This window comes from Kineothrix sp. MSJ-39 (genome assembly GCF_018917935.1).
Classification (GTDB): domain Bacteria; phylum Bacillota; class Clostridia; order Lachnospirales; family Lachnospiraceae; genus CAG-194.
The window spans coordinates 1-51,609 of record NZ_JAHLPN010000022.1; the positions used below are offsets into that span (position 1 = coordinate 1).

At 43.7% G+C, this 51,609-nt stretch carries 48 protein-coding genes, 1 pseudogene and 1 riboswitch; of the genes and pseudogenes, 38 read left to right on the top strand and 11 right to left on the bottom strand.

The window, feature by feature from the left end:
- Positions 1-117: 117 nt before the first annotated feature.
- The 3 genes from KQI22_RS11955 to KQI22_RS11965 form a co-directional block, all read right to left on the bottom strand.
- Complete coding sequence (locus tag KQI22_RS11955; RefSeq protein ID WP_216552654.1) at positions 118-1,185, bottom strand: PDDEXK nuclease domain-containing protein; 1,068 nt, start codon at positions 1,183-1,185, stop codon at positions 118-120.
- A gap of 36 nt (positions 1,186-1,221) precedes the next feature.
- Positions 1,222-2,130, bottom strand: a complete 909-nt coding sequence (locus KQI22_RS11960; protein ID WP_216552656.1) for a hypothetical protein — start codon at positions 2,128-2,130, stop codon at positions 1,222-1,224.
- 99 nt (positions 2,131-2,229) lie between these two features.
- On the bottom strand, positions 2,230-2,895 hold the full coding sequence (locus KQI22_RS11965) for a sigma-70 family RNA polymerase sigma factor (protein WP_253293625.1): 666 nt from the start codon (positions 2,893-2,895) through the stop codon (positions 2,230-2,232).
- A 205-nt stretch (positions 2,896-3,100) separates the two neighbouring features.
- On the opposite strand from KQI22_RS11965, the gene KQI22_RS11970 reads away from it, so the two are divergent.
- From KQI22_RS11970 to KQI22_RS12085, 25 genes and pseudogenes are all read left to right on the top strand, one after another.
- On the top strand, positions 3,101-3,343 hold the full coding sequence (locus KQI22_RS11970; protein WP_216552658.1) for a transposon-encoded TnpW family protein: 243 nt from the start codon (positions 3,101-3,103) through the stop codon (positions 3,341-3,343).
- The gene (locus KQI22_RS11975) at positions 3,340-5,340 is read left to right on the top strand and encodes a recombinase family protein (RefSeq protein ID WP_216552659.1); all 2,001 of its coding nucleotides are present in this window, start codon (positions 3,340-3,342) and stop codon (positions 5,338-5,340) included. The genes KQI22_RS11970 and KQI22_RS11975 overlap by 4 nt, the downstream gene beginning before the upstream one ends.
- Before the next feature lie 50 nt (positions 5,341-5,390).
- On the top strand, positions 5,391-5,867 hold the full coding sequence (locus tag KQI22_RS11980) for a hypothetical protein (protein ID WP_216552661.1): 477 nt from the start codon (positions 5,391-5,393) through the stop codon (positions 5,865-5,867).
- A gap of 482 nt (positions 5,868-6,349) precedes the next feature.
- Positions 6,350-7,891: a MobA/MobL family protein gene (locus KQI22_RS11985; RefSeq protein ID WP_216552663.1), complete on the top strand. Its 1,542-nt coding sequence runs from the start codon at positions 6,350-6,352 to the stop codon at positions 7,889-7,891.
- A 170-nt stretch (positions 7,892-8,061) separates the two neighbouring features.
- Positions 8,062-8,271 carry a DUF6219 family protein gene (locus KQI22_RS11990; RefSeq protein WP_216552665.1) on the top strand — a complete coding sequence of 70 codons (210 nt, stop codon included), beginning with the start codon at positions 8,062-8,064 and terminating at the stop codon, positions 8,269-8,271.
- A gap of 1 nt (position 8,272) precedes the next feature.
- On the top strand, positions 8,273-8,728 hold the full coding sequence (gene bcp, locus KQI22_RS11995; protein ID WP_216552667.1) for a thioredoxin-dependent thiol peroxidase: 456 nt from the start codon (positions 8,273-8,275) through the stop codon (positions 8,726-8,728).
- Complete coding sequence (gene yaaA / locus KQI22_RS12000) at positions 8,728-9,477, top strand: peroxide stress protein YaaA (RefSeq protein ID WP_216552669.1); 750 nt, start codon at positions 8,728-8,730, stop codon at positions 9,475-9,477. The genes bcp and yaaA overlap by 1 nt, the downstream gene beginning before the upstream one ends.
- 130 nt (positions 9,478-9,607) lie before the next feature.
- Positions 9,608-10,015, top strand: a complete 408-nt coding sequence (locus tag KQI22_RS12005) for a Fur family transcriptional regulator (RefSeq protein ID WP_216552671.1) — start codon at positions 9,608-9,610, stop codon at positions 10,013-10,015.
- Positions 10,008-10,628 (top strand): annotated as a pseudogene (locus KQI22_RS14140) (flavin reductase); the annotation flags it as partial. The gene KQI22_RS12005 and the pseudogene KQI22_RS14140, both read left to right, overlap by 8 nt.
- An 18-nt stretch (positions 10,629-10,646) precedes the next feature.
- Entirely contained in the window at positions 10,647-11,189 is a 543-nt protein-coding gene (gene rbr / locus KQI22_RS14145) for a rubrerythrin (RefSeq protein ID WP_235907064.1), read from the top strand.
- A gap of 26 nt (positions 11,190-11,215) precedes the next feature.
- Positions 11,216-12,160 carry an L-lactate dehydrogenase gene (locus tag KQI22_RS12015; protein WP_216552738.1) on the top strand — a complete coding sequence of 315 codons (945 nt, stop codon included), beginning with the start codon at positions 11,216-11,218 and terminating at the stop codon, positions 12,158-12,160.
- A 27-nt stretch (positions 12,161-12,187) separates the two neighbouring features.
- Positions 12,188-12,559, top strand: a complete 372-nt coding sequence (locus tag KQI22_RS12020; protein ID WP_216552675.1) for a desulfoferrodoxin family protein — start codon at positions 12,188-12,190, stop codon at positions 12,557-12,559.
- A gap of 94 nt (positions 12,560-12,653) precedes the next feature.
- Complete coding sequence (locus tag KQI22_RS12025) at positions 12,654-12,809, top strand: rubredoxin (RefSeq protein ID WP_012740305.1); 156 nt, start codon at positions 12,654-12,656, stop codon at positions 12,807-12,809.
- 24 nt (positions 12,810-12,833) lie between these two features.
- Positions 12,834-14,063: an HD-GYP domain-containing protein gene (locus tag KQI22_RS12030; RefSeq protein WP_216552677.1), complete on the top strand. Its 1,230-nt coding sequence runs from the start codon at positions 12,834-12,836 to the stop codon at positions 14,061-14,063.
- A gap of 107 nt (positions 14,064-14,170) precedes the next feature.
- Positions 14,171-14,569: a bacteriohemerythrin gene (locus tag KQI22_RS12035; protein WP_216552679.1), complete on the top strand. Its 399-nt coding sequence runs from the start codon at positions 14,171-14,173 to the stop codon at positions 14,567-14,569.
- 131 nt (positions 14,570-14,700) lie between these two features.
- Positions 14,701-15,369 carry an aldo/keto reductase gene (locus tag KQI22_RS12040; protein ID WP_330623375.1) on the top strand — a complete coding sequence of 223 codons (669 nt, stop codon included), beginning with the start codon at positions 14,701-14,703 and terminating at the stop codon, positions 15,367-15,369.
- Positions 15,370-15,388: 19 nt separating this feature from the next.
- A complete protein-coding gene (locus KQI22_RS12045; RefSeq protein ID WP_216552681.1) occupies positions 15,389-16,063 on the top strand; it encodes a RibD family protein in 675 nt (224 codons plus the stop codon).
- Between the two features lie 152 nt (positions 16,064-16,215).
- Positions 16,216-16,923, top strand: a complete 708-nt coding sequence (locus KQI22_RS12050) for a PIN domain-containing protein (RefSeq protein WP_253293627.1) — start codon at positions 16,216-16,218, stop codon at positions 16,921-16,923.
- A gap of 202 nt (positions 16,924-17,125) precedes the next feature.
- Positions 17,126-17,926 carry an MBL fold metallo-hydrolase gene (locus tag KQI22_RS12055; RefSeq protein ID WP_216552683.1) on the top strand — a complete coding sequence of 267 codons (801 nt, stop codon included), beginning with the start codon at positions 17,126-17,128 and terminating at the stop codon, positions 17,924-17,926.
- 226 nt (positions 17,927-18,152) lie between these two features.
- Positions 18,153-19,874 carry a MutS-related protein gene (locus KQI22_RS12060; RefSeq protein WP_216552685.1) on the top strand — a complete coding sequence of 574 codons (1,722 nt, stop codon included), beginning with the start codon at positions 18,153-18,155 and terminating at the stop codon, positions 19,872-19,874.
- 42 nt (positions 19,875-19,916) lie between these two features.
- On the top strand, positions 19,917-22,130 hold the full coding sequence (locus tag KQI22_RS12065) for a glycoside hydrolase family 31 protein (protein ID WP_216552687.1): 2,214 nt from the start codon (positions 19,917-19,919) through the stop codon (positions 22,128-22,130).
- Between the two features lie 58 nt (positions 22,131-22,188).
- Complete coding sequence (locus KQI22_RS12070; protein ID WP_216552689.1) at positions 22,189-22,782, top strand: sugar O-acetyltransferase; 594 nt, start codon at positions 22,189-22,191, stop codon at positions 22,780-22,782.
- Positions 22,770-23,837 (top strand): cell wall hydrolase, encoded by a 1,068-nt coding sequence (locus tag KQI22_RS12075; protein WP_216552691.1) that lies wholly within the window; start codon positions 22,770-22,772, stop codon positions 23,835-23,837. Before KQI22_RS12070 ends, KQI22_RS12075 begins: the two co-directional genes overlap by 13 nt.
- Positions 23,838-23,904: 67 nt before the next feature.
- Positions 23,905-24,894, top strand: a complete 990-nt coding sequence (locus KQI22_RS12080) for a 2-hydroxyacid dehydrogenase (protein WP_216552693.1) — start codon at positions 23,905-23,907, stop codon at positions 24,892-24,894.
- A gap of 1 nt (position 24,895) precedes the next feature.
- Complete coding sequence (locus KQI22_RS12085; RefSeq protein ID WP_216552695.1) at positions 24,896-25,858, top strand: hypothetical protein; 963 nt, start codon at positions 24,896-24,898, stop codon at positions 25,856-25,858.
- Positions 25,859-25,917: 59 nt separating this feature from the next.
- Here the strand turns inward: KQI22_RS12085 and KQI22_RS12090 are convergent, their stop codons facing one another.
- Positions 25,918-26,445, bottom strand: coding sequence for a hypothetical protein (locus KQI22_RS12090; RefSeq protein WP_216552697.1), 528 nt, complete (start codon positions 26,443-26,445; stop codon positions 25,918-25,920).
- Positions 26,446-26,617: 172 nt separating this feature from the next.
- Here KQI22_RS12090 and KQI22_RS12095 point away from each other — a divergent pair, with 172 nt between their 5' ends.
- Entirely contained in the window at positions 26,618-27,217 is a 600-nt protein-coding gene (locus tag KQI22_RS12095; RefSeq protein WP_216552699.1) for a TetR/AcrR family transcriptional regulator, read from the top strand.
- Between the two features lie 7 nt (positions 27,218-27,224).
- Here the strand turns inward: KQI22_RS12095 and KQI22_RS12100 are convergent, their stop codons facing one another.
- Positions 27,225-27,986, bottom strand: a complete 762-nt coding sequence (locus KQI22_RS12100) for a DUF6062 family protein (RefSeq protein WP_216552701.1) — start codon at positions 27,984-27,986, stop codon at positions 27,225-27,227.
- Positions 27,987-28,185: 199 nt separating this feature from the next.
- Between KQI22_RS12100 and KQI22_RS12105 the strand changes: the two genes are divergently transcribed.
- A complete protein-coding gene (locus tag KQI22_RS12105; RefSeq protein WP_216552703.1) occupies positions 28,186-29,568 on the top strand; it encodes a uracil-xanthine permease family protein in 1,383 nt (460 codons plus the stop codon).
- An 86-nt stretch (positions 29,569-29,654) separates the two neighbouring features.
- Here KQI22_RS12105 and KQI22_RS12110 read toward each other — a convergent pair whose 3' ends face one another.
- Together KQI22_RS12110 and KQI22_RS12115 are read right to left on the bottom strand one after the other, a co-directional pair.
- Positions 29,655-31,007 carry an MATE family efflux transporter gene (locus tag KQI22_RS12110; RefSeq protein ID WP_216552705.1) on the bottom strand — a complete coding sequence of 451 codons (1,353 nt, stop codon included), beginning with the start codon at positions 31,005-31,007 and terminating at the stop codon, positions 29,655-29,657.
- Positions 31,004-31,453: a MarR family winged helix-turn-helix transcriptional regulator gene (locus KQI22_RS12115; RefSeq protein WP_216552707.1), complete on the bottom strand. Its 450-nt coding sequence runs from the start codon at positions 31,451-31,453 to the stop codon at positions 31,004-31,006. Before KQI22_RS12115 ends, KQI22_RS12110 begins: the two co-directional genes overlap by 4 nt.
- Positions 31,454-31,690: 237 nt before the next feature.
- On the opposite strand from KQI22_RS12115, the gene cls reads away from it, so the two are divergent.
- Complete coding sequence (cls, locus tag KQI22_RS12120; RefSeq protein WP_216552709.1) at positions 31,691-33,232, top strand: cardiolipin synthase; 1,542 nt, start codon at positions 31,691-31,693, stop codon at positions 33,230-33,232.
- A gap of 13 nt (positions 33,233-33,245) precedes the next feature.
- Positions 33,246-33,746: an NUDIX hydrolase gene (locus KQI22_RS12125; RefSeq protein WP_216552711.1), complete on the top strand. Its 501-nt coding sequence runs from the start codon at positions 33,246-33,248 to the stop codon at positions 33,744-33,746.
- Here KQI22_RS12125 and hydE read toward each other — a convergent pair.
- A complete protein-coding gene (gene hydE / locus KQI22_RS12130; protein ID WP_216552713.1) occupies positions 33,743-34,792 on the bottom strand; it encodes a [FeFe] hydrogenase H-cluster radical SAM maturase HydE in 1,050 nt (349 codons plus the stop codon). The genes KQI22_RS12125 and hydE overlap by 4 nt on opposite strands.
- 230 nt (positions 34,793-35,022) lie before the next feature.
- Between hydE and KQI22_RS12135 the strand changes: the two genes are divergently transcribed.
- Together KQI22_RS12135 and addA are read left to right on the top strand one after the other, a co-directional pair.
- On the top strand, positions 35,023-38,391 hold the full coding sequence (locus KQI22_RS12135) for a PD-(D/E)XK nuclease family protein (protein WP_216552715.1): 3,369 nt from the start codon (positions 35,023-35,025) through the stop codon (positions 38,389-38,391).
- Positions 38,345-41,917, top strand: coding sequence for a helicase-exonuclease AddAB subunit AddA (gene addA / locus KQI22_RS12140; RefSeq protein WP_216552717.1), 3,573 nt, complete (start codon positions 38,345-38,347; stop codon positions 41,915-41,917). Before KQI22_RS12135 ends, addA begins: the two co-directional genes overlap by 47 nt.
- Positions 41,918-41,986: 69 nt before the next feature.
- Here the strand turns inward: addA and KQI22_RS12145 are convergent, their stop codons facing one another.
- The 3 genes from KQI22_RS12145 to KQI22_RS12155 form a co-directional block, all read right to left on the bottom strand.
- Positions 41,987-42,952, bottom strand: coding sequence for a glycosyltransferase family 2 protein (locus KQI22_RS12145; RefSeq protein ID WP_216552719.1), 966 nt, complete (start codon positions 42,950-42,952; stop codon positions 41,987-41,989).
- A gap of 23 nt (positions 42,953-42,975) precedes the next feature.
- Entirely contained in the window at positions 42,976-43,650 is a 675-nt protein-coding gene (locus KQI22_RS12150) for an energy-coupled thiamine transporter ThiT (RefSeq protein WP_216552721.1), read from the bottom strand.
- Between the two features lie 59 nt (positions 43,651-43,709).
- A riboswitch (TPP riboswitch) is annotated at positions 43,710-43,808 on the bottom strand.
- Positions 43,809-43,861: 53 nt separating this feature from the next.
- A complete protein-coding gene (locus KQI22_RS12155) occupies positions 43,862-44,143 on the bottom strand; it encodes a hypothetical protein (RefSeq protein WP_216552723.1) in 282 nt (93 codons plus the stop codon).
- Positions 44,144-44,214: 71 nt separating this feature from the next.
- Here KQI22_RS12155 and KQI22_RS14080 point away from each other — a divergent pair, with 71 nt between their 5' ends.
- The 7 genes from KQI22_RS14080 to KQI22_RS12190 all read left to right on the top strand — a co-directional run bounded on the left by KQI22_RS14080 (position 44,215) and on the right by KQI22_RS12190 (position 51,445).
- Positions 44,215-45,738 carry an HAD hydrolase-like protein gene (locus KQI22_RS14080; protein ID WP_216552725.1) on the top strand — a complete coding sequence of 508 codons (1,524 nt, stop codon included), beginning with the start codon at positions 44,215-44,217 and terminating at the stop codon, positions 45,736-45,738.
- 163 nt (positions 45,739-45,901) lie between these two features.
- Positions 45,902-47,578, top strand: a complete 1,677-nt coding sequence (locus KQI22_RS12165; RefSeq protein WP_253293629.1) for an acetolactate synthase large subunit — start codon at positions 45,902-45,904, stop codon at positions 47,576-47,578.
- A gap of 217 nt (positions 47,579-47,795) precedes the next feature.
- Positions 47,796-48,290 carry a PD-(D/E)XK nuclease family transposase gene (locus tag KQI22_RS12170; RefSeq protein WP_216552727.1) on the top strand — a complete coding sequence of 165 codons (495 nt, stop codon included), beginning with the start codon at positions 47,796-47,798 and terminating at the stop codon, positions 48,288-48,290.
- Positions 48,277-48,780 carry a PD-(D/E)XK nuclease family transposase gene (locus KQI22_RS12175; RefSeq protein WP_216552729.1) on the top strand — a complete coding sequence of 168 codons (504 nt, stop codon included), beginning with the start codon at positions 48,277-48,279 and terminating at the stop codon, positions 48,778-48,780. Before KQI22_RS12170 ends, KQI22_RS12175 begins: the two co-directional genes overlap by 14 nt.
- Before the next feature lie 159 nt (positions 48,781-48,939).
- On the top strand, positions 48,940-50,016 hold the full coding sequence (locus tag KQI22_RS12180; protein WP_216552731.1) for a DUF6282 family protein: 1,077 nt from the start codon (positions 48,940-48,942) through the stop codon (positions 50,014-50,016).
- Between the two features lie 55 nt (positions 50,017-50,071).
- Entirely contained in the window at positions 50,072-50,779 is a 708-nt protein-coding gene (locus KQI22_RS12185; RefSeq protein ID WP_216552732.1) for an L-2-amino-thiazoline-4-carboxylic acid hydrolase, read from the top strand.
- A gap of 30 nt (positions 50,780-50,809) precedes the next feature.
- The gene (locus KQI22_RS12190) at positions 50,810-51,445 is read left to right on the top strand and encodes a GntR family transcriptional regulator (protein WP_216552734.1); all 636 of its coding nucleotides are present in this window, start codon (positions 50,810-50,812) and stop codon (positions 51,443-51,445) included.
- Positions 51,446-51,609: the final 164 nt, after the last annotated feature.

The following is a 51,609-nucleotide window of genomic DNA, read 5'->3' on the forward strand; positions in this document are numbered from 1 at the left end:
TCATTTGTACTTTGTGTACTGGTTTCTTTTGTCTTGCCATAAAATAAGGCCTCCTATGATTTTATATTTTATCATAGAAGACCTTAAAATCCTATTTACAGAAAAACTTTCACAGACTCAGTCTTTCAGCTCTCGTTCTATCTCTTCAATAGTAGGCATTGAACTTTTATAGTCATCAGGAATCAGATTATTAAGTTCGTATTCGGAAATTCCAACAGGAACATTCACTGCACTGGTAGCATATTGAGCCAGAACATTATCTTTTGTTTTGCATATAAGTAACCCAATTGTAGGATTATCGTTATCTGTTCGCAGTATTCCGTCTGTTGCTGCAATGTAAGTTCCTAATTGCCCCATATCTCCGGGATCAAATGCCCTTGTCTTGATTTCAATTACAACATAACAATGTTTTTGTATGTTGTAGAACAGCATATCAATAAATTGTTCAGTATCTCCGACAACAAGCCGGTATTCTCTACCGACAAAAGCAAATCCACGTCCTAATTCAAGAAGGAATTTCTGGATATTATCCATGAGTGCATCTTTCAATTCTTTTTCATCATACCCTTCTCTGAGAGTAAGAAAATCAAAATTATATGGGTCTTTTGTGATTTCTCTGGCAAGATCGCTGCCAATATCAGGAAGCAGCTTTTCAAAATTTGTAATGGCTTTACCTTCTCTTTCATACAAGTTTGTATCGAGAAAATTTAAAAGGACGGTTCTTGACCAGTTGTTTTCATATGTCTTTTTAACAAAAAACAAAGCCTTATCCAAATTACCCTTACATTTATTAATTATCTGAATATGATGTCCCCACGGAATCATAAAAATACAATCATCAACAGCTTGTTGACATATTCGTGTGTCTGAATCGTCAACAAGTTGTTGACGATTTGAATTGCTGTATAAATCGTAAAAATATTTCATATATTTTAAATTAGTTACAGAAAATGATTTTACATCAGGTAGTGCATCCTGCAAATCAAGACTAAGATTTTTGAAAAAAGATTTTCCGTATTTGGTTTCATTGTAATTCTCTGATATATCATGCCCAATAGACCAGTAAAATAACAGCATTTCCCTATTAACTTTTGTTGCAGCTTTTATCTGGCTGTTGCGGAATCTTAAAGAAACTTCTTTAATCCACTTTGAATATTCTGTATTATTTTTTATGATTTCACTCATTGCGTGCAAACCTCCTGAACATTATAAAAAACGATTTTATTCATCAGTATTATTCTTTTTTGCTCTTGTCTTATACACATTATATTGATTTTTACATTTCGGAGAGCAGAACTCATTTCCCTTGCGGCTTGCGATAAATGCTTTACCACAGCGCTTACACAATTTCATTTCACAGCTTTCATCTGTCAGCATAAAAGAAAAGCACATCTGTATCATAACAAGCAGCGAATGGAAATCCCATACTATAACAGGTGAAGCTTTTTCCAATGCTATATGATATGTCGGAGATATACCGCCAAATGCCGACAGTCCCTGCCGATACAGGTCTTTTGTCTGTTCATCTATCGAATCATAGTCATGGTAATAGAGAAAACTTGTCATATAAGTAAAAGCCCAGTCAGTAAATTCCTTTATGAGCCAGTCATATCGTTCAGCATATTCCCTTTGAAAACTCATGGATATAGCCTGAGGACTGTTACCCATTGCCATCACAACAGCAATTTCATCTTTATCTGTAACAGACCATCCGGATTCAGTACCTTTCTTGTGAAAATCAAGCCTTTCAAAAGGGTAGAAGTAAGTAAGATAATCCTCTGTTGAAAGAGCTTCTTCTTTGATAAAGTGGTTTTTAGGAAGATATACGGATTCATATGTAACAAACTGTGCTGTTGTCGGCAGTGCTGTCATAAAACCAAGGAATCCATAAGCAGATACAAAATCAAGAACCATCTGTTGCAATATATCATCATCTGTTTTATGCATAGCCATAAGACCAATATTAACCGCATCAAGGACAAGTGTATTGGCATCCTGCATTGGGCGGTACATCTGAGGTTTTGCATTTCCTGAAACTACTATATATAAAGTGCCATCATCAGCAGTACGATATTCATAGCTGCTATATTTTACCCAAGGGGCACTTGTGTGTTCAAACAGATTCTTCATTCTCTATTCCTCCAATCTGTTCATTACTTAGTAAATGTAATCTTATATATATTTTATCCGATTACAAAAATATGGTCAAGCATAACTTAACATGATGATTTATGGCTTCAAGTTCATATCTGATTTCCTGCGTACACCATTTTCAAGAAAATATTTTTCATCAGGTGTAAGAGACTGCTCATCATGTTCTTTTCTGTATTCTAATGCCTTTGTCAATTCTTTTCTTATCTTTTTGAGTGCAGTTTCTCTGACGCCACGCACATTCCGGTCTGTCTGATTGTTTAACGCTGCATATTGTACAGTTGAGTATGCATGAACAAACAGATAGAACATAAGCTGTTTGTGGGCAACTTTGAGTGCCTTTAAAATACCTGATATATCGGATGTGGTCACTAATTCATGCAAATTATCAGGCTGATCATAAATGTAATCTATGAAATCACCAGCTAGCAGAAGATTTTGAAGTACCATATCATATGAGGAATTTGCAGGAAGATAATATTCAGATGCACCCCATTCAAGAGGAATTTCAGAACGACCTATCTCATGTGCACGCTCTTTTCGTTCCCTGTTGGAATCTAGTTTATCCCACCATGAAATTACATTACGGAAATCTGCTTCGGTTCTTGCGCTTTCTTCCAAACGGCTGATTGCAAGGGCACGGGCTTCCCGGTGCAGCATTTCGCCATTATATTCAGGTATTAGATTTTGTTCTTTAAATGCTGCAAGCTCAGCGTATTTGGGCAAAGTAGTCAGTCCTTTCATAAAATAAAAAAATTTTAAAAACACTTCCGTTTTACAGTCATATTTCTCCTATTTGTGAAGAAAGTAATTTGATTTGCTTTAAAAACAATTACAAAAAGGAGGCGTGACTATGAGATATGGATAAAAGCATAATCCAATTACAAGGATTGGAAGTGTAAAAACATTATAAGTTAAGAATTAGGCTAAGGCAAGAAAGGATTATACTATGGAAAAAGACAAAATGAATAAGGATAAAACAGAAACCAGCCCGAATAAGGCTGGATTTTTTTACCGCAGAATTGGTACAACACTTTATAAAGTAAGTGTATTTATAAGTGATACGGAGACAGATACATTTGCTGATAAAGTTTTTCGTGTGATTCACAATGAAATTGTTTCAGGCGGGACAAAATGTGGTATAATTAGTGCACCACAAATGAGTCAGCCGCCGGAAGGGAGTTCTGCATGAACAAACAGACGGCTGATATAACAGAAAATAAAATAACTGCTCTTTATGAGCGACTCTCAAGGGACGATGAGCTTGCGGGAGACAGCAATAGTATAGTGAACCAGAAGAAAATGCTGGAGGACTATGCAAAGAGTAACGGATACAACAATCTTATGCATTTTACGGATGACGGGTATTCCGGTGGTAATTTTGACAGACCGGGATGGAAGCAGCTTCTACGATTGATTGAAGAAGGAAAAGTTGCAACTGTCATAGTGAAAGATATGAGCCGTGTCGGAAGGGATTATCTTCAGGTTGGATTTTATACTGAGGTATTTTTCCGGGAAAAAGGTGTCCGTTTTGTTGCTGTTTCTAATGGTGTTGACAGTGATAACAATGCCAGCAGCGAATTCGCCCCTTTTTTAAATATCATGAATGAATGGTATTTAAGGGATTGCAGCCGCAAGATAAGAGCAGTGATACAGGCAAAGGGACGAGAAGGAAAACCTGTTACAAATAATCCACCATATGGATATATCAAAGATCCGGAGGATAATAACCACTGGATTATTGATGAGGAAGCTGCTGCAGTAGTAAGACGGATATTCATGCTGACAATTGAGGGAAAAGGTCCATATGAGATTGCAAGAATACTTTGTGAAGAAAAGGTGGAAAAGCCATCTTATTATCAGGCAGTCCGGGGCATAGGCTGTTATAAGAATAACTGTGATATGGAACATCCATATGCATGGGCTGGCGTTACTATTGTACGAATGCTGGAAAAACCTGAATATATGGGTGATACAGTTAATTTCCGCACACATAAGCTGTCATACAAGGATAAAACTTCAAAAAAGAATGAAAGTAAGGATATTCTTGTTTTTAAGGACACACACGAAGCCATTATAGATAGAAAGACCTGGTATATCGTACAGGAATTAAGAAAGACTGTCCGCAGGATTAATACAGATGGCAGCAACAATCCGTTGACAGGAAAGTTATTCTGTGCTGATTGTGGATGTAAGATGCATTACCGAAGCGAGCACACAAGGGCAGGAAGAGACTGGAGGGGACTGCCAAATGGCGGAGTTCGTATAGAACCGGCTTCATACAACTGCAGTACTTATATGAATAAAAGAAAAGTGTTTGAACATGAATGTTCATCCCATTTTATTCAGGAAAAAGTAATAGAGCAGATTATTCTGGAGACGATCCGTTATGCCTGCCAGAGTGTGAGACTTGATGAGAATGCATTTGCAGAAGCAATGCGTAGTGCGTCAGCAATAAGGGATGAGGCAGAGATAAAGAAAATCAAGTCTGCTCTTGAAAAACAGGAAAAAAGATATGGCGAACTGGATTTGCTGATAAAAAAAGTCTATGAGGATAATGCTCTTGGTAAGCTGTCTGACAAGCGGTATGAGATTCTTTCACAGGAATACGAGACAGAGCAGGAACAGCTTACGCAGACTCTAAGAGAATGCAGGAAACAGTTAGCACAGTATGAAAGTGACACCGACAGAACAGAGGAATTTCTGGCGTTGGTTCATAAGTATACGGATATTACAGAACTCACACCTGTTATCATCAATGAATTTGTTGATAAGGTACTTGTTCATAAAGCGGAGAAGATAGATGGCGAGCGTGTAGTAGAGATTGAGGTATATTTGAATTTTATCGGAAAAGTTAATCTGCCAACTGTGGAACTATCAGAAGAGGAACAGGCTGAACTTACAGAAAAAAAGAGAATCCGTGAGCGTAATGCCATGTATCAGAGAAGGCACAGGGCAAAGTTTATGCCAAAAACAAAGGAAATACGCTCAAAGGTAAGTGAAAGTGAGAAGCAGGAACAGCTTGCAGCGGCAAAAGCCAATGCACAGAAAATTCTTGACTCAGATGAAGCTGGTGTGACAGACCAGACAGAGCGTATTGCAGGTGTTGCTGCCGGAGAGAACAAAATTGTGATAGAAAGTGGTATTTTGCTTACGGAAGCAGAGGTAAAGGAAAAATATGCTATCTGATAAGATATGCCATTTTATTGGAATCATATGAAAGTTAGGAGGAACAATTTATGTCGATTGATAGAACAGTTAAGTTTACAGTGAGATTAAATATGTTAAATCCTGCTCATGTAGCTATTAATAAGGTTTTAAATGAGTTGAATTTAGATATATTTAAGTCAAAGAATCAGTTTTTTATAGATGCAGCAACTTATTATATTGAGAATTATGGGCAGGAGGAATTAACGCAGCCTAAGAAAAAGAAGACACCGCAATATGTATCAACAGAGGATATGGATGCAATAGAGCAAAGAATCAGGCAGACTGCAAAAGAAGAAGCACGTCAGGAAGCCAATAAGGAAGTTATGACTATGGTAGGAAGTCTGTTGGCTGCAATTCAGGCTGGTGGTGGCACTATGCCGGTAATAAATCCGGATAATGTTGTGGTGGGTGCAGGAACGAAAAGCATATCGGATGAGGAATCGGAAGACTATGAGGAAGATGAGGCATTAGTACAGAATGCATTGGGCTGGATGGAAAAGGATTAACAACAGAATATAGGTTATTGAGACAGGGACTGTGTAGAAATACATGGTCCTTATTTTTTTACCTGTAAATATTGTAATGCCTGCCGGTATAAAACGGCGGCAGAAACAAAAAGAGACTAAACAATCCGACGGCAGTTACTTAAAATGCCGTAATAATCCGACGGCATGGAACATGAATAAAAGAAAGTTGGGGAAAAAACAAAAGAAGAGTGATGGCACAAAGCGACGGCGTTATAGAGGGGTGGCGGCATAAAGTGAAGTCAGTTCTGAAAAGTGATGTAACAAAGTGCCGTCAATTAATGTGAAAAGATATTTTTATAAGGTTTTAGATATTTATCAGAGTAAAAGCTGCTGTAGACAGGAAAAAGAAAAGATCTAATGCAGCCCTCGGCGTTTGAGAGCGAAATACACCCTCCGCACAAAACTTCGTTTTGTACTCCGGTGATTTCGCGATTGCATCGAGCCAGAGAATAAATATTACTATGGCGACATTTGAAAAATTAAATATAGCTGATGAAAAGAAGGAGATGATTGAAATGCCAAGACATTCATTTATACAGATGACGAAACTCCATAATGTCATGGGGAGAATTGATTATATAACAAGTACAGTTAAACAGGAAAATCTATATGCCATATATGCGACACAGCCACTTCGGACTTTCTGGAAAGATCTTGCAAAATGCAACAGAGAAGAATTTGCTAAAAGTGGAACGATAGGAAAATGTATTGAGGCAAGAGAGCTGATTATAGCATTACCGGAAGGCTTGTATCATTATGAGCATGACTATCTTATCAAACATTTTGCTACGGATTTCAAGAAAAAGTATGGTGTGGACTGCTATGCAGCCCTGCATCATAACAAAAGAAAGACTAATTTCCATATCCATCTGATATTTGCAGAGAGGACAAAGCTGGATAAGCCAGTTGTAAAGGTAGCATCAAGAAATATGTTTTATGATGAGAATGGAAAGCATGTGCGTACTAAGAAAGAGATATTGGATGAAAGTGGTAACATCCGTAATGGCTGTAAGATTATCAGAAAAGGCGAGGTCTATGAGAAAAAAGAGTTTTCTGTAAAAGATGACAGATTTAAACGGGATTCATTTCTTGATGAGGCAAAGGTGTTTTTTACAAACGAAATAAATCAGCTTGTGCTGCATGAAGAGGATAAACTTAAAGTCTTTGATAAGAATAGTCCGTATCTTGCTACTAAAAAAATAGGCAAAAATAATCCAATGGAAGAACAAATAAAGGCTGACAATGAGGTGCGGCAGGAATGGAACAGGACTGTTGACAGAGCAATTGTAAGCGGTGCGCCAGAAGAGGATATCTCAAGGATAAAGAAGAAAGAAATAACAGAAAAGGTAAGGGATTCCATAGATTTATATGGAGACAGACCGGATCTTCTTGCAAGTATTATAAAGCTTGCTATTGCAGTGCTGGAACTTCTTATTAATCGCATTATGCTAGCTGCGGTTGGTATGGCAGAAAGGGTAATTGATGTAATGCCCGGAGCTAATACATCAGAAGAAACAGACAAACAATCATATGATAAGAAACAAAAAACAAAGGCGAAAGTGATTGTTACAGGTGTACCGCATCCTAAAATGTCACCACTTGCTTCAAAATATGTGCAATTTAAGAATATTTATAAGGAACTGCAAAGACAAAATGAAGCTATTTTCAATCTGGAAAGAAACAGAGGTAATCTGGAGATTGAACTATCAGATTGCAATGGTGTATTTAAGTCGGGAAAACGTACAGAATTGCAGAAACAGATAGATGAACTGGATCTCATAATTAACAATATGAAACGGCAGCTTTCATCAATTGTGAAGGAATATGGATATGATAATGTGAGAGAATTTTATAGTGATTATTATGCTTCTAAAGGCGAGTATGAAAAGTATAATATAAGAGAAGTTGAAAAATGGAAGAAGAAAAATGAAAAGTCAGAAGATCGGAGTAGTATAGATAAAAAGGTATACTATAATCAGTCGATAAGAGGCAAAAAGCGATAGAGATATGGTTAAGGAATGAAAATTGAATTAAAGATTAAGTGAGAGATTTATTTCTAACTATCGTATCATAATAAACCAATACGATAAGATAGGTGTGTCATTCAGAAAAATATAGACCATGTTACAAAAAAATTGATATAATATGTTCATATACAGGAGGTGAATAAAGCGTGAAAGCACATAAATACTGGTCAATTGGAACATTAATTACAATGATAGGTACTCTTTACACAGGATACAAGGGTTTAAAATCAAGTCACAAATATTTTGCATTTGGCTCTTTGATATGTATGATTATGGCAGTTTATTCTGGTCATAAAATGATTTCTGGTAATAATAAATCAGGAAAAAAGATAGAAAAGAAAGAGGTGGAGAAATAATATGTTAGAAATTGGAACAAAAGCACCGGGCTTTGAATTGCCAGATCAGAATGGAGAAATGCATAAATTAAGTGATTATGCAGGCAGGAAAGTGATTTTATATTTTTATCCAAAGGATAATACTGCAGGATGCACGAAGCAGGCATGTGGCTTTTCAGAGCGTTATCCTCAGTTTACGGAAAAAGGTGCGGTTATTCTCGGAGTCAGTAAGGATTCTGTAGCATCTCACAAGAGATTTGAAGAAAAATATGGACTTGCATTTACACTTTTAGCCGATCTGGAGCGTAAAGTTATGGAAGCATATGATGTCTGGAAAGAAAAGAAAAACTATGGAAAAGTTTCTATGGGTGTGGTAAGAACCACATATCTTATTGATGAGCAGGGGGTTATCATCAAAGCCAATGATAAAGTCAAAGCGGCAGATGATCCAGAAAATATGCTTAAGGAATTAGATTGATGAAGATTATATTATCTCCTGCAAAAAAGATGATTACGGATACTGACAGTATAGAGCCAGTTGCTTTACCGGAGTTTGTTGATAAGACAACAGAGTTATTAAGCTGGTTGAAAGATAAGTCAAAAGAGGAACTGAAAGCTATCTGGAAATGTAATGACAAAATTGCAGAACAAAACTTTTATAGATTGGAAAACATGGATCTTTACCATATACTCACTCCGGCTGTTTTATCATATGAAGGAATTGCTTTTCAATATATGGCACCATCTGTGTTTGAGGATAGACAGTTTGATTATATACAAAACCATTTGAGAATATTATCTGCATTTTATGGTGTTCTGAAACCGATGGATGGAGTGACACCTTATCGGTTAGAAATGCAGGCAAAGGTTGAAATAGAAGATGCAAAAAATCTGTATGAGTATTGGGGAGAATTGTTATACCACTCAGTAATTGATGACAGCAGGATTATCATTAATCTTGCATCAAAAGAATACGCAAGATGTATAGAAAAGTATCTGACACCGCAGGATAGATATATTACGGTTGCATTTTGTGAGTTATCCGGAGATAAACTGGTAACAAAAGGTACATATGCCAAGATGGCTCGTGGCGAAATGGTCAGATTTATGGCAGAAAATAATATTGATAATCCAATAGAGATTCAGAAATTTGACAGGCTTGGCTATTTTTTCCGGTCTGATTTGTCATCAGATACAGAATATGTTTTTGAACGAAAAACAGAATAATGTTTTAGATTAAAGATGATCATTGTGGTCATCTTTTTATAATAATGAGAATTATTACTATTTTGTATTGACAACAAATCTAAAACAGTATATAATCCTAATTAAGAATTAATCCTAATAAGGAGGACGGATGACAAATAGGAGAAACACAATTCAGAAAGACCTGGTAAGAAATGCTGTATATGAGATGAAACGGCATGTTACAGCAAATGAGGTTTATGATTTTATAAAAGAAACACATCCTACAATCGGAAAAGGCACTGTATATAGAAATCTTGATATATTGGTAGAGGAAGGGGCATTAAGAAAGGTTGAAGTCCCGGATGGACCGAACCGGTTTGATTTTACATTGAAAAATCATTACCATGTCAGATGCATAAAATGCGGTGAGGTTTCAGATGTGGATATGGATGAAATACCAGACTTGCTGGAAAGAATTCATAACACGCATGGAATTGATTTTTTGGATTATGATATTTCGTTTAAAGGCATTTGCCCGAAATGCAGGGAGAAGGTAAAGGAGGAGAAAAATGGATAGGAAAGCAATGTATAAGCTGAGTTATGGATTGTTTGTACTGACTGCCAGAGAAGACGAAAAAGACAATGGATGTATTATTAATACAGCCATTCAGGCAGCTTCAGAACCAAACCAGTTAAGTATCTGCGTCAATAAAGCAAATTACACGCATGATATGATTCAGAGAACTGGAAAATTCACAGTATCGGTCTTAAGTCAGAAGGCACAGTTTGAATTGTTCAAACATTTTGGCTTCCAATCAGGAAGGGATACCAATAAATTTGAAGCATTTGAAAAGTGTTCCAGAGGCACAAATGGTATTTATTATATTACAGAAGGTACAAATGCATATATTTCTGTAACAGTTAATAAAACAGAGGATTTAGGCTCACATACGATGTTTATCGGTGAGATAACCGATATGGAGGTTTTAAGTAATGTTCCTTCAGTCACATATGATTATTACCAGAATAATATTAAGCCAAAGCCACAGGCAGTCGGAAAAACTGAGGATGGACAGACAATATGGCGTTGCAGAATCTGCGGATATGAATATGTAGGAGAAGAATTACCGGACGATTTTATATGTCCTTTATGTAAGCACCCGGCATCAGATTTTGAAAAAGTAGTAAAGAAAACGGAGGTAAAAGAGATGGCAGCAAACAAATACGCAGGAACACAGACAGAGAAGAATTTACAGGAGGCATTTGCAGGGGAATCACAGGCAAGAAATAAGTATACTTATTTTGCATCTGTAGCAAAAAAGGAAGGCTATGAGCAGATGGCTGCATTATTTTTAAAGACCGCAGATAACGAGAAAGAACATGCAAAGATGTGGTTCAAGGAATTAGCAGGAATTGGTGATACAAAGGAAAATCTGGCGGCAGCGGCAGAAGGCGAAAATTACGAGTGGACAGATATGTATGAAGGTTTTGCTAAAACTGCTGAGGAAGAAGGCTTCCCTGAGCTTGCTGCAAAATTCAGGGCAGTAGGAGAGATTGAGAAGCATCACGAAGAGAGATATCGTGCACTTCTTAAGAACATTGAAACTGCACAGGTATTTGAAAAGAGTGAAGTTAAGGTATGGGAATGCCGTAACTGCGGTCATATTGTAGTGGGAACAAAAGCTCCGGAGGTATGTCCTGTATGTAATCATCCACAGAGCTATTTTGAAGTACATGAAGAAAACTATTAAGGAGATGAGATTATACGAAGAAGCAAATTATTAATTCAAAAAAGGCAGTAATGATAGGCTGTGGTTTTGTCGGTTCTGCATCAGTCTTTGCTTTAATGCAGAGTGGCTTGTTTACAGAGATTGTCCTTATAGATGCAGACAAGAATAAGGCAGAGGGAGAAGCAATGGATATCAGTCATGGTATTCCATTCGCCAGTCCAATGAAGATATATGCAGGAGATTATGATGATGTTGCTGATGCTGCAATTGTTATCATATCTGCCGGAGCGGGACAGAAACCGGGAGAAACAAGGCTTGATCTAGTAAATAAAAATGTAGCAATATTTAAGTCAATCATTCCTGAAATAGCAAAGAGAAATTTTGCAGGTATCATGCTTGTAGTAGCGAATCCGGTAGATATTTTGACACAGGTAGCAATAAAGTTATCAGGACTTCCGGAAAACAGGGTTATTGGATCTGGTACAGTGTTAGATAGTGCCAGATTAAGATATAAGCTCGGTGAACATTTATCTGTGGACAGTAGGAGTGTTCATGCATTTATAGTCGGTGAGCATGGAGACAGTGAAGTTGTAGCATGGTCATCAGCCAATGTATCCGGTGTTCCATTAAGTGAAATGTGCGAAATGCGTGGACATTACAAGCACAAGGAAAATACGGCAGAAATAGCTACAGCAGTCAAGAACAGTGCTTATGAGATTATAAACAAAAAGCACGCTACATATTATGGAATTGCAATGTCCGTAAAAAGAATATGTGAAGTGATTATGAGAGATGAAAAATCAATACTTCCAGTATCACACATAATTCATGGAGTATATGATATTGACGGAGTGTCGTTAAGTATGCCTGCTATTGTAGGTGCAGATGGTATTGAGTCTGATATACCTATTAATTTAAGTGGCGATGAGGCGTTAAAGCTTAAGGAATCTGCAGATTCTTTGAAAAAGATTATAGAGACAATTGAATTATAAATTTTACACATGGAAGGAGATAAAATCATGGAAGTAAAGTATTATATATGTAAGCATTGTGGAAACATAGTTGAAAAGGTAAAGGATAAAGGTGTACCTGTAATTTGTTGTGGAGAACCTATGCAGGAATTAAAAGCTGGAGTGACAGATGCTGCTGTTGAGAAGCACGTACCTGTATATACAGTGGAAGGCAGTCATGTTCATGTTGTAGTAGGAGAGACAAAACATCCTATGCTTGAAGAGCATTTCATTGAGTGGATTACATTAAGTACCAATCAAGGAATATACAGAAAACAGTTAAATCCAGGGCAGGAGCCGGTAGCAGATTTTTGTCTTTGCGATGGTGAACTGGTAGAAGAAGTATATGCATATTGTAATCTGCATGGATTATGGAAATGATAGAAGCATTTATAAATATTAAGATTACAGAACAACACAAATATAACCAGTAATATAGGCTGTGTATTAATATATTTACAAGGAGGAACAACAAATGAAATACGTATGTGACGTTTGCGGATGGGAATACGATGAGGAGAAAGGATATCCAGAAGGTGGTATTGCACCTGGTACAAAGTGGGAGGATATTCCGGAAGATTTTGAATGTCCGTTATGCTCTGTAGGAAAAGATCAGTTCTCAGAAGCATAAATATATTATGATAGGATTATACCAATGAAAGAAGAACTAAGTATAGATATCATCGGACTTGCAGGAGCCTGTTCTTATGCTTTGGATTGTATAGAAGCAGAGTTGGTAAATATCAAAAACAAACATGGAAAAAGAGTGGCTTATATAAGTATATGCATGGCTGAATATTGGAAAATTCAAGGTGATGAATTACAAGATTTAGCCATGTGTGCTTTACTGCATGATAATGCTTTGACACAATATATTTCGGAAGAACTGAAAAAGGATTCCGTTATTGACTTTAAAAAAGATTTATCCGAGAAAAAAACGTATCTTCATTGTGTTTATGGTGAAAACAATATTACTAAAATTCCTTTTAAAACAGATGTTTCAAATGTGATTTTATATCATCATGAACACGCTGATGGAACTGGTCCTTTTCAAAAAAAGTGGCAGGAAATTCCATTGTTTGCACGGATTATTCATCTAGCAGATACCATTGATGTTATAAGAAATAGTATTGATTCTGATGATAATAGCTGGGATTTTATGTGTCAATATCTTTCCCAAAATAAGGATAGTCTATTTGATTCGGTATGTGTTAATGCTTTTCTTCATGTATTCACAAAAGAATCGTTTATGTGTTTAAGTGATGATTCTTTTGAAACTAAGCTATGGGAAGCTATCCCAAGAGAAAAGCTGGTTTTTGATTGGGAAATGTGTAAAGATGTTGCAGATTTCTTTGCAAAGATTGTAGATTATAAATCTTCTTTTACAAGCAGACATTCTATAGGAGTAGCTGAAAAAGCATCCATGCTTGCCCAATATATGGGATATGATTCAATCACTGTACAGAAAATGTATTTAGCTGGTGCTCTGCATGATATAGGAAAAATGGCGGTAGGCAATGAAATTCTGGAAAAACCGGATAAGCTTACGGATGATGAATTTTCTAAAATGAAAAATCATGCTGGTTATACATACCTAATATTGTCAGAGGTTAATGATTTTGAAGAAATACGAGACTGGGCAGCTTTCCATCATGAAAAATTAAATGGAAAGGGGTATCCTTTTGGAAAAACCGCTGCTGAATTAAATGAACCGGAACGTATGATGGCATGTGTTGATATTTATCAGGCATTAACCGAGGACAGACCATATAAGAAAGGTTTATCGCACGAAAAAACGTGTGAGATGCTCGATGACATGGCGCAGAAAGGTTTTGTTGATTCTGATATTTCCAAGAAAATTAGGGAATGTTTTGGTGGAATCTAACATTAAAAACGAGAAAATATAGGAAATTCATGAGAAATGCATTTGCCTATTATGAATAGTATAGAACAGGTTCATAAAACAAATAAAACTGAAAGTAGGATTAATTTATGTATGAAATGAAACCAGAATATTATATCGGAATAGATATGATAGATGAAGAACACAAGCAGTTATTTAAATATGCAGATGAGGCATATGAACTGCTTCATGACGAGTATACACCAGATAAATATGATAGAATTGACATAATATTGGAAAATCTTCGTGATTATACAGTAAAACATTTTACAGATGAAGAACAGTATATGGGATCTATTAATTATAAGAAGTTATTTACACAGAAAGTTCAGCATCAGGAATTTATACATAAACTTGATGAATTTATGGAGCATCATAATGATGAGATAGAAGATCAGGATGAACAGATTATGGGGATTTTAAAATATCTCACAGAGTGGTTAGTTAATCACATTCTGTATGTCGATGGTCAAATTCCAAAAGGCTGATATTGTAAGAATGGCTGTTATTCTTTAGGGAGTAGCAGCTTTTTTCTATTTTGAATATAAAATCTGACACCTACACTTGACAATATGCTTATGAACGCGGCGTCGGGGAAGGCGTCAGAAACTGTGGTATTCTGAGAGAAGAATTATTTGTGGTATCCAAGGTGGCAGCAGAGCATAAGACCTACGAAGAAGCAATGAACGGTATCAACAAAACACTTGAAACCATGGGACTGGATTATCTGGATATGATGATCATTCATTCTCCACAGCCATGGGTAAAGGTAAATCAGTCTGAAGACCGTTATGTAGAAGGAAACAGAGCTGCATGGAAAGCACTTGAGGATGCTTATAAGGCAGGTAAGCTGAAAGCAATCGGTATTTCCAATTTCCAGATCGGCGACATTGAGAGCCTGCTGGAAACGGCCGAGATCAAACCGATGGTAAACCAGATCCTTTTGCATATCAGTAATACACCACTGGAGCTTGTAGAGTACTGCCAGAAAAACGGAATCGCAGTAGAAGCATATTCTCCGATCGCACATGGTGAGATCTTAAATCAGCCACAGATCAAAGAAATGGCAGACAAATACGGCGTATCCGTTCCACAGCTCTGCATTCGTTATACCCTGCAGCTTGGCGCGATCTCACTGCCGAAAACAGGAAATCCTGCGCATATGAAGACAAATGCAGATGTAGATTTTGAGATCAGTGCAGAGGATATGGAAGTGCTGAAGCATTTTAAGAAGATCGAAAGCTACGGTGCAAACAGCGGATTTCCGGTATACGGCGGAAGATTATAAAACAGGAGGCAACAGTAAGATGAAACGACCATATATCATCTGTCACATGATGATCTCTTTGGATGGCAGGATCGATTGTGCCATGACATCCAAGCTGCGCGGCGTGAACGACTACTACACAACGCTGGAGGAGATAAAGGTACCGACAACGGTAAGCGGACGTGTGACGGCAGAACTTGAAATGGCAGAGCCGGGCGAATTTGTACCGGAGCATACGGAAAGTTATGGGCAGGAAGGATGTTCCAAACAGGCAGATGCTGCGGGCTATGAAGTGGTGATCGACACCAAGGGAAAATTGCTCTGGCCGGATGCAGCAGGAATGGAGAAGCCTTACCTGATCGTAACCAGTGAGCAGGTAACAAAGGAATATCTGGCATATCTGGACAGCCGGCATATTTCGTGGATCGCTTGTGGAAAAGAGCAGGTGGATCTGCAGCGTGCAGTGGAAATCCTTGCGGATAAGTTTGGGGTAACCAGACTCGGTGTTGTCGGCGGTTCCAAGATTAACACTGCTTTCTTAGAAGCCGGTCTTTTAGATGAGATCAGTATTCTGATCGGTGCAGGGATCGATGGCAGAGGCGGAATGCCTGCGGTCTTTGACGGACTTGATATGTCCCACGATGTGACCGGGCTGAAGCTTCTGGATGTGAAGAAATTTGGCAGCGATGCTGTCTGGCTCCGGTATCAGTGTTAGGGTAGACAGCATGCTGACTTCAGAAGGGCAAGTACATAAAATATATTTTCAGAATAGGACTAAATGATATGTAGGAAAACTATTGTCAGTTAGTCCTATTTTTGCTATATATAAAAGAAGGGAAAGGCATATACGACTATAGAAATTATCAGATGCTTTTAGGAGGGAATATATTGAGATACGATGCGGAATCAATTGATGCCAAATATGACTATAGTGAAGAATATTATGACGAAGAAAATGCTGTAATATATAATCGATATTTCTTAATTGATTATGAAAATGTAAATCGAAATGGACTTAATGGGATCACAAAGCTTACAGAAGAAGATTGTGTAAAAATTTATTACAGTAATACGGCTGAAACCTTAACATTTGGATTACACAGAAGAATAAATGCTTCAAGAGCACACTTTGATTACATAAAAGTTCAAGTGCCAATAAAGAATGCAGTGGATTGCCAGATATTATTTGATATTAAAAATATGATAAAAGATGCTAGAGAATCGGAGTATTATATAGTTTCAAAAGATTCTGACTTTGATCAGGCAATTGATGAGTTTAAAACTAAAAGGTATAAGGTTAAAAAAGTTGAAGAGATATGCAAGTTATCGGAAAATTATAATATGACTACTATCCCTTTAAGTTCAAAAAAGAAAAACAGTGTTACATCAGATAAAGCGAAAAGGGAAGCAAAAATAAGATCATTTTATGGACAATATTTTAAGAAAAAAGAATATGTTGATAAAAAGGAAGAAATCATTCAATTATTATTAAAGGCAAAGACTAGACAGGAAATTAATAATGGTTTGCAAAAAATGTTCTCAAATGAAACAGTAGGTTCAATGCTAAAAAAATGAAACCATTGATTCAAGATTTACCGGGAAGGTAAATTACAAAATTAGAAAGCTTTTTTAAAACGTAGAAATATATTTTTATTTAACAGAACCTTGAAAAAGTGGATATTTAAAGTAAAAAAGTGGACATTCAAGGTAAAAAGTGGACATTCGGACTAAAAAAGTGGACATTGAAAGATATCCGAAACGAAAGGAGCACTCCAATATGCAGCTTACAATGCTGGGAACCGGCAATGCGCTGGTAACAGAATGCTATAATACCTGCTTTGTATTAAGCGAACAGGAAGAATATTTTATGGTGGACGGCGGTGGCGGCAATCAGGTTCTGCGGCAGTTACAACTTGCCGGGATCGACTGGAAAAAGATCCGCACGATCTTTGTGACACATAAGCATATCGATCACATCATGGGAATTATCTGGATGATCCGCATGATCTGCCAGCATATGAGACAGGGTGTATATGACGGAGAGGCGGTTATCTATGGACATGCGGAGGTGATCGCGCTTTTGCAGGAACTTTCCGAAAAGCTGATCCAGAAAAAGGATGTGGCAATGATCGGACAACGGCTGCATCTGGTTCCGGTAGAAGATGGCGCGTCAAAGGAAATTCTGGGAAAGAAAGTTACTTTTTTCGATATTCAGTCTACCAAGGCAAAACAGTTTGGATTTTGCATGGATCTGGGAGAAGATAAAAAGCTGACCTGCTGCGGAGACGAACCGTACAACAGTTGTGAGGAAGTATACGCAAAGGACAGCACATGGCTGTTACACGAAGCATTTTGCCTGCACGGACAGGTGGATATCTTCCATCCGTATGAGAAGCATCATTCCACGGTGAAGGATGCGTGTGAGCTGGCGGAGCAGCTCCATGTCAAAAATCTGCTTCTCTATCACACAGAAGACAGAAATCTTGCAAAAAGAAAAGAATTGTATACAGAGGAAGGAAAGCAGTATTATCATGGCAATCTGTATGTGCCGGATGATCTGGAAAAAATTATATTATAAGGATGAGAATGGGAGCCATCGAGGAAAATTGATGGCTCCTATTTTATGAACAGGGTTCTGAACAGCCACCTGTTTTTATATAAATTATGCGTAAAGAAATCAATATATTTATATTAGAATGTCAGTTATTTGATAGGAAGGCAGCTTGTGTCGTGATAAAATAAAGCTATGCAAAGCAATATTTTATACCATGATGAGCTATCATAAGAATAAATGGAGGATGCTTATGAGCCATAGGAAATACAGCCTGCTATACCCATCAGAGCAGACGGAATACAAAACACTGAGTCAGACAACTATGCATGATCTGGGAATGGATCAGATCTGTAAAAAGCTGTCAGCAAAAGAGTCTGAGCAGAATTATATCTTAAATGTCATGGCGCGGATGTATGCAGACCCGATAGTCACGCAGTACCGCTGTGATATTTTTGAAGATGTGCTACAGAATAAAAAGATGCGGGACGATATGATGGAAATACTTGGACGCATCAGTTTTCTGAAAGATTATGGCGGCTTTAAACGGGAATACGACGACAGTGCCAGCATCTGGGATCTGCTGCACAGGCTGGATGAGATCAACGATTATATCAAGTGCGTGGATGCACTGCATACCTGCCTGGCGGATCCACAGCTCCATTCGGCGGGATTTCTGGGACTGCGGGAATATGTGGAAGAAATTTATGCAGATAACGGTTTTGCAGAACTGAAAAAGGATATTGCGGGACTGAAGCTGGATACCTCACAGCTCAAAAGCATCACAGTTGGGATCAATCTAAATGACCGGTTTGAGGCGGATGGGATCGGACTTGTTTCGATTAACAGTAAGTATTTTACAAAAGCTGGTATTCTCGGTAATTTCTATGAGCATATTGCGGCAAAGGATCGTATCAATGCGGATACAACATGGAAGAATGATTTCAAATTCCAGCCGTTTGATGTCAATGCGGAAGGTGCGTTGCATACACCGCTGCAAAAAGCAATGGGAGCAGGGGCGACGGTAGCGGATGCCATGGTCGGAATTGTCAGTATACCGGAGGGCGATCAGGCAAAAGATGTGACGCGTTATACGGACCGTGTCGTGAATCATATGGTTTCCCATATGGTCAAAAGAGCGAAGGAAGTATTGAATAAATATGTGTCTGTCACGATCACCGATATGACAGATCTGATCCCGGAGATGATGTACTATATCAGATGGGCGGAATATATGAAGAAACTGCAGGACAAAGGATTTTCCTTTGCAAAGGCTGTAGTCTGTCAGGAACCTGCTCAGGAGGCAGACAGATATGAAATGCTGGCAAGGGGCATTTATAATCTGAAACTTGCGGTTTTTGAAACGGAGGAATCGGGCAATATCGTAACAAATGATCTGGATTTTGATAAGATCCACAGAGTTTATGTGTTGACGGGTGCAAACCGCGGTGGTAAAACAACGATCACACAGGCGATCGGACAACTGTTTGTACTGGCACAGGGCGGCATTTATGTACCGGGCAGCGGATTTACGTTTTCACCGGTGGACTGCATTTATACCCATTTTCCGGCAGATGAGGACAAGACGCTGGATCTGGGACGTCTGGGCGAAGAATGTAAACGTTTTAAGGAGATTTATGAAAATGCAGATAGCAGAAGCTTACTGCTGTTGAATGAATCCTTTTCAACGACCTCATTTGAGGAAGGGTACTATATTGCAAAGGATTGCGTCAGGGCAATTTTATGTAAGGGAATGCGGACTATTTATAATACGCATATGCATAAGCTGGCATTTGATCTTGCCCAGATCAATGAAGAACAGAAGCATGCGGAGGGAAGAGCGTTTTCTCTGATCGTGCATGCAAAAGATGCAAAGCGTTCCTATCAGATCGAAGTGGCACCACCGGAAGGAAAATCTTATGCGAGTCAGATCGCACAGAAGTACGGTGTGACCTATGAAATGTTGACAAAATAGTGTGAGCGTATAAATTTACAGAATAACAGGAGATGGATACAGATGAATCAGGCATTTAAAACATATGAAACAGTAAATGATAGTGTCAGGCTGCAATACGAAGAAAGTGTGCTTTATGTAACGGTGCTGGAAGGCGATATCGTGCATGTTTCACAGAAAGCAGGCATTCATAGCTATGCGATAGAAGATGCAGATCGGGTCAAGATCCTTCAGCCGGAAGTCAGTCAGGGCAGTGCGCCATGCAGAGTCAGGATAGCTGCGGGTAACATGGAGGTGCAGGTAAAAGATAACGAAAAGCTGGATATTTTTTACCGGGGAAAGCTGCTTGTTTCCGATTATGAAGAAGAGCGGAAAAAGCCGGAGAAAAATCCATACGAGGATCTGACGCTGGCACAACTGGAAGGACATGCGGTAGAAGAAGGGACAGACAGAAAAGATGCAGTGATGATCCTTAAAAAGCTTGGAAAAGAGGATGCTATTTATGGACTGGGCGATAAACCGGGCTGTCTGAACAAGCGGGGATATTCTTATATCAACTGGAATACGGATGATCCGGATCCGCATGTGGACAGCTTTAAATCGCTGTATAAATCCATTCCGTTTTTTATGGTGCTGGGAGACAACTTCTGTTATGGATTGCTTGCAGACAACACCTATAAAACAACTTTTGATTTTGGCTGCGAGAATGAGGCATATTATTTTGTGGAGCACCAGAAGGGCTGTCTGGACTATTATGTGATACCGGGAGAGGATCCGAAAGCAGTTGTACATAGTTACACGATGCTGACCGGAACAACACCACTGCAGCAGAGATGGATCTATGGGAACCACCAGAGCAGATGGAGTTATTTTACGCAGGAGGAAGTGGAAGCACTGGCAGAGGAGTTTGAGAAGCGTGACATCCCATGTGACGTGATCCATATGGATATTGACTATATGCAGGGCTATCGCGTTTTCACCTTTGACGATCAAAAGTATCCAAATGTGCAGAAGCTGTCACAAAAGCTGGCAGCAAAGGGGATCAAGCTGATCACGATCATTGATCCGGGTGTGAAAAAGGATCCGGGCTATTTTATGTATGACGAAGGTCTGGAGCTGGATGCATTTGCGAAGGATGAACAGGGCGAGGTTTATGTGAATACAGTCTGGCCGGGCGATGCGGTATTCCCGGATTTTACACAGGAAAAGGTCAGAGATTGGTGGGCAGACAAGACAAAGGTGCTGACAGATCACGGAATCCGGGGCATCTGGAATGATATGAATGAACCGGCGAGCTTCCACGGCCCGTTACCGGATTCTGTAAAGTTTGCAGAGGGTAACCATGATGAGATCCATAATATTTACGGACATCTGATGGCAAAAGCAACATATGAAGGACTGCTTGCGCAGGATGGCGGCAGAAGACCGTTCGTGCTGACAAGAGCTGCATATGCGGGCAGCCAGAAATATTGTGGTGGCTGGACAGGAGATAACCACAGCATCTGGCCGCATATTATGCTTTCACTGGAGCAGATCTGCAACCTGTCTTTGAGCGGAATGGCAATGTGTGGCAGTGATATCGGCGGGTTTGGTTCCGATACAACACCGGAACTTCTGATCCGCTTTTATGAAGCGGCAGTTTTTGCACCGTTTTTCCGAAACCACTCTGCCATGGGAACACACAGACAGGAGCCGTGGCAGTTTGGGGCGCAGACAGAGGAGATCATCCGTAAGGTGATCAAATTGCGTTACAGATTTCTGCCATACCTGTATGATCTGGCAAGAGAATGTGAAATGACGGGAGCACCGATCGTGCGTCCGCTCGTATATGGATATCCGCAGGACAAAACAGTGCGGAATATTGCAGATGAATATATGCTGGGAGATTTTGTACTGGTTGCGCCGGTCACAGAACCGGGAAAAACCGCAAGAGCCGTTTATCTGCCACAGGGCGACTGGTATGCCTATGATACGAATGAAAAGTATACGGGCGGCAGATACATTTTAGCAGATGCGCCGCTTGATCAGATCCCGATCTTTATCAAAGCCGGAGCGATCATTCCGGTAGCAGAGGGTAACTTCCATTCTACGGAAGATATTACAGAGGACAATATCCAGATGCTGACTTATCCGGGCGAGGGCAGATTTGTGCATTATGAGGATGATAACGAGACTCTTGCCTACAGAGAGGGCGTTTATAATGCGACAGAGTATATACTGCATGGAACAACTCTGACAAAGAAAATATTGCATGAGGGGTATAAGAGAAGTATTTAGGGTAGCAGATTTTCGCAGATTCATGTAAAATAAGAGTACAGGCAGAAAGGAAGGTCATATGACAGAATGGGAAAAAGCCCAGCAGGGTTATTTATATGATGCAAGTTATGATCAGGAGATCGTAGACGCCAGAACAAAATGTGCGGATCTGTGTTATGCGTTTAACGCGTGCAGACCGTCTGATATCGAGACACAGGAAAAGCTGATCCGGGAAATGCTTGGTGAGGTCAGAGGCAGTTTTGTGATCACTGCTCCGTTTTATTGTGATTATGGCAGCAATATTTCGATCGGAGATAATTTTTACACGAACCACAACTGCACGATCTTAGATGGTGCAAAGGTAACCTTTGGAGATTATGTATTTATTGCTCCAAACTGTGTATTTTCTACGGCGGGACATGCGATAGATGCCCAGATGCGTGCGGACGGACTGGAGATTGCATTGCCGATCACAGTCGGAAACCGTGTATGGATCGGAGCAAATGTTTCGGTACTGCCGGGTGTGACGATCGGAGATGATACCGTGATCGGTGCAGGCAGTGTGGTAAACAAAGATATTCCGGGCGGTGTTGTGGCAGCGGGCAATCCGTGCAGAGTGATCCGTAAGATCACAGAGGCTGACAAAGAGAAATATCCGATATGGAAAGCGTAAGAGAACAGAAGAGAGGAGCCGGTATGCGGAAAAACAAAAGAAAATGGATCTGTATTTTAGTGCTGTCACTACTGTTTTGCATCAGTGCGGCGGCAGTTATGGAGACACGGGTGCAGGCAGCACAGACGCAGGAAACAACGGGATTTGTAAAGAAGAAGGGCAAAACCTACTACTATAAAAACGGGAAAAAGCAAAAAGGACTGAAAACGATCGATGGCAGCAAATATTATTTCAGCAAAGTAACCGGCGTAATGCAGAAGAAGGTATTTAAGACCGTAAAAGGAAAGAAATACTACTTTGGCGCGAACGGAAAAGCAGTCAAAGGGCTGAAGACGATCAAGAAGAACCTGTATTATTTTAATACCTCGTGTGTGATGCAGAAAGGCTGGAAAACGGTCAATGGCGTGAAATATTATTTTGCGTCGAATGGCAAGGCATACAGGAACACAACGAAAAAGGTCGGTAAAATCTATGCCCGCTTTGATGAAAACGGAGCATATCAGATCACAGCTTCTTATTGTATGGTAAACGGCAGAAAGATGCAGGTGCAGTACCGCACGGATCCGCAGGTCAGCGATGAAATATTACTTGCAGCAATTTTGTATGCGGAAGCAGGCGGTGAGAGGCAGACAGCACTTTCTGCAACGCTGGATCAGGAAACGATCCGTGTTTACAAGGGACAGTTAGCTGTGGGCTATACGATCTTGAATCGTATGGCGAGCAGAAGTTATCCATCGACCGTGAAGGAAGTTGTCTACGCACAATATCAGTTTGAGCCTGCAAGAACCGGCGTTTTGACAGCACTTCTGAAGGATCAGACAAGGATCAGTACAGAGTGTAAAAATACTGCAAAGCTGCTGCTGAAAGATTATAAGGCAGCACAGGACAGCGTGAAGGCATTCCCACGCAGCGAGTTTACATGGTATAACTTCTGGGCACTCAGTTATGCAAGAAATTATTCTGATTTCTTCTCAGTGTACAAAAAGAGTGAGTATCAGATCATAGGCAATCAGGTATTCTTTAATTATACCAAAACGATCCACAGCCAGAGCTGAGCGAATAGAGTAAATGGAAAAACGACATACTAAACAGTAGAGTTTGGATGGAGTCAGGAGGTCTGGAATGAAGATTTTATTTTATGATACCAAAAAGTATGACAGAGATTCTTTTGAAAAAGTGATACCGGATTTTCCGGAAGTGGAAGTAGATTATTTAGAAGCCGATCTGTCCGTGCAGACGGCAAGACTGGCAAAGGGATATGACGCGGTCTGTGCTTTTGTCAGCTCAGATGTCAGTGAGAAGGTATTGCAGATTTTGGGACAGCGGGGCGTAAAGCTTGTGCTGATGCGTTGTGCGGGCTTCAATAATGTAGACCTTGCGGCAGCGGATGCAAACGGCATCACCGTACTTCGTGTACCGGGCTATTCTCCGGAAGCGGTCGCAGAGCATGCCATGGCACTGGCACTTGCGGTCAATCGGCATATCCATAAGGGATATATCAAGGTGCGGGAGAACAATTTTAGTCTGGTGGGATTAACCGGTGTTAACTTCTATGGAAAAACAGCAGGTATTGTCGGAACCGGCAAGATCGGTGCTGCCATGTGCAGGATCTGCCATGGATTTGGCATGAAAGTGATCGCCTATGATATTTACCGGAACCCGGATCTGGATTTCGTGGAATATGTGGATTTTGACACCTTACTTGCAAACAGTGATCTGATCTCCCTGCATTGCCCGCTGACAGAGGAAAATTATCATCTGATCAATCAGGATACGATCCGGAAAATGAAGGACGAAGTGATCCTGGTGAATACATCACGCGGTGCCCTGATCAAGACAGATGATCTGATCGCAGGCATCCGAAGCCGGAAATTCTTTGGTGTGGGACTGGATGTGTACGAGGAAGAAACGAACAATGTGTTTGAAAACAGGGAGGATGATTTTCTGGAACATTCCACAACGGCAAGATTGTTGTCCTTCCCTAACGTGATCGTGACTTCCCACCAGGGCTTCTTAACAGAGGAGGCACTTGCGGCGATCAGCCAGACAACATTGCAGAACGCAATGGATTTCCAAAACGGAACGATCAACCCGGTAAATCAGGTGAAATAATATGAAGAAAAAAGTGCTTGGGGCATGTGCGGCGGCAGTGGGTTTGCTTTTGCTCATTGCTGCTGCAGCTGCCGTATGGATCTGGCAAAAACCGGAAACAAGATTTCTGGTCACAATGCAGCAGGCTCTCAAAGAAAAAGGGCTGCTGGGAGAGTTCAGGGACAGACGGGAGCAGGGACAGCTCGCGCAGCTGGATGGAAGATACCGGATCTCTCTGCCCCTGCTTGGTAAGAAAAATATGGAATTTACCGCGCAGTTTTCCGATGGAACGGTATTGCTCCAGCCGACCGCAAGCAGTGATATTATTTATAAATATGTGTATCAGGATGCGGATAATCAACAGGCACTGCAAAAGCTTCTGGGAGAGGAAGCGGAGACGCAGATCGATTTCTGGCTGTCAGTGATCGAAGGAACAGAGAATGGTAACGGCGCCGGGAAAGGAACGGGCGAACTTGGAAAAGAGCGGCAGAAGGAGCTGGTTTCCTACAGTAAAGAAGTGATGCATAAGCTTTCACTGACAGAAGGTAAGCAAAAACACGCATACATAAATGGAAAGTATGAAACTTGCAGTTGTACGGAGATCGTGCTTTCCATGACGGATTTCTTGGATATTTACGAAGGCTATGCCCGCATTTGTGAACAGGATGGCGTATTGCTTCCGGCACTTTCAGAAAATGAATGGTTAAGGGAGCAGGAGCAGATCACGTTTCGGTTTTACCGGAAGGGACTGCAGCTTGCAGCGATCGGCGTTGAAGTAGATGGTGAGCCACTGCTGACACTGGCGGAGGATCAGGCAGGCATACCGCGGCTTGATCTGGAACAGATCAGGATCGGATCGGACGGCAGTCTGAGTCTGGAGCTTTCTTATCTGGAGCAGGCAGAGATACAGCCGCTGCAGGGAGAGGTACTTGATATTGGTAAGCTGACGTTTACACAGCTTCCGAAGTTATTTGGTATATTTTAAATGTGTTTGGAAAGGAAAAGCCCGAAGCAGTTGCTTCGGGCTCATTTATTTCATGTCGCTTATTTTTCTTCCTCTTCATCGAAGAATTCTTCGATCGTCTCGGTTGTAGATTCTACATTGTCGATCGGTTCTTCGTCTTCTTCATCGAAAGGCTCATCATCAGCCTGCTCAGTCTCGGCAGGTTCTTCTTTTTCCTTTGCTTTCGGTTCCGGAGCCGGAGCGTCTTCTTTACTTTCAGCAGCCGTTACTTCCTTTGCCTTTGCTTCTTCAGCAGCAGGCTTATCCTCTGTAGGCGCAATAGAATCTGCAGCGGACTCTTCTGTCTTGGCAGGTTCTGCCGAAACGTCTTCTTTGGCTTCTTCAGCAGCCGGTTCTTCCTCAGATTTTACCGTAGAGAAACGGAGCGGTACATAGCTGCGTTCCTTTCCGCCGGAAAGGTCTTTTTCCTCTTCTTCATAATCAAAATCATTGTCAAAATCATCATCGTCAAATCTGTCTTCATCAGATTTTTTGAAATAGTAATAAGCACCTGCCGCAGCAGCGACAGCAGCGCTGAACATCAGAAATTTACCAAATTTTTTTGCCATATTGTAAACCCCTTTCTATGGAATCCGTTTTCTCTATTTTAAAATAATTTTGCCCAGAACACAAGGAGTTTGTGCACAGTTTATAAGAAGTTTATGGAATTGCATGAGAGCCTGTTCTGTGATAGGATAAAGTGACTGTCAGAGTCAATGATACGGAAAAAGAGGGACTATAATGAACAATCGTTTTTTTGAACTTCCAAAGGAAAAACAGGATCGTTTTATCAATGCAGCACTGCAGATCTTTGCGAAAAATGGATATAAAAAGGCAAGTACCGATGAGATCGTGAAAGCCGCCGGTATTTCCAAGGGATTGTTATTCCATTATTTCGGAAGTAAGCAGGGGCTCTATGAATTTGTCTATATGTACAGTGTAAAATATATCAGTATGGAATATTCCCGCACCGTACCTCTGTTTTCCATTGATTTTTTCTCGCTGCAGCGCAAGGTCGAAGAAGCGAAGCGTGATATCATCCGTAATTATCCGTATATGAATCTGTTTGTGACGCTGGCATTTCGGGAAGAAACAGAAATCCTGACGCTGATCGCAGACAGTATGGATCAATATTCCACGATGCTTTCCGGTATTTACCAGAAGGCGGATCTGAGCTGTTTTAAGACGGGAATTGATGCATCTGCCGTCTTGAAAATGTGTCTGTTTGTGGCGGATGGGGTTTTAAATGAACAATTCCGCAACGACAGTATCGATGCGGAATCGTATTTTACGGAAGTGGAAAGTTACCTGCAGCTATTAGAAGAAAATATGTGCTGGTAGTTTCGGCTTATTTGGCCTGCTGGTAAACAGGATCTGCCGGGTAACCGCCGCGCAGCTTCTGCATACCGCGCTGTACAGCATCTCTGGAATTTTTCCAGTCAGCATCTTTGTTCCGGTAGTCATATTTTTCAACGAGCCATGCGACATCCTCGCCGACGCGCTTCAGATTGTCCAGCATCTGATTCAGGATCAGTGGATAGAATTCAGCCTTCTGCTTGTCATTCAGTTCTGTTTCCGCGCGTTTGCAGATATCTCCAAAGTGATGCAGGCAGAAGCCTTTGCTGCCTTCGATCATCTTTTTCATTTCATCGTCCTTCTTATACATAAAGAAGAAGGTGTCCAGATAGCGTTCATAAGTTTTCTCAAAGTTTGTACAGATATAGCAGGATTTTTCTTTTTCCTGTACCCAGTTATAAATGGCGTTGTCTGTGGTATCAGCCTTTTTCAGACGGTTCATAAAGGACGCCTTGCCCGGTGCAAACATTTTGATCTGTCCTTCCAGTTCTTTCTGCATCTGGATATAGTGTGTTTTCAGGATCCAGGCATTCCCGAGAGAGTTACCGTAGTCAAACATTTTTTTGAAATGGGCACGGCAAAAGCCTGCCTTGTCTGTCATTTCACGCATGTCACTTTCCATATAGGAGGAGCTGGAGCCGAGCACCAGATCTAAAAGATCCTGTTCTACTTCGCGTTCCACAAAGCAGAGCGGGCATTCATCGTTTGCATGAAATGCATCTGTTAATGGTATGGTATAGAGTGTTTCTTTCATTTGCCTCTTCTTTCTTCCGGCGCAGATCCGGTCAGTGGCACAGATCCGGCGGGAACTAGATATTCACTATTATGTCTTCTTTTTTAGTTTACCTGTGAGAGAAGAAAAAGACAAGCAAAAAAAGAGTGCAAAATCGCAGTGCCTATGTTAGAATGGTTAGCGGTAACAAAAATTTATCTTATGAAGGAGGATGTGTATTATGAATACGGAAGAAAAAACCTGCATTCGTGATGCGAGGGAGCTCGGTGTTCCCAAAATGCTGCTACTTGGTCTGCAGCACATGTTTGCCATGTTTGGCGCAACTATTTTAGTTCCGATCTTAGTGAACACTTATTTTGAAGGAGAAGGGTTATCCGTTCAGGTGACGTTGTTTTTCGCCGGCATTGGTACACTGTTCTTCCATCTTTGTTCAAAATTTAAAGTACCGGCATTCCTTGGTTCGTCATTTGCATTCCTTGGTGGTTTTGCTACAGTAGCGAATCTGGATACCGGTATTTTTGCGAATATGACAATGGGTGAAAAACTCCCATATGCCTGCGGCGGTATCGTAGTGGCAGGTCTGTTATATCTGATCCTGGCACTGATCATCAAGCTTGTCGGCGTGAAGAAGGTTATGCGTTTCCTGCCACCTGCAGTAACAGGTCCGATCATTATCTGTATCGGTCTGAGCCTTGCACCGTCAGCAGTATCCAACGCTTCCACAAACTGGTTTCTGGCACTGATCGCACTTGGCGTTATCGTTGTATTCAATATCTGGGGTAAGGGCATGTTCAAGATCATCCCGATTCTGATGGGTGTTGTGATCTCTTATATCGTAGCACTGATCATGCACTTTGCAGGTATGACAAACGCAGACGGTTCCGCTATCCTGAATTTCTCTCAGGCAGCAACAGATGCAGTAGTTGGTCTGCCGCCTTTCCAGCTTTGCAAGTTCGATCTGACAGCCATTCTTGTTATGGCACCGATCGCGATTGCAACTATGATGGAGCATATCGGTGATATGTCTGCCATTTCCGCAACAGTTGGTTCTAACTTTATTGAAGATCCGGGACTCCACCGTACACTGATCGGTGACGGTCTTGCAACAAGCTTATCTGCTCTGTTTGGTGGCCCTGCTAATACAACATACGGTGAAAACACAGGTGTACTGGAGCTGAGTAAAGTATACGATCCGCGTGTTATCCGTCTGGCTGCTGTCTTTGCAGTTATCCTGAGTTTCTTCCCGAAGGTTGCTGATCTGATCAGTACATTACCTTCCGCTATCATCGGTGGTGTCAGCTTCATGCTGTATGGTATGATTTCTGCAATCGGTGTAAGAAACGTAGTAGAAAACCATGTAGATCTGACAAAATCAAGAAACCTGATCATTGCAGCAGTTATCCTTGTCTGCGGTCTTGGTTTCTCAGATGGTCTGACATTTACGATCGGTGGTACATCCATCACATTAACAGCACTTGCAATCGCAGCTATCGCAGGCGTTTTATTAAATGCGATCCTGCCGGGCAAGGATTATGAATTCGGTAAAGATCCACAGGCTGACAAGAACCGTGGTCTGGACATGAACTTCATGGACAACAAATAAGTTGCTGCATAGTAACAAAATATAGGAAAATAAGAATCGGGCATGTGGAAGCTTCCACATGCCCGGTTTTTGTCTCTGATAAGGGATTAGGTTCTCTGGGCGGATGCTTTTGCCAGCTTCCGCTGAAAATAGATGAAAAAGAGTACATTCAGAACAATGCCTACTGCCGTGGAAACAGGGGCGGCAAGTCCGATCTTTGTCAGGCTGGCATCCGGCTGGATACTCATAAAGTAAGCCAGAGGCAATCTGACAAGCAGTGTCTGCGTGAGTCCCTGGATCATGACCCAGAGTGTCTGGTTATTGCCGTTGAAATAACCGACCATACTGAATAAAACAGCAGTCAGGATCGTTTCGGGGGCGAAGCCTTTCAGATAAGCAAAGCCGTTTTGGACAACCTCTGCATCGGTGGAGAAAATACCGGTCAGCAGGTCGCCCTTCAGCAGAACAAGTACAAATACACAGCAGCCGAAGACAAGCCCGATCCCAATGCCGGTCAGCATGGACTGGCGGGCACGTTTGGGATTGCCTGCCCCTACATTCTGGGCAACAAAGGAAGCCATGGACTGCATGAGGGCACTTGGGATCAGCATGGCAAAGCTGACGATCTTACAGGCAACACCGTAACCGGAGGAAGCGGTCAGTCCCAGACGGTTGACGAAGGCACAGAGTGCCAGAAAGGAAATCTGGGTCAGACATTCCTGCAGTGCCAGTGGAAGCCCGATGCTTAAAAACTTGCGGCATTGTGCGTTTAATCGGAAGTCTGCCTTTGTGATCGTGAAGGGCAGCTCTTTTTTTGCCAGTATACAAAGTGCAAATACAACGCTGACAGCCTGCGCCAAAACCGTGGCGAGGGCAGCACCCGATGCATCCATGTGCAGACCTGCAACAAAGACAAGATCGCCGATGATATTAACGATACAGGCAACCAGTACAAAGAGCAGCGGAGAGCGGCTGTCACCAAGCCCTCGGAAGATGGCGGCAAGTAAGTTATAGGCAACAATAAAGAGAATACCGCAGCCGCAGATGCGGACATAGCTTGTTGTGGCTGCCAGTGCTTCTGACGGTGCCTGCATCAGAACAGAGATCGGGCGGGCAAAGCATACCAGTAATACGAGCAGGATAAGGGCAAGTATCGTAAAGACGATGGCACCACCGCCGAGTACAGCTCCGATCTGTTCCTGCTTTTTCTCACCAAGGTAACGCGCGATCAGTACGGTGATACCCATGGCAAGCTGTATGACCACAAAGGTCACAAGATTCAGTACCTGACTGCCTGTGGAAACGCCGGAAAGTCCTGCGGTCGTACCGAAACGTCCGACAACCAGAAGGTCGACAGCACCGTAGGCTGCCTGCAGGACAAGGGCACCTAAGATCGGAAGCATAAACAGTGCCAGTTTTTTGAGAATACTTCCCTGTGTAAAATCAGTTTTATCATTCATGTAAGAGAAATCCTCCTTTCAGACATTATGTCATACATTTTTGAGATCGTGCGGATCGTGCAGTCCGCATCCGCTTCCGGGATATCACAAAGCAGTGGTGCGAGCTGACTGAAAAATTCTTCGTTATATTTCCGGGAAAGTGCTTTCCCGGCTTCCGTCATGGAAAGATAGGTTACACGTTTATCCTGTGCAGAAGAAACCTTCTGCAGATAACCTTTTGCTTCCATTTCCTTAACAGTCCGTGTTACGCCGGGGCGTGGAATGCCCAGCCTGTCGCTGATATCGGATACCTTTACGCGCATGCCCTTCTGCTCCATTGTTTCGATCAGATCAAAGAAATGAATGTAGGAGGGGGTAACGCCATCGGGAAGTGTGGGAAGCATGGTGCGGATCCGCTGCGCCTGATAGCAGGCATCCAGCACGGCTTTTATCGTTTCCATTTTCATATGCAAAGCTCCTTTCTTACAAATATATAATTACCATAGATAATTACCAAAAGTAATTATATGGGGATTGTACAATAAAGTCAACAGTTTTTTAAGCAGCAGATAGGCAACCGGCATAGCAGGCTGGCAACCTAGCAGGTTATCTGGATGGAACTGCAGGTCGGTTACCTGAACGGAAACAGGTAGATTTTTCCGCAGGATTTTGTTATGATGTTACGAGGTAGGTGATATATACAAATGAGAGCTGAAACAAAAGGTGTAGTAAAAAACAGTGTCAGCCGACTGATCTTTGCGGCTCTGTCAGTGCTGGTGCAGGTTGTATGGATCCTGCATCTTCTGATCCGGTTAAATAAATATTCCACATGGATCTCACTGGCGACGAGTGTGCTGTCTTTTATACTGGTGCTGCATATTTACGGAAGGGAAATGAATGCGGGCATGAAAATGCCGTGGATCATGCTGATCCTGCTATTCCCCGTCATGGGTGTCTGCCTGTATCTGTTCTGTGGTCATTCCAGTGCCACGAAGGGAATGCGGAAGCGTTTTCAGACGACCTGGGAAAAACTCCGCGTCTATCTGCGGAAGGATGATCCTGTTATGGAAAAGCTGAAAGCGCAGGATGTGACTGCTTATCATCAGAGCTATTATATCGGGAAAAAGGTAGGCTATCCGCTGTATGAGAATACAGACGTCGTTTTTTATAAAGAAGCAGCCGACGGATTTCATGCACAGATTGAAGAAATGAAGAAAGCGCAGAAGTTCATCTTTATGGAATACCATGCCATAGAGGATCGGGAAGCATTTGCGGAAATGAAAGCGGTGTTGTTTGCAAAGGCAAAGGAAGGCGTGGAGATCCGCATTGTGTATGATGATGTGGGCAGTGTCGGTTTTATCAGCCCGGAATTTGTCAAGCAGATGAAGGCACATGGCATTGACTGCAGGATCTTCAATCCGATGATGCCCGTTCTGAATATTTTTATGAATAACAGGGATCACCGTAAGATCACGGTCATTGATGGCAGGGTTGGTTTTACGGGCGGTTATAATCTGGCGAACGAGTATTTCAACATCACACATCCGTACGGTGTATGGAAGGATTCCGGCGTCCGGCTGGAGGGAGAAGCGGTCAGAAGCCTGACGCTGATCTTTATGGAAATGTGGAATGCCATCCAGGATACGGATACAGAGTATGAGAAATATCTGCCGGATCACGATTTTGAGGCAAAGGGCGGCGGTTATGTACAGCCGTATGCAGATAGTCCGCTGGATAAGGAACGTGTGGGCGAGAATGTTTACATGAACGTCATCAAGGGCGCAACGGAGTATGTGTACTTCATCACGCCGTATCTGATCATCAGCGATGAGATGAAGCGCGAGCTCGGGCTGGCAGCAAAACGCGGTATCGATGTGCGGATCGTTACACCGGGTATTCCGGACAAGAAACTGGTATACAAGCTGACGCGTTCTTATTATGCGGGGCTGATCCGCGATGGTGTGCGTATTTATGAATATACGCCGGGCTTCTGTCATGCGAAGCAGTGTATCTGCGATGGAAAGATCGCAACAGTGGGAACGATCAATTTAGATTACAGAAGTTTGTATTTCCACTTTGAAAACGGTGTGTATTTATATGATGTACCGGCGATCAAAGACATCCGTCAGGATTTTGAAGAGGTATTTGCGGTTTCAACCGAAGTAGGAAACAATTATCACAGTACGAGATCTCCGCTCAAGAGACTGGGACAGTACTTCCTGCGTCTGTTTGCACCGCTTCTGTAAGAAGGAGGAAATTATGGAATTTTGGGATATTTATGATGCAAATAAAGAAAGAACCGGCCGTACGATGAAGCGTAACGACTGGATCCTGCAGGATGGGGAATATCATCTGACCGTGCTTGGTGTGGTAAAAAGAACAGAAGGGAAATTCCTTATTACGAAACGTGTCATGACAAAGGCATGGGCTCCGGGCTGCTGGGAGGTATCCGGCGGTGCTGCGCAGGCTGGAGAGGATTCTAAGGATGCGGTACGTCGAGAAGTGCTCGAAGAAACGGGGCTTGATGTGGCAAATGCCGACGGCGGTTATGTGTTCACTTATAAAAGAGAAAATCCGGGAGAAGGGGACAACTATTTTGTAGATGTTTACTGCTTCACACTGGATTTTGCGGAAACGGATCTGAAGCTGCAGGAAGCAGAAACAGACGGTTATATGCTGGCAACCGCACAGGAAATCGCCGCACTTGGAAAAGAGGGCAAGTTCCTGCATTATGACAGCATCAAAAGAGTGTTTGACTAGCGTCTGACATCACCGATGTCCGTTACGATATGATATCCTGCAGCTTTGACACGCTGCTCTAAACAAGATCTGCACTGCGCGCTTTCTTCGCCGGTGCAGATTTTATTTTCATACAGTTCATACTTTTTTCTGACACGGACAGGGGACAGATTGGGCATTACTACGTTAGCCCCGGCTTTCAGTCCGAGTTCTCTGCCGTTTGGTGCGATCGTACCGAGCGCGGTCGTGGCGGGCAGAAGTACATAAGGGAACAGAAGCCGTAAAATGGCAAGCAGCCGTAAAGTAAGCGCAAGCGAACCGTTTGGCTGACCGGCAAAAGTTGTCTGGGCGTGGGAAATATAGGGCCCGATACCGATCATATCGGGAGAAAGTGCCTGCAAAAAGCGGATGTCGCAGACAAGCTGGTCGGTTGTCTGATAAGGGGAACCCACCATAAAGCCTGCACCAACCTGATAGCCGATCTCTTTCAGGTCATACAGACAGCGTTTGCGGTTGGCAAGGGACATGGAAGCGGGATGCAGCTTTTCATAATGCGCCGGATCTGCCGTTTCATGGCGCAGCAGATAGCGTCTGGCACCTGCATCAAAATAAGCCTGATAGTCTGCCTTTGTCTTTTCACCGATGGAAAGCGTGATGGCACAGTCGGGAAATGCCGTATGGATCGCCGCCACAAGAGAGCAGATCCGTTCTGTTGTAAAATAAGGATCTTCCCCGCCCTGCAGGACAAACGTACGAAAGCCGAGTGCATAGCCTTCCCGGCAGCAGGAGAGGATTTCTTCTTCTGTCAGCCGGTAGCGGTTAGCATGGCTGTTTCCTGCCCGGATACCGCAATAGTAGCAGTCGTTTTTACAATAATTGGTAAACTCGATCAGACCGCGCACAAAAACAGCATCTCCATACACCTGTCTGCGTACAAGATCTGCCTCTGCAAAAAGGCGGTCATCATAGTCTGCTGTATCAAGCAGCGCGGCTAACTCTTCGTCAGTCAGCGGCTGCTTACCGATCAACTTTTCAAATCCTGTCTCTGCAGGTCTGTTTTCTGCCATAGTGCCTCCGATGATATATCCATGAAATAGTAAACAAAACAGTATATAATAGATAGATTTCATGCATTATCTTATAAAGCGTGTGTGAAAATGTCAATATACCTATAGAAAAGCGCGCGTTGAAAATGATTTGGAAATGAGAGAGAAAGTGTGACAAACTGCCTCTAAAAATGGTACACTGGATAAAGAAACAGAAAGTAGAGCAGAACTTTCAGACATGAGGACAGAACATGGGATTACAATTTGTATTTGGCGGCTCCGGCAGTGGAAAGAGCACGCTGGTCTTTCAAAAAGTCATAGAACAGTCACAGCAGGATATGGCAAAGCATTTCTTCCTGATGGTACCGGATCAGTTTACGATGTACACACAGAAGGAAATCTGTGAGATGCATCCGCGTGGCGGGATTATGAATATCGATGTACTGAGTTTTTCCAGACTCATTCACCGGATCGCGGACGAAGTGGGACAGAAAGAACGTGTGATGCTGGATGACACGGGGAAAAACCTTGTGCTCCGTAAGGTGGCGGCAGATGTGGAAGAGGAGCTTGTGCTGTTTCAGAAGAAGCTGAAACGACCGGGCTATATTCACGAGGTCAAATCCATGCTGTCGGAATTTTATCAGTATGATATCTCGCCTCAGGAACTGGAGCAGATGGCGGATGCAGCAAAGGGCAGGGGACTTCTGCCCTATAAGCTGCGCGATCTGAAGCTTTTATATGAAGGCTTTCAAAAGTATATTCAGGAGAAATATATTGTAACGGAAGAAGCACTCGATGAACTGTGCCATATGATACCGCAGTCTCAGATTCTGCGCAATGCAGTGCTTGTATTTGACGGATTTACCGGATTTACGCCGATCCAGAACCGGGTCATTTTAGAGCTCATGCATGTGGCGCAGGAAGTGATCATTACGCTGGATGCGGACAGCGAGGCGGATCTGCACCGGACAAAGCAGCATCTGTTCGGGCTTTCTGCCGGGACATATCATAAGCTGGCAGGGCTTGCACGGAAGGAAGCTATTACGGTAAGGCAGAATATTTATCTGACAAAGAAGCCGGTCAGCAGATACCTGCATAACCCGGAACTGGCATTTTTAGAGGCACATCTGTTCCGCTATGACAAGGCGTTTTATCCGAAGGAAACACAGATGATCCGGATCGGGGAGGCGGAAACGCTTGTCAGTGAAGTGCAGCGGATGTGTATCCATATCAAACGGCTGGTCAGAAAACAGGGGTACTGCTATCGGGATATTGCAGTTGTGACCGGTGATCTGAACGGATATGCAAGCATTGTGGAGAAGGAATTTCTACGTTATAAAATCCCGCTGTTCTTAGACCAGAACCGAAGTGTGTTGCATCAGCCTGCGGTAGAATACGTCAAAGGTGCCTTGCAGCTTGTGCGGGATAACTTTTCCTATGAAAGTGTGTTCCGTTTCCTGCGGACAGGTATGACGTCACTGACGATGGATGAGATCGACAGACTGGATCTGTATGTAATGAAAATGGGAATTCGCGGCAGAAAGCAGTATGGACAGCTTTTTACGCGTGGGGAGGAAGCAGGAGAAATGAACGCTCTGCGGGAGAAGCTGATGGAGGAGATCGCGCCGCTCCTTGTCCGCTGTAAAACGGCAAAGGAATATACCATGCAGGTGTACAGTCTGTGTGAGAAAAACAGCCTGCAGAAAAAGTGCCGGGAGCTGGCAGCGCAGTTTACAGAGGCGGGCGACCTTGTCAAGGCAAAGGAATTTGAAAAGATCTATCCTGCACTGATGGATCTGCTTGACCAGATTTACGGACTGATCGGCGAGGATCCGCTTTCGCTGGAAGAATTTATCCAGATCTTTGAGGCGGGTGTTTCGGAGATCCAGATTGGAACGATCCCACAGAATGTCGATCAGGTTGTGGTAGGCGATATGGAACGAACCCGTTTAAAGAAGATCAAGGCGTTGTTTTTCCTGGGTGTCAATGATGGCGTGATCCCTGCCCGAGGCGGCAGTGGTGGTCTGTTATCGGATATGGAGCGGGAATATCTGATCGAAAGCGGCAGAGAGCTGGCACCGTCTCCGCGGCAGAAGCTGTTTGAGCAGCAGCTTTACCTGTATCAGAATATGACAAAGCCGACGGAATACCTGTTTTTGTCTTATGCCAAGGTAGACAGTGCAGGAAAGACGAGACTGCCTTCCTATCTGATCCGTGTCATGACAGGGCTGTTCCCAAAGCTCCGTGTGCAGACAGAAGCAGAAGAAAACGAAGGATTTCTTGCAGAAGTGGAAAGCGCAGAGGACGGACTGGACGATTTTGCAGGACTACTGCGCAAATACAGGGAAGGCAGTCTGGAAAAGCAGGCACTTCCTAAGCTGCGTGTCCTGCAGAAGGTGTATGATACACCGGATGCAGAAAAGATCCGGGAAGCAGCCTTTTACCGGTATGAGCCGGGGAAATTGTCCAGACAGGCGGCAGACAGTCTGTATGCGGAGCGGAACCAGGGCAGTGTCAGCAGACTGGAGCTTTTTGCATCCTGTGCCTATGCACATTTCCTGCGTTATGGACTGGAGCTGATGCCAAGAGCCGAATATACCTTTGAGGCGGTGGATTTCGGTAGTGTGTATCATGGCGTGCTGGAACTGTTTGAGCGGGGGCTGAAGGAAGATGGGATCTCCCTCCGCACGCTGACTGAAGAAGAAATGGAACAGCGGCTCTGGGAGGCATTTTCCGTGCTGACAAAGGAATATGGTGAAACGATCCTGTACAGCAGTGCCAGAAACGAAAGAAGGATCCGGCAGATGCACCGGCTTTTGCTGCGCAGTGTCAGGACGATGCAGTACCAGATGCAGAAGGGCAGCTTTGAGCCGACCTACTTTGAACAGAAATTTCGTATGAAGGGAGCTCTCCCGCTGGTCGGTAAGATCGACAGGATCGATATCCGCAGGGAAAATGATACGATCTACCTGAAAGTCATGGATTATAAATCAGGCAGGAAGCAGTTTTCACTGGATGATGTGTATTACGGACTGTCCATGCAGCTTCCGGTTTATATGAATGCGGCGGTTTCATTTTTGCAGGAACGTTACCCACAGACAACTATTATACCTGCGGCAATGCTGTATTACAGACTGCAGAAGCCGATGATCGAACTAGAAGGCGCAAAGGCAGAGGAGGAGATCGAGGCAGAGATTCGCAAACAGATGAAGCCGGACGGACTGCTTCTTGCAGAAGACTGTGTGCTTACCATGCTGGATGAGGGCTTTACGACGGAGTCGGATGTCATGCGTGTTGGCAGGAAAAAGGATGGCAGCTTTAAGGCGGCTTCGCAGGTGATCTCCCAGGAAGATCTGGAGCTGTTGCTTTCTTACACGCAGAAAAAGGCGGAGCAGATGATGCAGCAGATGACAGAAGGAGAGATCGCGGTAACTCCGCTGAAAAACGGAAATCATACAAGCTGTGAGTATTGTGAATACCGGGAAGTCTGCCGGATGGATGAGAGAATAGACGGCTACAGTCTGCAGGAGCTTACACCACTTACGGATGAGGAAAGAAAGGAGGCGATGGAACGTGCAGTTTACGGAGGACCAGAAGAAGGTCATCGAGACGAGAAATAAAAATATACTGGTATCGGCTGCGGCGGGAAGCGGTAAGACAGCGGTTCTGGTACAGCGTATCCTGTCGCGGATCACGGGGCCGGATCCCATTGATATCGACAGGCTGCTTATTGTGACTTTTACAAGTGCGGCGGCAGCGGAAATGCGGGAAAGGATACACGCAGCCCTGTTGCAGGCGCAGACAGAGCATCCGGAGGATGAAAACCTGCAAAAACAGGCGTCCCTGATCCACAATGCACAGATCACGACGATCGACAGCTACTGTATGTTCCTGCTGCGCAACCACTTTCATGAGATCGATCTGGATCCGTCATTCCGTATCGGAGATCCGGGAGAGATCCGGCTGCTGGAAAAGGACGTTATGCAGGCAGTGCTGGAAGAAGCATATGCCAAAGCGGAGCCTTCCTTTTTAGAGCTTGCGGATACCCTCAGCCCGGATGCAAAGGATGGCAGGCTGGAAGCACTGGTGGATGAACTGTATCGTTATGCGGACAGCCATCCGTGGCCGGAGGAGTGGCTTTTGCACTGCAGAAAAGAACTGGAACATATAACGGCGGATACGCTCTGGCAGACACAGTGGATGCAGTATCTGCTGCAACGGCTGGAAAAGACACTGCAGGCGGCTGTTTCTCTTGCGCAGGCAGCACAGAAGGTATGTGAAAAGCCGGCGGGACCTTATATGTATGCGGAATGTCTGGAGCAGGATGAAGCCTTTTTACAGGAATGCCTTGCACAGAGCCGGCAGATCTCCGGGATGGAAGATCTGTATGCACTGGGAGAGCGGATCAGCAAAGTGAAATGGAGTATGCTTTCCCGCAAAAAGGATGAAAGTGTCGGGGAAGCAGAAAGGCAGCAGGCAAAAGATCTGCGTGATTCCTACAAGACACTGCTTGCAAAGCTTTCCGTATACTTTGCGGATCCGGCGGATATTATGCTGGAGCGGGAGCAGCAGGCAGCAGCCCTTTCCGTGGCACTGCTTGATCTGACGCTTGTATACAGAGAAGCACTGGCGCAGGCAAAAAAGGAGAAAAATATACTGGACTTCTCCGACGCGGAGCACGCGGCTTTATCCGTTCTGATCAGAGACGGTGAGCTGACGGAAACTGCAAAGAGCTACCAGACTTTTTATGAAGAAGTCATGATCGATGAATATCAGGATTCCAATATGGTGCAGGAACTGCTGCTTTCGAGTGTTTCCCGGAAAGGGGAAAAGCCGGACCGTTTCATGGTGGGCGATATGAAGCAGAGTATTTACAAATTCCGTCTTGCCAGGCCGGAGATCTTCATGGAAAAGTACAGGAGTTATCAGAGCGGAGAGGAAGAAAGCTGTCTTATCACACTGAAGAAGAATTTCCGTTCCTGTGCAGAGATCTTAGAGAGTGTCAACGACGTATTTTCTGTGATCATGGAGCCTGAGATCGGCGGAATTGCGTATGATACGGATGCCCGGTTATACCCGGGACTTTCCATGCAGCCGGGCAGCACGGAGCTGTTATTGTATGAAAGTCAGGAAGAAGATACGCTCACAGGCAGGGAAGGCGAAGCCTATATGATCGCAGAACAGATCCGTGCGCTTGTAGGCAGGGAGCAGATCGAGGATGTCAAAACCGGACAGATGCATACGCTGTCTTATCGGGATATCGTGATTTTAGTGCGTGGCGGCGCAAGCGCAATCGAACAGTTGCAGGCAGTGCTGACAGAGGAAGGGATCCCTGTGCATGTCACCTCGAAAACAGGGTATTTTTCCGCGATGGAGGTCAGTCTGTTTATGGACTTTCTGCGGGTGTGCAACAATCCGTATGAGGATATTCCGTTCTGCAGCGTGGCAACTTCTCTTTTCATGGGCTTTACAGAAGATGAACTGGCAATGATCCGGGCAAAGACAACGCGTGGCAGGAGTCTGTATGAAAGCTTCCGGGAATATGTGACGCTCGTAGAAGATCCGGTGCTGGCGGAAAAGATACAGACAGCCCTGCAGATGCTAAGTGCGCTCAGGGAGCAGGCAGTGACAGATTCCATGCCGGAGTTTGCACAGGCGGTGATGCGCCGTTTCCATTATATTGAATACATGACAGCACTTCCGGGCGGAGAGCAAAGGCGTGCCAATCTGGAAATGCTGCTGGAAAAGACGGTGGAATTTGAAGCGACCAGTTATCATGGGCTGTTTCAGTTTATCCGGTATATGCAGCAGCTGCAGAAATATGATGTGGATTTTGGAGAATCGTCCCTTCTTTCCGAGCAGGCGGACGTTGTCAGGATCATGACGATCCATAAAAGTAAAGGTCTGGAATTTCCGGTCTGCTTTGTGGCGGGACTGGATCGCAAATTCAATCTGCGGGATACAACAAAGCAGGTGCTGATGGATGCGGACTGGGGCATTGCCATGAACTATATTGATAGTAAGCGGCAGGTAACTGGGAAGACACTGCACAAGCAGATGCTGGCGGAAAAGCTGAAACGGGACAGTCTGGGAGAAGAAATCCGTGTACTATATGTGGCAATGACCAGAGCAAAGCAGCGGCTGTATCTGACGGCGGCAACGAAAAAGGCGGAAGAACGCCTTTTGAGCTATGCCTATCTGCAGGGAGAAGCTACTGCTGTATCCGATTATGAAAGAAGCAATGCGGGCTGTTTTCTGGATTATATCCTGCTGGCACGAACAAAGCATGCAGAGCATATTGGACTTCGGATCATCCGGGAAGAAAATCTCCAGTATCAGAATCTGGCAGCACAGGCGACGCAGCTTGGCAGGAAGGAAGCATTAAAACTGCTGGAGCAGGAAGGCGAAGATGCGCTGTATGAGAGCCTGCAGGAGCGTTTTTCCTATGTATATCCACATGCGGATCTGGAGGGGCTTTATACAAAGACCAGTGTATCGGAGCTGAAGATCGCGGCAATGGATGAGGAAGTCCATCAGATGTTTGAAACAGAGGATGTGACAAAGCCGTATCTTCCGGCTTTTATGCGTGCGGAGGAAGAAAAGAGCGGCGGAGCTGCCCGGGGCAGCGCGTTCCACAGACTGTTGGAGCTTCTGGACATTGCCGCTTATCGGAAGTATGCCGGTGCGGCAGAAAGAAAAAAGGTACTGCAGCAGGATATTGCTTCTTTTGTGGCGCAGGGCAGAATGAGCGAAGAATATGGCAGCCTGATCGATATCCGGAAAATCGATGCTTTTCTGCAGTCCGATGTAGCGGGCAGAATGGCGGCTGCACAGGAAAAAGGACTGCTGTTTAAAGAGCAGCCATTTGTGCTCTCCGTAGCGGCAGATGAAGTACAGGAAGGCTTCCCTGCCACGGAAAAGGTGCTGGTGCAGGGAATCATCGACGTTTACTTTGAGGAAGCGGACGGTATTGTGATCCTGGATTATAAAACAGACAGGGTACAGAGTATGGAAGAACTCTGGGACAGATATGAAACACAGCTTGATTATTACGGACAGGCGGTAGCACGTCTGACCGGAAAGCCTGTGAAAGAAAAAATACTGTATTCATTTTCTAAACTGGAAGAAGCATCTCATGTATTATAAAGAAAACCCCTTTTGCCGGACGAAATAAGTCTGACGAAAGGGGTTATTTTTGTGCTGTGAAATATTCTTTTATTCGGAAAGTGCTGCCTGACATTTTTGCAGGGCAGCTTCCGCTTTTTCATGTACCGCAAGCTGCAGGATACAGGGAGCGGAAAGTGCGGCGGAAAGCCAGATCGATGCTTCCTGCGGATCGGAGACCGACAGATAATAGCAGCCGATCTCATAGCAGACTTCTGCACACCCGTCTCCTTCAAAGGTCACAGCCTTCATCGCGTATTTGAAAAATGACGGGATATCGTTTTTCTCCCGGTAAGCTCTTGTCAGAACGCAGCAGGCTTCCAGCCATTCATCCAGACTGCGCGTATTGTCCTGCAAGGTATCGGTAAAGACCGGAATGGCGTGCATGAGTTCGCTGTACTGTCCGGCGATCAGAAGCTCTTTGGCATAAAGCGTATGGAGCGAGGTGGGAATACGGATCCCATCTGTGTACATTTTTTCAAATGCCTGAATATCGCGTGAAGCATGGGATGAGGTCGGGAAATGACAGATCTCAATGTCGCTGTCATAAATGACGGGCTGGATCTGCACCGTTTCATGGATCGGATTGACCCAGGTAAAGGTACGCAGCCGCTTATACAGCTTGGGGCGGTATTCTTTGTCGTAATTGTAGATCGTATTATAGGAAAGCTGATTACAATAGTACATCTGCACGATGTCGATCTCCGGCAGAAGTCCTTTTTTCAGAAGCAGGAACTTGTCATGATTTTCCGCATCCAGTACCTCATCCGCATCTGCACAGTAGATATACTGGGCGGACGCCTTGGAAAAGGAATAGTTCCGGGCATCGGCAAAATTACCTGTCCACGTGAAATCGTAGATCTTTGTCGTGTAACGTTGCGCGATCTCCTTCGTGCGGTCTGTCGAACCGGTATCGACAATGATGATCTCGTCCATCAGATCTGCGATGGAGGAAAGACAGCGGTCAAGTACTTCTTCTTCGTTTTTGACGATCATGCAAAGACTGATTGTAATCATAGGCATTTTTCCTTTCTATGCCATCAGGAACGTGCCATATCACTTACCTTATCGATGGCTTTCTTTACAGGTGGCAGGTTAATGACGATCAGTGTGATGATCATTTCTGCCAGTACATAAGAATAATTATAAACGATAGGGTAGATCGCTGACAATGATTTTGGGAAAGATTCCGGCATATAATCCATCCAGTAAATATAACCGCCGATCGTATGGAACAGACCGCGGACAAGTGCACCGACGATATAACCAATCGTCAGGCCGTGCTTTTTGCCGTACCAGAGACCTGCAAGACCAAGTGCGGTGAAGGCAAAGAAGTAATCACAGCAGGTCTGGAAAGGAGACAGGAAGTAGCTGCCGCCTGACTGGATAAACTGCAGGATACTGTAAGCAAAGGCTGTGATCAGACCAACCTTGATGCCATACAGATAACCGATATAGCAGATGAAAAACATGCTGAATAAGGTAACGGAACCGCCCATCGGAAGCTCATATTTGATATAAGAGGTGATGAAAGCCAGTGCCAGTGCGATACCGGCAAATGCAAGCTGCTTTGCCTGGAACTTCTTGGCATTCTGCTTCTTATCCACGATAAAAGCGGTCAGGAACATGATGATGAGCATCAGGATAACAAGGGCGATATAGCCCGGTTTGGTAAGGGCGAAGTAACCGTCCTCACTGGTGATAAAAGTAGACATAAAAAATCCTCCTTTGTGTGCAGGAGGGGAGATTGAAACAGAAAAAGGACACAGCCATGGCTGTGTATTTTCGGCTTCCCTTCGCCGGCATTATCCGGATCAGGTATTGAGGGTTAGACCATTGGTCAATCTCAGCAGTAGCTCCCCTAGCGCGTATTTAATTTTTACACAACAACTATAACGGCATTTTCCGGTTGCGTCAAGAGGGAGTTTACGCGTATAATGTAGAGCGCATAGGAAAAACAAGCGGCTGCGAAGCAGACATTTGTTTTTCCTGCGCGACTAGCGAACGAATATCCTGCGGAAGCAGGATGAAGAGTGCGGCAGCACGGATTCGTGAGCAACAAAATCCAAAAACAAGCGTCTGCGAAGCAGACATTTGTTTTTCCTGCGCGACTAGCGAACGAATATCCTGCGAAAGCAGGATGAAGAGTGCGGCAGCACGGATTCGTGAGCAACAAAATCCAAAAACAAGCGGCTGCGAAGCAGACATTTGTTTTTCCTGCGCGACTAGCGAACGAATATCCTGCGAAAGCAGGATGAAGAGTGCGGCAGCACGGATTCGTGAGCAACAAAATCCGAAAAACAAGCGGCTGCGAAGCAGAAATGAGGAAAATGATGTATCAATATATTTTATTTGATCTGGATGGCACACTGACCGATTCTAAAGAAGGCATTACCAAGTCAGCCCAATACGCCCTCCGGTCTTTCGGAATAGAAGAAAAAAATCTGGACAAGCTGGAGCCGTTTATCGGACCGCCGCTTTCGGACAGCTTCCGGGAATTTTACGGTATGAATGAGGCAGACACCGAAAAGGCAGTACGCACCTTCCGGGAACGATTTGAAACAGTCGGGATCACAGAAAATAAGATCTATCCGGGCGTGAAGGAAATGCTGCAGGAGCTTAAGGATAATGGCTGTCTTCTGGCGATCGCATCCAGTAAGCCGGAGGTATCTGTTCACAGGGTGTTGCAGATGTTTGAGATCGAGCAGTATTTCGGTATCATTGTCGGAAGCCTGAAGGACGGAACAAGAACGACAAAGATCGAGGTCATGGAAGAAACCTTTGCCCAACTCAAAAAGAAGGTGGGAAGAGCCTACAGTGAAAAGAAGGTGCTGATGGTCGGTGACCGGAAGTTTGATATCGAAGGCGCCCGGCATTTCGGTGTAGACAGTGTCGGCGTTACCTATGGCTACGCAAATGACGGCGAGCTGACAAAGGCGGGAGCAACTTATCTGGCAGAGGATCCGCAGGCAGTTGCCAGCCTGATCACCGGGAAAAAGCCATATCAGAAGTATGCGGATAGGAGCTCTCTGAAAAAGACACTGGAGATCCTTGCACCGCTTGCCGCTTACTGGCTGATCCAGCTCGCTGTTTATAATATCCTATATTATGTACTGGCGAAGTCCGGGGAAGTATCGACGGTATGCAGCGCATGGCTGAATGTGGCAGCGGCTATCGCAACATGGCCGTATGTGGTCAGATGCTATCAGAAGAGCCGTACACCGGACTGCGCAGAGGTTGTGACAAGAAGGAAAAAGAAACGTATTACCCGGGAATGGGGACTGGTCGCAGGTTACGGGATCAGTCTGGCACTGTTTCTGAATCTGTTTATCTCCCTGCTGCAGCTGACACAAAATTCTGCTTCTTACCAGAAAGTTGCCGGTGCACAATATGGAATTCCACTTCCGCTGGGACTATTCGTATATGGACTTGTGATGCCCTGCACGGAGGAGCTTTTATTCCGTGGTGTGATCTACAACCGGATCAAAAAGTATTTCCCGCGCGTTCTTGCCATGCTGCTGAGTGGCCTTGTATTCGGCTGTTATCACGGAAATCCGGTACAGATCCTGTATGCCTCCCTGATGGGACTTGCCATGGCACTTGTGTATGAAAGCTATGGTAGGATCAGTGCACCGATCCTGTTCCATATCAGTGCCAATGCAGTGGTCTATACCTGCTCCAGGTTCGGCTTTTTTGCAGGGGGCACCAGGACCATGTTCTGCATGATCCTGATGCTGGGGCTTTCCCTTCTGCTGACCTACTGGTATGCAAAAGGCTTATTTTCAAAGTTTATAAGCAGATAAGGAATTGCGATAACGCATTTCTCCAAATACATTGACACAGACGGTCTGCATGTTAGAATGAAACTGCAAACAGGCAATGGGGTCTGAAAAACAGAGCCCGGCGCTATGTCATGTGTCAATGATCCATGTCTGCTGTGGCTCCGGTGATAGGAGAGAACGAGAGATGAACACAGCAGAAGTATTGGTAAAATGTCTGGAAAACGAAGGTGTTAAATATATCTTCGGAATTCCGGGAGAAGAAAATCTGGAAGTCATGAAAGCACTTCAGAATTCTACGATCAAATTTATAACAGTCAGACATGAGCAGGGTGCAGCCTTTATGGCAGATGTGTATGGCAGACTGACCGGAAAAGCGGGCGTCTGTTTATCAACACTCGGGCCGGGCGCAACCAATCTGGTTACAGGGGTAGCGGATGCTAACTCAGATGGAGCACCTCTTGTTGCCATTACAGGGCAGGTTGGTACAGAGCGGATGCATCTGACTTCCCATCAGTTTTTGGATCTGGTCAACATGTTTTCTCCGATCACGAAGAGAAGCAAGCAGATCGTCAGACCGGATACCGTCAATGAAATTATCAGGATTGCATTTAAATATGCGGAAAATGAGAAGCCGGGGGCAACTCATGTGGATCTGCCGTGCAATATCGCACGGATGGAAGTCCCGGACGGGCCTGCGACAAAACCGCTGAAGCATCATAAGCCGAATATGGAAATGGCATGTATAGAAAATCTGGAGGAGGCAGCAGGTGCGATCTTTCAGGCAAAGAAGCCTGTTATGCTGGTCGGACATTCTGCGGTCAGGAACAAGGCCTCCAGGGAGATCACTGCATTTGCGCGTAAGATGAAGATTCCGGTCATCAATACGATGATGGCAAAAGGCGTCATTCCGTTTGATGATCCGTACTCTATGTGGACGATCGGTATTCCGCAGAAGGATTATGTGGATGTCATACTGGAACAGGCGGATCTGGTGATCGCAGTCGGCTATGATATTGTGGAGTATGCACCCGCTAAATGGAACGCGGACGGAAAGCATGCGATCCTGCATATTGATGCAAGACCGTGTCATATCAATAAGCTGTATCAGCCGGATATTGAAGTCGTCGGCGATATTTCTTATTCCCTGAAACAGATTTCTCTTCGCTGCAAGCGGACAGAAGAGCCGGAATGGGCATTTGAGATCAAAAAGCTGATGGCAGAGGAATATGAAAGCTATCAGAATGACCAGTCATTTCCGATGAAGCCGCAGAAGATACTGTCTGATGTGCGCCGTGTGCTTGACAGGGATGATATTGTGATCTCGGATGTGGGTGCTCATAAAATGTGGATCGCGCGGGAGTATCGCTGCTATGAGCCGAATACCTGTATCATATCAAACGGCTTTGCCACGATGGGTATTTCCGTGCCCGGTGCACTTTCCGCCAAGCTTGTAAATCCGGATAAAAAGGTGCTTGCCATCACAGGAGACGGCGGCTTTATGATGAACTGTCAGGAATATGAGACAGCACTGCGCGTAGGTACACCGTTTGTAACGCTGATCTTCAATGACGAAAGCTATGGCCTGATCAAATGGAAGCAGGAAGACCGCTATGGCAGCAGTTGTTTCGTTGATTTTACCAATCCGGATTTTGTTAAGTTTGCAGAAAGCATGCATGCGATCGGCTACCGGATCGAAAAGGCGGAAGATCTTCTGCCGACACTGGAAAAGGCATTTGAGCAGACAGTACCTGTCATTATCGACTGCCCGGTTGATTACGGTGAAAACACAAAGCTGACGGAAAATCTTGCAGAAATCTATGCCAAGCTGCATGAGAAGTATTGCGGCAAGGATGAAAAATAAGCGTGAAAGCCTTCGGTTTGTAGGAAGTATTCTATGAGCCGAAGGCTTTTTCTTTTCTGGATTTCCATAGTTGACTGCAAAGGGTTCCTCTGCTATCATAACTATATTCGCCGTGCCTTTCCGGCAACGGCTATCTCAGAGCTTCGGCTCATCTTGAAAGGGCTTTTCGCCCGGATTTTCCATTATTATTCTATCAATCACATAAGGAGGACACTATATGTCACAAAAAGAAAAAGCAAATACTTGGGAAGCAGTGAAACTGTCGGAGGCAGCGGAGGCACTGAAAAAAGCAACGGGTGTAATTCCGTATACATTTTTAAACGATTACATGTTTCGGGTGATCTTACAGAAGCATAAGAATGTATTGCGTTCCGTTGTATGCGCTTGCCTGCAATTGAAAACAGAGGAAGTACAGGATATCGTTGTGCAAAATCCGATTGAGCTTGGGGAAGCGATTGATGACAAAACATTTATCCTGGATATCAATGTACTTCTCAATAACAATACGATCATCAATCTGGAAATGCAGGTGCTTGATCTGAAAGACTGGCCGGAGCGGTCGTTATCCTATCTTGCCAGAAGCTATGATAACGTAGCAAAAGGAGAGGAATACATGAATGTCAAGCCGGTATATCATATCGGCTTTTTAAACTATACACTTTTCCCCCAAATATCCGGAATTCTTTGCAAAATACCGGATGATGAATCTTAAAAATCACAATGTATATACTACAAAATTTAACCTGTATGTGGTAGACTTAACACAAATAAAACTGGCAACAGAAGAAGACAGGGAATCAGGACTTGTATATTGGACAAAAATCTTCAAGGCGAAGACTTGGGAGGAGCTGAGACAGATGGCAGAAAGAAATCAGGAATTACAGGAAGCCACTGAGGCATTATATGTTTACAATCAGGATGAAATAGTAAAAGAGCAATGTCGTGCAAGGCAGGACTACTACAATCACGAACGTGGGACCCAGAAGAGACTGGAGGAAGCAAGGCTTGCGCTTGAGGAAAGTAGGGCAGAACTTATGAAAAGTAATGCAATCATAGAGTCGCAGAAGGAAGTAGTAAAAAAGGTTGTAAGGTCATATGCAGAAAAAATGCATATAACTGAAAAAGAGGCATGTAAACAGCTTGGAATCAAAAACGAGCCTGATAACTTTAGTGCTATCAAAACTATACATGAAGAAAAATAGAAAAAAGCTCTTGACAAAACAATAAGGCAGATATAATATGCAGATAAGCAAAGGTGCTTTTCAGACAACGAGGTCTTGAAAAGTGCCTTTCTTTTTTTACCAACAACTTGTATACAACAGAAATACAAATTAAATACAACACAAAAGGAGGAACACATTATGAACATTTATCCAGCAAACTTTGACAAAAACGATTGGCAGTATTCCAGAAATTATCAGAGAAGTCTTGATCTTTTGAAAGGCTCTATCGACCTTCATGTACATGCAGGCCCACACCTGATCAGCAGCCCGCGAAGCGTGAATCCGGTACAGGCAGCGATCGAAGCCAGAGATGCCGGTATGAGAGGTATCGCTTATATGTGTGTATTCAACTGGTCCGTCGGTACCGCATGGATCGTCAATGAAACAGTCCCTGATTTCTGTACATACGGCGGTATCATTTTAAATACGGTACTTGGCGGTATGAATCCAAGAGCAGTCAAAACGGCTGTTTACTACGGCAGTGGAGCAAGATATGTATCCTTCGGTGCACATTCCACAAAATATCAGGCAGGTGTGGAAGGCAGATATGTAGACGGACAGTGGAAGAGACTTGTAGATCTGTATCCTGAATTTGTGGAGGAAGAATACAACAGATGTATCGAGATCCCGCTTGATAAGCCAACCAAAGAATTTGATGAGATCATGAAGATCGTTGCAGATAACCCGCAGATCTATTTAGTCAGCGGACATATTTCCAACGCAGAGGCATTAAAGCTCTGTGATTACGCACAGGAATACGGTATCAAAAAGGTTCTGTTATCCAACGCCGTAACAGAGCATCTGTCAGAAAAGGAAATCGATTATGCGATCAGCAAAGGTGCCAAACTTGAGAAGTGTCTGGCTGAGCATACACATACAGGCTCTATTCCGAAAACACATTATTATATTGAGCCACAGTACAGAGCTTATGATGAAGGACAGTCCGGTGCACCGGCAGGTGGTGTGTTTGCATCTGCTAACCAGATGAAGAAATTCGGTGTTGAGAACTTCATTATCGGTACAGACTTCGGTGTTTATACACTGCCACATCCGGTAGAAGGCTTCAGAGAGTGGATCGCATGTCTGATGGACTGCGGCTGGACAGATGAAGAGATCCGTACAGTCAGCACTTACAACCCGGCCAAGATGCTGGATATTGATGTAAGAAAGCCAATGCCTTGGGAGAAAACAGAGGAAAGCGGCGAAGTAAAATAAGTACAGAAAGGGTAGACATGATACTGTTATATGTGTATCATGAAAAGGTCAGGATATGGCAGAGAAATATACAGTAGAACAGCATGCAGCACTGATCGGTCTGACAGGCAAATGTCTGGAAGAGCTGCTCGGTGATTACGGAAAAGACGTTTATATCAACTGCATAACTAGATATGCAAGGCAGCGGGGCAGACGCATGCGCAATCGTGCCATACGTGACGGCAGGCCATTAAATTATGAAACATTTCTTGCATACGGGGAGCTGAGCTTTGAAACGCTCCCCGGTGACTATCAGGTGAAATCGGAATCGCCTGTTTTTATCAACTGTTGTATGCGCTGCAGATGGGATCTGGGCTGGAAACAGTATGGGCTGTCAAAGTACGGAGAGGCATATTGCAAATATGTGGATATCAATCTCGTGCAGGGCTTTCACCCGGATATGGTCATGATCGCAGAAACGATGATCGGTCTGGGAGATGACTGCTGTACGTTCGTGGATGTCGGCTATGAGCAGACAGAGGAGTCCAAGGCGCGTATCGCACAGATAAAGCAGGAACTGAACGGAAAATACGTCAGAGATTTCCTGTATCACATGGCACACTGGCTGAACGCAGCGACTACGATCGTAAAAGGCATTGTTTCAGAAACGGATCTTGCACAATTTACGCAGAATCTGAAGGCGCAGTTTGCATCACTTGTTGGTGATGCGCTGGCAGAGGAGGTTTTTGCAGCCGCCGATCAGGATTTTGATGTTTACGATTAGCAGAGGCAGGAAAGAAAAGGAAGGGATTATATGGAAAACGGGGGATTACGGGAACTGGCTTATCAGAAAATGAAAGAAATGATCCTGACCTGTGAGATCAGACCGGGGGAATTTCTGGATCTGGTAAAGCTCGGAAAACAGCTTGGTATCAGCAGAACACCGATCCGCGAGGCGGAAACAAAGCTGGAGAGAGAAGGGCTGTTGCAGATCATTCCGCAAAAAGGGGCATATGTATCGGCTATTTCACCGAAGGTCGTCAGAGATGTCTATATGACACGAAAGCTGCTCGAACCGGGTATTATCCGGTTGGCGGGAAGCGGTATTTCCAAAGATCATCTTAGAAAAATACGGGAGCAGAATCTGGCGGATACAAAAGAGCAGGATCTGGGAGCACTGGTAGAGACAGACGACGCCCTGCATAAGGAGATCGTTTATTCCACCAAAAACCAATACATTATTGATATTTTTGAACAGCTCTGCGATCAGAAAAAGCGGATCAACATTATGAGCGGTGCAGTCAGTGAGAAACATGAAAATAACCGCAGGGAGCACAATGCGATCATAGATCTTCTGCTGGCAGAAAAGTATGAGGAAGCGGCAGTACTGATGGAACAGCATCTGGACGATGCACTCAGACAGGCGATGAACCAACTGATTTATAATTAATTTCTATAGGTGCTGTAACGAATCCTGATAAGTGATTTGGGAAATTGTACATTAGTCAATGATGTGACACCAAGTTTTTAAAATAAAAAACGGTATGATCCTATAGATATATCACCTGATACAAATGGTTAGGTTTCCAGTTCATGGCGTTTTTCCAGTGGTGA

Excerpts from the sequence above, each read along its gene's own strand:
- KQI22_RS12115 (WP_216552707.1), bottom strand. The coding sequence starts at position 31,453 with ATGAAAATGGAAACGATAAAAGCCGTGCTGGATGCCTGCTATCAGGCG.
- KQI22_RS12135 (WP_216552715.1), top strand. The coding sequence starts at position 35,023 with ATGGGATTACAATTTGTATTTGGCGGCTCCGGCAGTGGAAAGAGCACG.
- KQI22_RS12070 (WP_216552689.1), top strand. The coding sequence starts at position 22,189 with ATGACAGAATGGGAAAAAGCCCAGCAGGGTTATTTATATGATGCAAGT.
- KQI22_RS12125 (WP_216552711.1), top strand. The coding sequence starts at position 33,246 with ATGGAATTTTGGGATATTTATGATGCAAATAAAGAAAGAACCGGCCGT.
- KQI22_RS12095 (WP_216552699.1), top strand. The coding sequence starts at position 26,618 with ATGAACAATCGTTTTTTTGAACTTCCAAAGGAAAAACAGGATCGTTTT.
- KQI22_RS12035 (WP_216552679.1), top strand. The coding sequence starts at position 14,171 with ATGTATGAAATGAAACCAGAATATTATATCGGAATAGATATGATAGAT.
- KQI22_RS12045 (WP_216552681.1), top strand. The coding sequence starts at position 15,389 with ATGAAACGACCATATATCATCTGTCACATGATGATCTCTTTGGATGGC.
- KQI22_RS12175 (WP_216552729.1), top strand. The coding sequence starts at position 48,277 with ATGATGAATCTTAAAAATCACAATGTATATACTACAAAATTTAACCTG.
- KQI22_RS12005 (WP_216552671.1), top strand. The coding sequence starts at position 9,608 with ATGACAAATAGGAGAAACACAATTCAGAAAGACCTGGTAAGAAATGCT.
- KQI22_RS12090 (WP_216552697.1), bottom strand. The coding sequence starts at position 26,445 with ATGGCAAAAAAATTTGGTAAATTTCTGATGTTCAGCGCTGCTGTCGCT.
- KQI22_RS11955 (WP_216552654.1), bottom strand. The coding sequence starts at position 1,185 with ATGAGTGAAATCATAAAAAATAATACAGAATATTCAAAGTGGATTAAA.
- KQI22_RS12180 (WP_216552731.1), top strand. The coding sequence starts at position 48,940 with ATGAACATTTATCCAGCAAACTTTGACAAAAACGATTGGCAGTATTCC.
- KQI22_RS12155 (WP_216552723.1), bottom strand. The coding sequence starts at position 44,143 with ATGTCTGCTTCGCAGCCGCTTGTTTTTGGATTTTGTTGCTCACGAATC.
- KQI22_RS12105 (WP_216552703.1), top strand. The coding sequence starts at position 28,186 with ATGAATACGGAAGAAAAAACCTGCATTCGTGATGCGAGGGAGCTCGGT.
- KQI22_RS12190 (WP_216552734.1), top strand. The coding sequence starts at position 50,810 with ATGGAAAACGGGGGATTACGGGAACTGGCTTATCAGAAAATGAAAGAA.
- KQI22_RS12020 (WP_216552675.1), top strand. The coding sequence starts at position 12,188 with ATGGAAGTAAAGTATTATATATGTAAGCATTGTGGAAACATAGTTGAA.
- KQI22_RS12050 (WP_253293627.1), top strand. The coding sequence starts at position 16,216 with ATGCTTTTAGGAGGGAATATATTGAGATACGATGCGGAATCAATTGAT.
- KQI22_RS12065 (WP_216552687.1), top strand. The coding sequence starts at position 19,917 with ATGAATCAGGCATTTAAAACATATGAAACAGTAAATGATAGTGTCAGG.
- KQI22_RS12145 (WP_216552719.1), bottom strand. The coding sequence starts at position 42,952 with ATGATTACAATCAGTCTTTGCATGATCGTCAAAAACGAAGAAGAAGTA.
- KQI22_RS11975 (WP_216552659.1), top strand. The coding sequence starts at position 3,340 with ATGAACAAACAGACGGCTGATATAACAGAAAATAAAATAACTGCTCTT.
- hydE (WP_216552713.1), bottom strand. The coding sequence starts at position 34,792 with ATGGCAGAAAACAGACCTGCAGAGACAGGATTTGAAAAGTTGATCGGT.
- bcp (WP_216552667.1), top strand. The coding sequence starts at position 8,273 with ATGTTAGAAATTGGAACAAAAGCACCGGGCTTTGAATTGCCAGATCAG.
- KQI22_RS12170 (WP_216552727.1), top strand. The coding sequence starts at position 47,796 with ATGTCACAAAAAGAAAAAGCAAATACTTGGGAAGCAGTGAAACTGTCG.
- KQI22_RS12185 (WP_216552732.1), top strand. The coding sequence starts at position 50,072 with ATGGCAGAGAAATATACAGTAGAACAGCATGCAGCACTGATCGGTCTG.
- KQI22_RS12110 (WP_216552705.1), bottom strand. The coding sequence starts at position 31,007 with ATGAATGATAAAACTGATTTTACACAGGGAAGTATTCTCAAAAAACTG.
- KQI22_RS12030 (WP_216552677.1), top strand. The coding sequence starts at position 12,834 with ATGAAAGAAGAACTAAGTATAGATATCATCGGACTTGCAGGAGCCTGT.
- KQI22_RS12150 (WP_216552721.1), bottom strand. The coding sequence starts at position 43,650 with ATGTCTACTTTTATCACCAGTGAGGACGGTTACTTCGCCCTTACCAAA.
- KQI22_RS12080 (WP_216552693.1), top strand. The coding sequence starts at position 23,905 with ATGAAGATTTTATTTTATGATACCAAAAAGTATGACAGAGATTCTTTT.
- KQI22_RS11960 (WP_216552656.1), bottom strand. The coding sequence starts at position 2,130 with ATGAAGAATCTGTTTGAACACACAAGTGCCCCTTGGGTAAAATATAGC.
- KQI22_RS11980 (WP_216552661.1), top strand. The coding sequence starts at position 5,391 with ATGTCGATTGATAGAACAGTTAAGTTTACAGTGAGATTAAATATGTTA.
- KQI22_RS11985 (WP_216552663.1), top strand. The coding sequence starts at position 6,350 with ATGGCGACATTTGAAAAATTAAATATAGCTGATGAAAAGAAGGAGATG.
- KQI22_RS12075 (WP_216552691.1), top strand. The coding sequence starts at position 22,770 with ATGGAAAGCGTAAGAGAACAGAAGAGAGGAGCCGGTATGCGGAAAAAC.
- KQI22_RS12055 (WP_216552683.1), top strand. The coding sequence starts at position 17,126 with ATGCAGCTTACAATGCTGGGAACCGGCAATGCGCTGGTAACAGAATGC.
- KQI22_RS12085 (WP_216552695.1), top strand. The coding sequence starts at position 24,896 with ATGAAGAAAAAAGTGCTTGGGGCATGTGCGGCGGCAGTGGGTTTGCTT.
- KQI22_RS11965 (WP_253293625.1), bottom strand. The coding sequence starts at position 2,895 with ATGAAAGGACTGACTACTTTGCCCAAATACGCTGAGCTTGCAGCATTT.
- KQI22_RS12060 (WP_216552685.1), top strand. The coding sequence starts at position 18,153 with ATGAGCCATAGGAAATACAGCCTGCTATACCCATCAGAGCAGACGGAA.
- KQI22_RS11970 (WP_216552658.1), top strand. The coding sequence starts at position 3,101 with ATGGAAAAAGACAAAATGAATAAGGATAAAACAGAAACCAGCCCGAAT.
- yaaA (WP_216552669.1), top strand. The coding sequence starts at position 8,728 with ATGAAGATTATATTATCTCCTGCAAAAAAGATGATTACGGATACTGAC.
- KQI22_RS12025 (WP_012740305.1), top strand. The coding sequence starts at position 12,654 with ATGAAATACGTATGTGACGTTTGCGGATGGGAATACGATGAGGAGAAA.
- KQI22_RS12165 (WP_253293629.1), top strand. The coding sequence starts at position 45,902 with ATGAACACAGCAGAAGTATTGGTAAAATGTCTGGAAAACGAAGGTGTT.
- rbr (WP_235907064.1), top strand. The coding sequence starts at position 10,647 with ATGGCAGCAAACAAATACGCAGGAACACAGACAGAGAAGAATTTACAG.
- cls (WP_216552709.1), top strand. The coding sequence starts at position 31,691 with ATGAGAGCTGAAACAAAAGGTGTAGTAAAAAACAGTGTCAGCCGACTG.
- KQI22_RS12100 (WP_216552701.1), bottom strand. The coding sequence starts at position 27,986 with ATGAAAGAAACACTCTATACCATACCATTAACAGATGCATTTCATGCA.